This is a genomic window from Enterobacteriaceae endosymbiont of Donacia fulgens (assembly GCF_012567545.1).
Lineage (GTDB): Bacteria > Pseudomonadota > Gammaproteobacteria > Enterobacterales > Enterobacteriaceae.
On record NZ_CP046182.1, the window covers coordinates 2,324 to 59,994 of the forward strand.

At 19.9% G+C, this 57,671-nt stretch carries 52 protein-coding genes, 6 tRNA genes, 1 rRNA gene, 1 other RNA gene and 3 other annotated features (1 of these 63 cut by a window edge); of the genes, 30 read left to right on the top strand and 30 right to left on the bottom strand.

Going from position 1 to position 57,671, the window contains the following annotated elements; translation table 11 throughout:
* Positions 1-13 precede the first annotated feature (13 nt).
* Positions 14-210: a sequence feature (23S ribosomal RNA rRNA prediction is too short), on the top strand.
* Positions 211-286: 76 nt separating this feature from the next.
* Positions 287-1,049: a sequence feature (23S ribosomal RNA rRNA prediction is too short), on the top strand.
* A gap of 1 nt (position 1,050) precedes the next feature.
* Positions 1,051-1,940 (top strand) — a sequence feature (23S ribosomal RNA rRNA prediction is too short).
* A 72-nt stretch (positions 1,941-2,012) separates the two neighbouring features.
* Positions 2,013-2,129, top strand: a 5S ribosomal RNA gene (rrf, locus tag GJU05_RS00015).
* A 20-nt stretch (positions 2,130-2,149) separates the two neighbouring features.
* Positions 2,150-3,202 (top strand): UDP-N-acetylmuramate dehydrogenase, encoded by a 1,053-nt coding sequence (murB, locus tag GJU05_RS00020; protein WP_208753522.1) that lies wholly within the window; start codon positions 2,150-2,152, stop codon positions 3,200-3,202.
* A 19-nt stretch (positions 3,203-3,221) separates the two neighbouring features.
* Here the strand turns inward: murB and aroQ are convergent, their stop codons facing one another.
* Positions 3,222-3,680: a type II 3-dehydroquinate dehydratase gene (aroQ, locus tag GJU05_RS00025; RefSeq protein WP_211080472.1), complete on the bottom strand. Its 459-nt coding sequence runs from the start codon at positions 3,678-3,680 to the stop codon at positions 3,222-3,224.
* Positions 3,681-3,891: 211 nt separating this feature from the next.
* On the opposite strand from aroQ, the gene GJU05_RS00030 reads away from it, so the two are divergent.
* From GJU05_RS00030 to mreD, 3 genes are read left to right on the top strand one after another with little or no spacing between them, the layout of a single operon-like run.
* Positions 3,892-4,938: a rod shape-determining protein gene (locus GJU05_RS00030; RefSeq protein WP_208753524.1), complete on the top strand. Its 1,047-nt coding sequence runs from the start codon at positions 3,892-3,894 to the stop codon at positions 4,936-4,938.
* A 28-nt stretch (positions 4,939-4,966) separates the two neighbouring features.
* The gene (gene mreC, locus GJU05_RS00035; protein WP_208753525.1) at positions 4,967-5,788 is read left to right on the top strand and encodes a rod shape-determining protein MreC; all 822 of its coding nucleotides are present in this window, start codon (positions 4,967-4,969) and stop codon (positions 5,786-5,788) included.
* 3 nt (positions 5,789-5,791) lie between these two features.
* Entirely contained in the window at positions 5,792-6,274 is a 483-nt protein-coding gene (mreD, locus tag GJU05_RS00040) for a rod shape-determining protein MreD (protein WP_208753526.1), read from the top strand.
* Between the two features lie 68 nt (positions 6,275-6,342).
* Here the strand turns inward: mreD and GJU05_RS00045 are convergent, their stop codons facing one another.
* Both GJU05_RS00045 and GJU05_RS00050 read right to left on the bottom strand, forming a co-directional pair.
* Complete coding sequence (locus GJU05_RS00045; protein ID WP_208753527.1) at positions 6,343-6,636, bottom strand: TusE/DsrC/DsvC family sulfur relay protein; 294 nt, start codon at positions 6,634-6,636, stop codon at positions 6,343-6,345.
* Between the two features lie 53 nt (positions 6,637-6,689).
* A tRNA-Ser gene (locus tag GJU05_RS00050) sits at positions 6,690-6,774 on the bottom strand.
* An 88-nt stretch (positions 6,775-6,862) separates the two neighbouring features.
* Between GJU05_RS00050 and rsmI the strand changes: the two genes are divergently transcribed.
* Both rsmI and rnpB read left to right on the top strand, forming a co-directional pair.
* On the top strand, positions 6,863-7,756 hold the full coding sequence (gene rsmI, locus GJU05_RS00055; protein WP_208753528.1) for a 16S rRNA (cytidine(1402)-2'-O)-methyltransferase: 894 nt from the start codon (positions 6,863-6,865) through the stop codon (positions 7,754-7,756).
* Between the two features lie 7 nt (positions 7,757-7,763).
* Positions 7,764-8,108, top strand: an RNA gene (gene rnpB / locus GJU05_RS00060) — RNase P RNA component class A.
* A gap of 28 nt (positions 8,109-8,136) precedes the next feature.
* On the opposite strand, the gene folD is transcribed toward rnpB, so the two are convergent.
* Complete coding sequence (folD, locus tag GJU05_RS00065; protein WP_208753529.1) at positions 8,137-8,985, bottom strand: bifunctional methylenetetrahydrofolate dehydrogenase/methenyltetrahydrofolate cyclohydrolase FolD; 849 nt, start codon at positions 8,983-8,985, stop codon at positions 8,137-8,139.
* A 102-nt stretch (positions 8,986-9,087) separates the two neighbouring features.
* On the opposite strand from folD, the gene GJU05_RS00070 reads away from it, so the two are divergent.
* Positions 9,088-9,161: transfer RNA gene (locus tag GJU05_RS00070), tRNA-Arg, on the top strand.
* Between the two features lie 577 nt (positions 9,162-9,738).
* On the opposite strand, the gene GJU05_RS00075 is transcribed toward GJU05_RS00070, so the two are convergent.
* Together GJU05_RS00075 and GJU05_RS00080 are read right to left on the bottom strand one after the other, a co-directional pair.
* Positions 9,739-9,811, bottom strand: a tRNA-Lys gene (locus GJU05_RS00075).
* Positions 9,812-9,826: 15 nt separating this feature from the next.
* Positions 9,827-9,899: transfer RNA gene (locus tag GJU05_RS00080), tRNA-Val, on the bottom strand.
* Between the two features lie 141 nt (positions 9,900-10,040).
* On the opposite strand from GJU05_RS00080, the gene gltX reads away from it, so the two are divergent.
* A complete protein-coding gene (gene gltX / locus GJU05_RS00085; RefSeq protein ID WP_208753530.1) occupies positions 10,041-11,450 on the top strand; it encodes a glutamate--tRNA ligase in 1,410 nt (469 codons plus the stop codon).
* A gap of 68 nt (positions 11,451-11,518) precedes the next feature.
* Here the strand turns inward: gltX and hspQ are convergent, their stop codons facing one another.
* Positions 11,519-11,839 carry a heat shock protein HspQ gene (gene hspQ / locus GJU05_RS00090; protein WP_208753531.1) on the bottom strand — a complete coding sequence of 107 codons (321 nt, stop codon included), beginning with the start codon at positions 11,837-11,839 and terminating at the stop codon, positions 11,519-11,521.
* A gap of 206 nt (positions 11,840-12,045) precedes the next feature.
* Here hspQ and alr point away from each other — a divergent pair, with 206 nt between their 5' ends.
* The gene (gene alr, locus GJU05_RS00095; protein WP_208753532.1) at positions 12,046-13,125 is read left to right on the top strand and encodes an alanine racemase; all 1,080 of its coding nucleotides are present in this window, start codon (positions 12,046-12,048) and stop codon (positions 13,123-13,125) included.
* A 49-nt stretch (positions 13,126-13,174) separates the two neighbouring features.
* On the opposite strand, the gene metG is transcribed toward alr, so the two are convergent.
* The 6 genes from metG to ftsY form a co-directional block, all read right to left on the bottom strand.
* Positions 13,175-14,803: a methionine--tRNA ligase gene (gene metG, locus GJU05_RS00100; protein WP_208753533.1), complete on the bottom strand. Its 1,629-nt coding sequence runs from the start codon at positions 14,801-14,803 to the stop codon at positions 13,175-13,177.
* Between the two features lie 62 nt (positions 14,804-14,865).
* Complete coding sequence (locus tag GJU05_RS00105) at positions 14,866-15,387, bottom strand: metal-dependent hydrolase (protein WP_208753534.1); 522 nt, start codon at positions 15,385-15,387, stop codon at positions 14,866-14,868.
* A 20-nt stretch (positions 15,388-15,407) separates the two neighbouring features.
* On the bottom strand, positions 15,408-17,345 hold the full coding sequence (locus tag GJU05_RS00110) for an exoribonuclease II (RefSeq protein ID WP_208753535.1): 1,938 nt from the start codon (positions 17,343-17,345) through the stop codon (positions 15,408-15,410).
* A 36-nt stretch (positions 17,346-17,381) separates the two neighbouring features.
* Positions 17,382-17,909 (bottom strand): single-stranded DNA-binding protein, encoded by a 528-nt coding sequence (gene ssb / locus GJU05_RS00115; protein ID WP_208753536.1) that lies wholly within the window; start codon positions 17,907-17,909, stop codon positions 17,382-17,384.
* A 69-nt stretch (positions 17,910-17,978) separates the two neighbouring features.
* Positions 17,979-18,854, bottom strand: coding sequence for an RNA polymerase sigma factor RpoH (gene rpoH / locus GJU05_RS00120; RefSeq protein WP_208753537.1), 876 nt, complete (start codon positions 18,852-18,854; stop codon positions 17,979-17,981).
* A 60-nt stretch (positions 18,855-18,914) separates the two neighbouring features.
* Complete coding sequence (ftsY, locus tag GJU05_RS00125) at positions 18,915-19,859, bottom strand: signal recognition particle-docking protein FtsY (protein WP_208753538.1); 945 nt, start codon at positions 19,857-19,859, stop codon at positions 18,915-18,917.
* A gap of 128 nt (positions 19,860-19,987) precedes the next feature.
* On the opposite strand from ftsY, the gene rsmD reads away from it, so the two are divergent.
* Entirely contained in the window at positions 19,988-20,566 is a 579-nt protein-coding gene (rsmD, locus tag GJU05_RS00130) for a 16S rRNA (guanine(966)-N(2))-methyltransferase RsmD (protein ID WP_208753539.1), read from the top strand.
* 8 nt (positions 20,567-20,574) lie between these two features.
* Here the strand turns inward: rsmD and tusA are convergent, their stop codons facing one another.
* Positions 20,575-20,826 (bottom strand): sulfurtransferase TusA, encoded by a 252-nt coding sequence (tusA, locus tag GJU05_RS00135; protein WP_208753540.1) that lies wholly within the window; start codon positions 20,824-20,826, stop codon positions 20,575-20,577.
* Positions 20,827-20,943: 117 nt separating this feature from the next.
* On the opposite strand from tusA, the gene recA reads away from it, so the two are divergent.
* The 5 genes from recA to GJU05_RS00160 all read left to right on the top strand — a co-directional run bounded on the left by recA (position 20,944) and on the right by GJU05_RS00160 (position 25,217).
* Entirely contained in the window at positions 20,944-21,942 is a 999-nt protein-coding gene (gene recA, locus GJU05_RS00140; RefSeq protein WP_208753541.1) for a recombinase RecA, read from the top strand.
* A 72-nt stretch (positions 21,943-22,014) separates the two neighbouring features.
* Positions 22,015-24,654: an alanine--tRNA ligase gene (alaS, locus tag GJU05_RS00145; protein ID WP_208753542.1), complete on the top strand. Its 2,640-nt coding sequence runs from the start codon at positions 22,015-22,017 to the stop codon at positions 24,652-24,654.
* Positions 24,655-24,770: 116 nt separating this feature from the next.
* Complete coding sequence (csrA, locus tag GJU05_RS00150; RefSeq protein ID WP_168918690.1) at positions 24,771-24,962, top strand: carbon storage regulator CsrA; 192 nt, start codon at positions 24,771-24,773, stop codon at positions 24,960-24,962.
* 85 nt (positions 24,963-25,047) lie between these two features.
* Positions 25,048-25,133, top strand: a tRNA-Ser gene (locus tag GJU05_RS00155).
* A gap of 11 nt (positions 25,134-25,144) precedes the next feature.
* Positions 25,145-25,217 (top strand) — tRNA-Arg (locus GJU05_RS00160).
* Positions 25,218-25,319: 102 nt separating this feature from the next.
* On the opposite strand, the gene dapD is transcribed toward GJU05_RS00160, so the two are convergent.
* From dapD to hisS, 8 genes are all read right to left on the bottom strand, one after another.
* Positions 25,320-26,144 (bottom strand): 2,3,4,5-tetrahydropyridine-2,6-dicarboxylate N-succinyltransferase, encoded by an 825-nt coding sequence (gene dapD, locus GJU05_RS00165; protein WP_208753543.1) that lies wholly within the window; start codon positions 26,142-26,144, stop codon positions 25,320-25,322.
* A 96-nt stretch (positions 26,145-26,240) separates the two neighbouring features.
* Positions 26,241-28,313, bottom strand: a complete 2,073-nt coding sequence (ligA, locus tag GJU05_RS00170; protein ID WP_208753544.1) for an NAD-dependent DNA ligase LigA — start codon at positions 28,311-28,313, stop codon at positions 26,241-26,243.
* Entirely contained in the window at positions 28,295-29,701 is a 1,407-nt protein-coding gene (gene cysS / locus GJU05_RS00175; RefSeq protein WP_208753545.1) for a cysteine--tRNA ligase, read from the bottom strand. The genes ligA and cysS overlap by 19 nt, the downstream gene beginning before the upstream one ends.
* A gap of 116 nt (positions 29,702-29,817) precedes the next feature.
* On the bottom strand, positions 29,818-31,203 hold the full coding sequence (gene dnaB / locus GJU05_RS00180) for a replicative DNA helicase (protein ID WP_211080470.1): 1,386 nt from the start codon (positions 31,201-31,203) through the stop codon (positions 29,818-29,820).
* A gap of 65 nt (positions 31,204-31,268) precedes the next feature.
* Positions 31,269-32,249, bottom strand: coding sequence for a tRNA dihydrouridine(20/20a) synthase DusA (dusA, locus tag GJU05_RS00185; protein ID WP_208753546.1), 981 nt, complete (start codon positions 32,247-32,249; stop codon positions 31,269-31,271).
* 73 nt (positions 32,250-32,322) lie between these two features.
* A complete protein-coding gene (gene der, locus GJU05_RS00190) occupies positions 32,323-33,660 on the bottom strand; it encodes a ribosome biogenesis GTPase Der (protein ID WP_208753547.1) in 1,338 nt (445 codons plus the stop codon).
* 18 nt (positions 33,661-33,678) lie between these two features.
* Complete coding sequence (locus GJU05_RS00195) at positions 33,679-34,872, bottom strand: outer membrane protein assembly factor BamB family protein (protein WP_208753548.1); 1,194 nt, start codon at positions 34,870-34,872, stop codon at positions 33,679-33,681.
* A 56-nt stretch (positions 34,873-34,928) separates the two neighbouring features.
* Complete coding sequence (gene hisS / locus GJU05_RS00200) at positions 34,929-36,215, bottom strand: histidine--tRNA ligase (RefSeq protein WP_208753549.1); 1,287 nt, start codon at positions 36,213-36,215, stop codon at positions 34,929-34,931.
* A 191-nt stretch (positions 36,216-36,406) separates the two neighbouring features.
* On the opposite strand from hisS, the gene tadA reads away from it, so the two are divergent.
* Genes tadA through GJU05_RS00215 form a run of 3 tightly spaced genes read left to right on the top strand, consistent with a single transcriptional unit; the run spans position 36,407 to position 38,743 of the window.
* On the top strand, positions 36,407-36,865 hold the full coding sequence (tadA, locus tag GJU05_RS00205) for a tRNA adenosine(34) deaminase TadA (RefSeq protein WP_208753550.1): 459 nt from the start codon (positions 36,407-36,409) through the stop codon (positions 36,863-36,865).
* A gap of 30 nt (positions 36,866-36,895) precedes the next feature.
* Positions 36,896-38,140 carry a serine hydroxymethyltransferase gene (locus GJU05_RS00210; RefSeq protein ID WP_208753551.1) on the top strand — a complete coding sequence of 415 codons (1,245 nt, stop codon included), beginning with the start codon at positions 36,896-36,898 and terminating at the stop codon, positions 38,138-38,140.
* A gap of 36 nt (positions 38,141-38,176) precedes the next feature.
* Positions 38,177-38,743, top strand: a complete 567-nt coding sequence (locus GJU05_RS00215; protein WP_208753552.1) for a DJ-1 family glyoxalase III — start codon at positions 38,177-38,179, stop codon at positions 38,741-38,743.
* 88 nt (positions 38,744-38,831) lie between these two features.
* Here GJU05_RS00215 and nusB read toward each other — a convergent pair whose 3' ends face one another.
* From nusB to ribD, 3 genes are read right to left on the bottom strand one after another with little or no spacing between them, the layout of a single operon-like run.
* Complete coding sequence (gene nusB, locus GJU05_RS00220; RefSeq protein ID WP_208753553.1) at positions 38,832-39,251, bottom strand: transcription antitermination factor NusB; 420 nt, start codon at positions 39,249-39,251, stop codon at positions 38,832-38,834.
* Complete coding sequence (gene ribH, locus GJU05_RS00225; protein WP_208753554.1) at positions 39,248-39,748, bottom strand: 6,7-dimethyl-8-ribityllumazine synthase; 501 nt, start codon at positions 39,746-39,748, stop codon at positions 39,248-39,250. Before ribH ends, nusB begins: the two co-directional genes overlap by 4 nt.
* Before the next feature lie 34 nt (positions 39,749-39,782).
* Positions 39,783-40,898 carry a bifunctional diaminohydroxyphosphoribosylaminopyrimidine deaminase/5-amino-6-(5-phosphoribosylamino)uracil reductase RibD gene (ribD, locus tag GJU05_RS00230; RefSeq protein ID WP_208753555.1) on the bottom strand — a complete coding sequence of 372 codons (1,116 nt, stop codon included), beginning with the start codon at positions 40,896-40,898 and terminating at the stop codon, positions 39,783-39,785.
* A 273-nt stretch (positions 40,899-41,171) separates the two neighbouring features.
* Between ribD and leuA the strand changes: the two genes are divergently transcribed.
* The 6 genes from leuA (at position 41,172) to dapA (ending at position 47,532) form a co-directional block, all read left to right on the top strand.
* On the top strand, positions 41,172-42,716 hold the full coding sequence (leuA, locus tag GJU05_RS00235; RefSeq protein ID WP_208753556.1) for a 2-isopropylmalate synthase: 1,545 nt from the start codon (positions 41,172-41,174) through the stop codon (positions 42,714-42,716).
* Positions 42,717-42,733: 17 nt separating this feature from the next.
* The gene (gene leuB / locus GJU05_RS00240; protein ID WP_208753557.1) at positions 42,734-43,825 is read left to right on the top strand and encodes a 3-isopropylmalate dehydrogenase; all 1,092 of its coding nucleotides are present in this window, start codon (positions 42,734-42,736) and stop codon (positions 43,823-43,825) included.
* Between the two features lie 21 nt (positions 43,826-43,846).
* The gene (gene leuC / locus GJU05_RS00245) at positions 43,847-45,241 is read left to right on the top strand and encodes a 3-isopropylmalate dehydratase large subunit (RefSeq protein WP_208753558.1); all 1,395 of its coding nucleotides are present in this window, start codon (positions 43,847-43,849) and stop codon (positions 45,239-45,241) included.
* 12 nt (positions 45,242-45,253) lie between these two features.
* A complete protein-coding gene (gene leuD / locus GJU05_RS00250; protein ID WP_208753559.1) occupies positions 45,254-45,853 on the top strand; it encodes a 3-isopropylmalate dehydratase small subunit in 600 nt (199 codons plus the stop codon).
* 17 nt (positions 45,854-45,870) lie between these two features.
* Positions 45,871-46,542, top strand: a complete 672-nt coding sequence (locus GJU05_RS00255) for a nucleoside monophosphate kinase (RefSeq protein WP_208753560.1) — start codon at positions 45,871-45,873, stop codon at positions 46,540-46,542.
* 111 nt (positions 46,543-46,653) lie between these two features.
* Positions 46,654-47,532, top strand: coding sequence for a 4-hydroxy-tetrahydrodipicolinate synthase (gene dapA, locus GJU05_RS00260; RefSeq protein ID WP_208753931.1), 879 nt, complete (start codon positions 46,654-46,656; stop codon positions 47,530-47,532).
* Here dapA and glyS read toward each other — a convergent pair.
* Together glyS and glyQ are read right to left on the bottom strand one after the other, a co-directional pair.
* Positions 47,524-49,599, bottom strand: a complete 2,076-nt coding sequence (glyS, locus tag GJU05_RS00265; protein WP_208753561.1) for a glycine--tRNA ligase subunit beta — start codon at positions 49,597-49,599, stop codon at positions 47,524-47,526. The two genes, dapA and glyS, sit on opposite strands and share 9 nt — an antisense overlap.
* 29 nt (positions 49,600-49,628) lie before the next feature.
* Positions 49,629-50,510: a glycine--tRNA ligase subunit alpha gene (glyQ, locus tag GJU05_RS00270; protein WP_208753562.1), complete on the bottom strand. Its 882-nt coding sequence runs from the start codon at positions 50,508-50,510 to the stop codon at positions 49,629-49,631.
* A 181-nt stretch (positions 50,511-50,691) separates the two neighbouring features.
* On the opposite strand from glyQ, the gene GJU05_RS00275 reads away from it, so the two are divergent.
* Genes GJU05_RS00275 through rplY form a run of 3 tightly spaced genes read left to right on the top strand, consistent with a single transcriptional unit; the run spans position 50,692 to position 52,942 of the window.
* Complete coding sequence (locus tag GJU05_RS00275; protein WP_208753563.1) at positions 50,692-51,630, top strand: cation diffusion facilitator family transporter; 939 nt, start codon at positions 50,692-50,694, stop codon at positions 51,628-51,630.
* Between the two features lie 37 nt (positions 51,631-51,667).
* Positions 51,668-52,630 (top strand): 6-phosphofructokinase, encoded by a 963-nt coding sequence (pfkA, locus tag GJU05_RS00280; RefSeq protein WP_208753564.1) that lies wholly within the window; start codon positions 51,668-51,670, stop codon positions 52,628-52,630.
* Positions 52,631-52,654: 24 nt separating this feature from the next.
* Positions 52,655-52,942 carry a 50S ribosomal protein L25 gene (rplY, locus tag GJU05_RS00285; protein WP_208753565.1) on the top strand — a complete coding sequence of 96 codons (288 nt, stop codon included), beginning with the start codon at positions 52,655-52,657 and terminating at the stop codon, positions 52,940-52,942.
* A gap of 75 nt (positions 52,943-53,017) precedes the next feature.
* On the opposite strand, the gene dapB is transcribed toward rplY, so the two are convergent.
* From dapB to ileS, 3 genes are read right to left on the bottom strand one after another with little or no spacing between them, the layout of a single operon-like run.
* On the bottom strand, positions 53,018-53,794 hold the full coding sequence (dapB, locus tag GJU05_RS00290) for a 4-hydroxy-tetrahydrodipicolinate reductase (protein WP_208753566.1): 777 nt from the start codon (positions 53,792-53,794) through the stop codon (positions 53,018-53,020).
* Positions 53,795-53,816: 22 nt separating this feature from the next.
* A complete protein-coding gene (gene lspA / locus GJU05_RS00295; RefSeq protein ID WP_208753567.1) occupies positions 53,817-54,248 on the bottom strand; it encodes a signal peptidase II in 432 nt (143 codons plus the stop codon).
* Positions 54,249-54,274: 26 nt separating this feature from the next.
* On the bottom strand, positions 54,275-57,055 hold the full coding sequence (gene ileS / locus GJU05_RS00300; RefSeq protein ID WP_208753568.1) for an isoleucine--tRNA ligase: 2,781 nt from the start codon (positions 57,053-57,055) through the stop codon (positions 54,275-54,277).
* Positions 57,056-57,211: 156 nt separating this feature from the next.
* Here ileS and rpsT point away from each other — a divergent pair, with 156 nt between their 5' ends.
* A complete protein-coding gene (rpsT, locus tag GJU05_RS00305) occupies positions 57,212-57,475 on the top strand; it encodes a 30S ribosomal protein S20 (RefSeq protein ID WP_208753569.1) in 264 nt (87 codons plus the stop codon).
* Between the two features lie 22 nt (positions 57,476-57,497).
* Positions 57,498-57,671 carry the 5' portion of an iron-sulfur cluster insertion protein ErpA gene (gene erpA, locus GJU05_RS00310; protein ID WP_208753570.1) on the top strand. The gene runs 162 nt beyond the window's last position, so 174 of the gene's 336 nt are visible here — the first part of the coding sequence; the start codon lies at positions 57,498-57,500; the stop codon falls past the right edge of the window.

Sequence of the window (57,671 nt, forward strand, 5' to 3'; positions counted from 1 at the left end):
AGGGAAACAACCCAGATCGCTAGCTAAGGTCCCTAAGTTATAATTAAGTGGGAAACGAAGTGGGAAGGCATAAACAGCCAGGATGTTGGCTTAGAAGCAGCCATCATTTAAAGAAAGCGTAATAGCTCACTGGTCTAGTCGTCCTGCGCGGAAGATTTAACGGGGCTAAATTATACACCGAAGCTGCGACAATAAATAATTTTTTTATTGGGTAGGGGAGCGTTCTGTAAATTGTTGAAGATAAATTGTGAAGTTTGTTGGAAATATCAGAAGTGCGAATGCTGACATGAGTAACGATAAAATAGGTGAAAAACCTATTCGCCGAAAGACTAAGGGTTCCTATCCAACGGTAATCGGGGTAGGGTAAGTCGACACCTAAGATGAGGCTGAAAAGCGTAATCGATGGACAACAGGTTAATATTCCTGTACTCATTATTATCGCGAAGGGGGGACGAAGAAGGTTAAATTAGCCAGGTGATGGTAGTCTTGGTTTAAGCGTTTAGATGAATTATTTAGGAAAATCCGGATAATTATAACATTAAGGCGTTATGACGAAATACTTTATTGTATTTAAGTAATTAATACCATACTTACAAGAAAATCCTCTAAGCTCTAAATAATATTGAATCGTACTCTAAACCGACACAGGTGGTCAGGTAGAGAATACTAAGGCGCTTGAGAGAACTCAGGTGAAGGAACTAGGCAAAATAGTGCCGTAACTTCGGGAGAAGGCACGCTGATTGTAAGTGAAAAAATTTACTTTTGAAGCTGAAATCAGTCTAAGATAATAGCTGGCTGCAACTGTTTATTAAAAACACAGCACTGTGCAAACACGTAAGTGGACGTATACGGTGTGACGCCTGCCCGGTGCCGGAAGGTTAATTGATAGGGTTATTATTTTAATAAGAAGCTCTTGATCGAAGCCCCGGTAAACGGCGGCCGTAACTATAACGGTCCTAAGGTAGCGAAATTCCTTGTCGGGTAAGTTCCGACCTGCACGAATGGCGTAATGATGGCCAGACTGTCTCCACCTGAGACTCAGTGAAATTGAAATTGCTGTGAAGATGCAGTGTACCCGCGGCAAGACGGAAAGACCCCGTGAACCTTTACTATAGCTTGATATTGATTAGTAGATATTGATGTGTAGGATAGGTGGGAGGCAATGAAATATCAGCGCTAGTTGGTATGGAGCCACCCTTGAAATACCACCCTTTAATGTTTATTATTCTAACCTAAACCCGTTATCCGGGTTAGAGACAGTGTCTGGTAGGTAGTTTGACTGGGGCGGTCTCCTCCTAAAGAGTAACGGAGGAGTACTAAGGTCAGCTAATCACGGTCGGAAATCGTGAGGTTAGTACAAAGGCAAAAGCTGGCTTAACTGTAAGAATGACAATTCGAACAGATGCGAAAGCAGGTCTTAGTGATCCGGTGGTTCTGTATGATAAGGCCATCGCTCAACGGATAAAAGGTACTCCGGGGATAACAGGCTAATACCGCCCAAGAGTTCATATCGACGGCGGTGTTTGGCACCTCGATGTCGGCTCATCACATCCTGGGGCTGTAGTAGGTCCCAAGGGTATGGCTGTTCGCCATTTAAAGTGGTACGCGAGCTGGGTTTAGAACGTCGTGAGACAGTTCGGTCCCTATCTGCCGTGGGCGTTGGAAGATTGAAAGAATTTGCTCCTAGTACGAGAGGACCGGAGTGAACGTATCTCTGGTGTTCGGGTTGTTATGCCAATAGCATTGCCCGGTAGCTAAATACGGAAAAGATAAGCGCTGAAAGCATATAAGCGCGAAGCTTATCTTAAGATTAATCTTCCCTGAATTTTTGTTAATTATTTACAATAATTCCTTAAGGGACGTTAAAGACTATGACGTTGATAGGCTGGATGTGTAAGCATAGTAATATGTTAAGCTAACCAGTACTAATAAACACCCGTGAGTCTTAACCTTACAACACCAGAATCGTTTAGATTTAATTATTAATTAATTATTTTATAGTTTAATAAATTCCTGGTATAAATAACGCAATGGTACCACCTGAATCCATTCCGAACTCAGAAGTGAAACGTTGTTGTGCCGATGGTAGTATGAGGTTTACCTCATGTAAGAGTAGGTAAATACCAGGAATAATAATGTATATAATATGATGTATAAAAAAAAAACTTGTAAATATTCATTAAAAAAATTAAATACTTTTAATATAAATGTTAATGCTAGTAAAATTGTGCAAGTTAAAGAGTTAAAACAATTATGTTTATTATATAATAAATATAAAAAAAAAAATTTTCCTTGTATAATTTTAGGAGAAGGTAGTAATGTTTTATTTTTAAAAAATTTTTATGGTTTAGTTATTATTAATAGAATAAAAGGTATTTATATAAGTGAATCTAAAAAATATTGGAATTTGCATATAAATTCTGGGGAAAATTGGCATAAACTTGTAAAATTTACAATTAAAAATAAAATTTATGGTTTAGAAAATTTAGCATTAATTCCAGGACGTGTCGGTTCAGCTCCAGTTCAAAATATTGGTGCTTATGGTGCTAGCATACAAAATTTTTGTGAATATGTAGATATTATTAATCCTAGCAGTAAAAAAATTAAAAGAATTAATAAAAAAAAATGTAATTTTAAATATAGAGATAGTATTTTTAAATATAGTTATAAAAATTATATAATTATTGCTGTAGGTTTATCTTTATCTAAAAAATGGGTTCCTAATTTAAATTATAATGATTTAAAAAAATTAAAATATAGTAATATTACTCCTCAATTAATTTTTAATTATATTTGTAATCTTAGAAAAAAAAAAATTCCTAATCCAAAAATTTATGGAAATGCAGGAAGTTTTTTTAAAAATCCAGTTATATCTCATATATTAGGTTTTAAATTATTAAAAATATTTTCTGACATGCCTTTTACTTTAGAAAAAAATAATTTTAAGTTATCCGCAGGATGGTTAATTGATAAATGTAAATTTAAAGGATATATAAGAAAAGGAGTAATGGTATATCCAAGACAATCTTTAATTATTATAAATAAATTTAATAATTCATCAGGAATGGATATTCTTAAATTAGCTATAAAAATATATAATGCAGTTGGAAAAAAATTTGAAGTTTGGTTAGAACCAGAAATTAAAATTATAGGTAATTATGGGGAAATAAATCCTTATATTTTTTTTAAAAAAATAAGATAAAAAAATTATTTCCTAAAATTTATTTTGATAATAATAATCTTTTAAAAATTATTTTTAAAGCTAAAACATAACCATATGTACCTAATCCTAAAATAACTCCATTTGAAATATCTGAAAAAAATGATTTTTTTCTAAAAATTTCTCTTTTATATATATTTGTAATATGTAATTCTATAAAAGGAATATTTATTGCTAATAAAGTATCTCGTAAAGCAATACTAGTATGAGTAAAAGCAGCAGGATTAAAAATAATATAATTAAAATTATTTTTATACTTAATTAAATAATTAATTAATTTATATTCCGCATTAGATTGAAAATGACTTAATTTACAATGTTTTTTTTGAGCTTTTTTAGATAAAATATTAATAATATCTTTTAAAGATTGTTTTCCATATATTTTAGTCTCTCTGGTTCCTAAAAGATTTAAGTTAGGGCCATTTAAAACTAAAATATGATAATTTATATTATTCATTATTATTGTATATATATTTGATAGTTAAAATATTTTTATTTCATTATATATAGTATATATTTACTCTATAAAGTAAACTTCTTTTTTAAAAAAATTTATTTATTTATAAAATATAATTTATTTATTATAAATAAAATGATATTATCTATTAATAGATATAAAGAACTATATTTAACTAAAATAACTATAAAATATAAAATCAGGTTTTTTTATCATGTTTAAAAAATTTCGGGGAATGTTTTCTAATGATTTATCTATAGATTTAGGAACAGCAAATACTTTAATTTATGTTAAAGGAAAAGGAATTGTTTTAAATGAACCTTCTGTCGTAGCAATTAGACAAGATAAGACAGGTTTTCCTAAAAGTGTAGCTGCTGTTGGATATAATGCTAAACAAATGTTAGGAAGAACTCCAGGAAATATTTCTGCAATTAGACCAATGAAAGATGGGGTTATAGCAGATTTCTTTATTACTGAAAAAATGTTACAACATTTTATTAAACAAGTACATAGTAACAGTTTTATGAAACCTAGTCCAAGGGTGTTGGTATGTGTTCCTGTTGGTGCTACTCAAGTTGAAAGAAGAGCAATACGTGAATCAGCACAAGGAGCTGGAGCTAGAGAAGTTTTTTTAATAGAAGAACCTATGGCAGCAGCAATTGGTGCCGGGTTACCTGTTTCAGAGGCAACAGGTTCTATGGTTATAGATATAGGAGGGGGGACTACTGAAGTAGCTGTTATATCACTTAATGGAGTAGTATATTCTTCTTCTGTAAGAATAGGAGGAGATAGATTTGACGAAGCTATTATTAATCATGTAAGACGTAACTATGGTTCTTTAATTGGAGAAGCTACAGCAGAAAGAATTAAACATAGAATAGGTTCAGCTTATAATAATAATGAAGAATTATTAGAGATGGAAGTAAGAGGAAGAAATTTAGCAGAAGGAGTTCCAAGAGGTTTTACATTAAATTCAAATGAAATTTTAGAAGCTCTTCAAGAGCCTTTAACTGGGATAGTTAGTGCGGTAATGATTGCATTAGAACAATGTCCTCCTGAATTAGCTGCTGATATAGCAGAAAAAGGAATGGTATTAACTGGAGGTGGAGCACTATTAAAAAATTTTGATAAATTATTAATTGAAGAAACCGGTATACCAGTATCTATTGCTGAAGACCCATTAACTTGTGTAGCAAGAGGGGGAGGAAAAGCTCTAGATATGATTGATATACATGGAGGTGATTTATTTAGTGAAGAATAAAATTATTATAAATTAAGATGATATATTTATGAAATTAATTTTTAACAAACAACCTATTTTTAAATTAAGAATAATTATTACTATAATAATTTCTATTGTAATTGTAATTACAGATATATATTCTAATTATTTAATAGAATTAAGATATTCTATTAATAATAGAATTAGTCCGATTTATTTTTTTTTAAATAAACCATTTTATGTATATAAAAATACATTAAATTATTTTATAGAATATAATGTTTTAAAAAAAAAAAATAAATATTTAAATAATAAAATATTAAAACAAAATATTGAATTATATAGTTTACAAAAAATTAAACATGATAATATTAATTTAAGAAATATTTTACAATTATCTATTTTAAAAGAAAAAAAAAGTATTTTAGCTGAAATAATACCTATGTTTTTTCCTATTAATAGAGATATAATATTTATTAATAAAGGTTTAAAAGATAATATAGTACCAGGAACAATAGTTCTTAACGATAAGGGTATTGTAGGACAAGTAATAGTAAGTAATAATAAAAGTAGTCAAGTTTCATTAATTTGTAATAAAAAAATTTTTTTACCGGTACAAATAAAAAATAGTGATATTAAATTTATAATTAACGGTAGTGGATGTACAAAAAATTTACATTCTGAATATATATCTACAGATATTATTATTCATAAAGGAGATATATTAGTTACATCTGGATTAGATGAAAAATATCCTATAGGATACCCAGTAGGTATTATAACTAATATATTTTTTGATAAAAAAAAAAATTTTAATATAGTTTATGTAAAACCATTTTTACAAATAGAAAAAATAAAATATTTAATACTATTAATGAATTCAAAATAAAATATGAAAAATTATTTCTTAAGATTATTTATCTATACAACTTTTTTAATATCATTATTTTTACAAAATTTATTTACTAAAAATAGTAATATTATTTTACAAATACCTTGGTTAGTATTAATTTTAATTTATTGGATCTTAAAATATCCATACATAATTAATATTATGACAAGTTTTTTTATAGGATTATTAATTGATTTCTTTGCTAATTATATATTAGGAATACATAGTTTATTATTATGTATATTAACATATTTTTTATCATTTAATCATAAATTAATAATACATTTAAACATAGTTTATAAATTTTTATTAATTATATATATTTCTTTTATAATTAATACTATTGTTTATTATATAAATAATATAAATTTTAATTATCAAGAATTATTTTTACAAACTATTATAAATAGTTTTATATGGATTATTATTTATTATAGTATGGAAAAATTTTATTATAAATGTCAAAAATATTTTTTCTCATAAAACAAAACATTATCATTATAATGATAATGTTTTGTTTTAAATACTAATTTAATTTAAATTATTTTTATTTATAAACAGACATTATTTTTTGGTAATCCAGCAATTTTTAAAGCTTGTTTTAAAATCCCTTTAGGAAATAATTGAAAAAGTACAATACTATCCCAATAAATATCACCATGTTTTTTTTTTAAAATATTAATTAATATACGTAAATTTGGGTTTATTTTATATTTAAAATATAAAAACCTTAATGTATATATTACTTTCCAATGATTTATTGTTAATATAATTTTTTCTGAAGATGCAATTTTAATTGCTATTTTTTTATTCCATAAATTATTTTTTTTTTTATATGAATACATTTTTATACTTTATTTAAAATAAAATATATTTAAATAATTAAAATATTTTAGATAGGAGGAAGAGAGATTCGAACTCTCGAATAGTTTCCTATTTCCGGTTTTCAAGACCGGTGCCTTCAACCTCTCGGCCATTCCTCCAAAATAAATAACTATATATTATGTATATAATAATATATTTTATAAAACAATTAAAGTAAATATTTTAAATAATTAAATACTATAAAAAATGAAAAATAATAATTTTAAATTAGGTCATTTATATATTGTTGCTACACCAATAGGTAATTATAACGATATAAGTAAACGAGCTCTAATTATATTAAATAAGGTAGATTATATCTTAGCTGAAGATACAAGAAAAATAGGAATATTATTAAAAATTTTTAATATAAAAAAAAAATTATATTCATATTATGAATATAATGAAAAAAAAAAAATAAAATTATTTTTAGATAAAATTAAAAAAGGATATAATATTGCATTAGTTTCTGATGCTGGAACACCATTAATAAATGATCCAGGATATCGAATTGTTCAATTATGTCGTACGCAATATATTAATATAAAAATTATACCTATTCCAGGACCATGTGCTGCTATTTTAGCATTATCTGTATCAGGTTTACCAACAAATAGATTTTGTTATGAAGGTTTTCTATCTAATAAAAAAAATAAAAGAATTAAAAGATTAAATGAATTAAAATTAGAAAATAGAACATTAATTTTTTATGAATCAACACATAGAGTATTAGAATGTTTATATGATATAAAAAAAATTTTTGGAAAAGATAGATATATAGTTTTTATAAAAGAATTAACAAAAAAATGGGAAAATATATATGGAAATAGTATTTTAAATTTAATTAAATGGCTTAAATTAGATTTAAATAGATTAAAAGGAGAAATAGTATTAGTTATTAGTGGATATAAATATAAATCATCTAATGATAGTGATAAAATATCTTCTAAAATAATTAGAACATTTTTAGAATTAAAAAAAGAATTATCAACAAAAAAAGCAATAAAAATAACTTCTGATATTTTTTCTATTAAAAAAAATTTATTATATAAGTTTTATATAAAAAAAAATATTAATTATGATTCTAATCATGTAGAATAATTATTCTAAAGTTAATTAAAACAGTCGCTTTTATAAATTAATAAAAGAGGAAAGTCCGGACTCCATAGGGTATGGTGCCAGATAATTACTGGGAAGTTTAAACTTACGAATAGTGCAACAGAAAAAATACCGCCTTTTTAGAAAAAAAGGTAAGGGTGAAAAGGTATGGTAAAAGCATACCGGTATATTAGTAATAATATACGTCAATGTAAACTCCACCAGGAGCAAGGCTAAATAAGATTCGTATAACCCGTACTATGAATCTGGGTAAGCTGCTTGAAATAATAAGTGATTATTATTCTAGATAAATGACTGTTTTAGACAGAATCCGGCTTAAAAATTAACTTTATATAAGCATAATTTCTTTATTCTAAAAGAAATTATGCTTTCTCATATGCATATAAAATATTTTGCATTAAAATTGCTATTGTAATAGGACCTACTCCTCCAGGTACAGGAGTAATATAAGAAGCTCTTTTTTTAGCTAAATTAAAATCAATATCACCTACAATCTTATTATCATTAATTTTATTAATACCAACATCAATAACAATAGCACCTATTTTAATCCAATTTCCTGGTATAAAATTAGGTTTTCCAATAGCTACTATTAATAAATCTGCATATTTTATATAATGATATAAATTTTTTGTAAAACGATGTGTAATAGTAATAGTACATCCATTTAATAATAATTCCATAGCCATTGGACGTCCAACTATATTGGAAGCTCCTACAATTACCGCATTAAGACCACATATATTAATATTATAATACTTTAATATTTTTAATATTCCTAAAGAAGTACAAGGACGTAATAAAGGTACTCTTTGACATAAGCGTCCAACATTATAAGGATGAAAACCATCTACATCTTTTGATGGATGTATTGTCTCTAAAATTTTAATTATATTTATATTTTTAGGTAATGGTAACTGAACTAAAATACCATCAATATATTTATTTTTATTTAAAAAATTAATAATTTCAATTATTTTATTTTCATTAATATTTTTAGATAAATTATATTTAGTATAAAAAATACCTAATTTTTCACAAATTCTTAGTTTATTTTTAATATAAATTTTTGATGCAGGATTATTACCTATTAAAATTACTCCTAAACCAGGTTTTCTTTTTTTTTTAAAAGAAAGATTTTTTATTTTTTCACGAATTTTAATATATATTTTTTCTGCAATAATATTTCCATTAATAATTTTAGCATTCATTTTAAATTACTCATTTTTTAAATAAAATTATTAATTAAAATTAATTTAATTAATTTGAATATATATTATAATAATGATATTATTAATCAAAATAATTATTTTGCGCTCTTAGCTCAGTAGGATAGAGCAATAGCCTTCTAAGCTATTTGTCACAGGTTCGAATCCTGTAGAGCGCAAATAAGTATATTAAATAAAAATAATAACTTTATTATTAAATTTATTCAAAAATTTTATAAATAGTTAAAATATTTTATTAAATTTTAAGATATTTTTTTATTATTTATTTATATAGAATATCTCTTCTAAATAATAATAATACTATTAATATTTAAGATAATTTTATTTAAAAAATAATATATAAATAAAAAATTTTATGTTTTTTATATTTTTTAATTAATTTTAGATTTATTAAAAATAAATTAATTTTTATTTAAAAATATTTTATTAGATAAAAATTAAAAATTTTATTAACTAAATATAGTTATAAATATAATTTTATAAAATTTTTTATTAAATAAAATATTTAAAAAAATTATTTTAATATATAAAAAATAATTAAATTACTAAATAATAATAAAATAATTTTTTTATATATAAAATTAATTTTATTGTAATAATTATTATTAACATAATATTAAAATTTTTTAGAAAATGTATATATTTTAAATATAAAAATTAATATGTTTATTATTTTATTTATTAAAATAATTTTTTTTATAAAATTTTATTATTTATAATAAAGAAAATACTATTTGGGTCGTGCAGGATTTGAACCTGCGACCAATTGATTAAAAGTCAACTGCTCTACCAACTGAGCTAACGACCCAATTTATAAATTTAATGGGTGATGACGGACTTGAACCGGCGACCCCCTCCTTGTAAGGGAGGTACTCTACCAACTGAGCTAATCACCCCAAAATATATAATTCTTATATGCTATATTTTTTAATACTCAAATGTCAATATTTTTATCAAAAATATTTAAAATAAAAATAAAATAATTTAAAATTATATACTAATATAATAGTATTAATCTAAATAAAAAATTATATATTATGAAAATAATAACTAGATTTGCACCAAGCCCAACTGGTTACCTACATATAGGTAATATACGTACCGCTTTATATTCATGGTTATTTGCTAGAAAAAATAAAGGTAATTTTATATTAAGAATTGAAAATACTGATTTTAAAAGATCAAAAAAAATTTTTATTAAAAATATTATTGATACTTTAAAATGGTTAAATATTGATTGGGATAAAGGACCATACTTACAAAGTAAAAGAATTAATAGATATAATAGTATTATAAATACTATGTTAAATGAAGGAAAAGCTTATAAATGTTATTGTTCTAAAAAAGAATTAGAAAAAAATAAACAAAAACAAATTCTCAATAAAGAAAAAATTAAATATAATGGAAAATGTTTTGATAATAAATCAAAAATTAATATACATTTACCTTATACAGTAAGACTACATATTCCTAAAAATAAATATATTACATTTACAGATACAATTAGAGGTAAAATAATAATTGATAATAATGAATTAGATGATTTTATAATTAAAAGAACAGATGGAATTCCTACTTATAATTTTTGTGTAGTTATAGATGATTGGGATATGAAAATAACTCATGTAATTAGAGGTGAAGAACATATTAATAATACACCTAAACAAATACATATTATTAATGCTATTGGGGCAAATATCCCTATATATACACATGTTTCTATAATTAAAGATAAATTAGGAAAAAAAATTTCTAAAAGAAATAGTAATTTAGATGTTTTAAAATATAAAGAAAAAGGTTATTTACCAATTGCTTTATTAAATTACATTTTACGTTTAGGTTGGTCTTATGGAAATAAAGAAATTTTTTCATTAGAAGAAATGAAAAAATTATTTAATTTAAAAAATTTAAATAAATCTTCTAGTATTTTTGATATAGACAAATTAAATTGGTTTAATAAATATTATTTAAGTAAATTATCAGAAAATGATATGCTTAATTATTTAAAAAATTTTTGTAATAAAAATAATATTAACATTAATAATGGTCCTAAATTAAAAAATTTATATAAAATATTTAATAAAAGATGTAATACATTAGAAGAAATAAATAATTTATGTTTTATTTTTTATAAAAATCCAAGTTATAAAAATAATTTATTAATTAAAAATTATTTAAATAAAAATACTCAAATAATTTTAGAAATATTTAAAAAAAAAATAACTAATATAGAAATATGGTCCATAGAATGTATTAATAATATATTTAAAATAATATTATTAAAATTAAATATTTCTTATAAAGAAATAGCTATGACTTTACGTTTAGCAATTACTGGGATAAAAAATACTCCTCCTATTAACAATATAATTTATTTAATGGGAAGAAAAAAAATTATTTATCATATTAGTAATGCAATAAATTTTATTAAACTTAATAATCTGTAATTATATTACAATATAATATATATAAAATAATAAGCGGACAAAATATATTATTTATATCCCCGCTTATATTAATTTCTTAATCTAGGTGTTATTAATTGTTTTTTTATTGCAACTGATAACTCATCTAAAGAAGAATTTTCTGGATGTTCATTCCCAAAAGGTTCTCCTGATAATTGAACTTCTGCTAAATAGGTATGTATTGGTTGCCCATTATCATCTTCCATAACTACATGATACCATGGTTTACTACGTAACGTTTTGCTTTCAGCAACTTCATTAATTTTGGGATCACGTAAAGAATATTCAGGATCAACATCAACTATAACTCCTAAAAAACCTAATAATTTATGTCTTACTTGTTGACCAATACAAAATTTACTGGTAATCATTATTAAGACCCTTTTCTAAGAAATATTACAGTTTTAATATTAATTATATAATAAACTTATTTAAAATTAAATATTTATTTAAATTAAAAAAATAAAATTAAATAAATTTTTATATATTAAAATATTTAATTTTATAAATAAAATATTTTTTTATTATAATGATATTTATATATTAAAATTTTATTTAAAAAAAAGAGAAAAAATATATGGTAAGACCAATCTGTGCTATTATTAATAGTAATGCATTAAAAAATAATTTAAAAATAATAAAAAATATTGCATATAAATCTAAAGTTTGGTCAGTATTAAAAGCAGATGCTTATGGTCATGGTATTAAAAATATTTATCCTATTATAAAAAATAATAGTGATGGTTTTGCTATTTTAACATTAGATGAAGCTATAATTTTAAGAAAAAATGGTTGTAATAAACCTATTCTATTATTAGAAGGTTTCTTTAATAAAGAAGAATTATATTTTATTTATAAATATTTTTTAACTATTACAATACATAATAAATGGCAACTTAATAGTTTAATTAAATATAAATCAAAATATCCTATTAATATATACATAAAAATTAATACTGGGATGAATAGATTAGGATTTCCCGTAAAAGATGTTATCCCAATAATAAATATTATTAAAAATAAAATTAATGTTTATAACATAACTCTAATGACTCATTTTGCTGATGCTTCTCAAAATTCTTATTTTGTAAAAAAACAAATAAATAATATTAAAAAAAATATTAATGTTTATCATAATTTTCCATGTTCATTCGCAAATTCTGCAGCAATATTATGGCATTCATATAGTTATTATGATTGGATAAGAACTGGAGTTATTTTATATGGAGCTTCACCAACAGGTGATTGGAAAGATATTTCTAAAAAAAAAATACAACCAGTAATGACATTAAAAAGTAAAATAATATCTATTCAAAAAATATATCCAGGAGATACAATAGGATATAATTGTAGATATTATACAAAAAAAAAACATAGAATAGGTATTGTTGCATGTGGTTACGCTGATGGTTATCCTCGAAACATTAATAATAAAACATATGTTTTAATTAAAGGTATTAAAACATTAATATTAGGTAATGTATCTATGGATATGATTGTAATAGATTTAACAAATATACCAACAGCTAAAATAGGTAGTTCAGTAGAATTATGGGGAGAAAATATTAAAATAGATGATATTGCTAAATCTTCCAATACTATTGGATATGAATTAATGTGTTCTGTATCTAAAAGAGTACCTAGAATTTTAAAATAATTTTTTAATATTTAAAGACTGAAAAATAAAAAAATAACAAATTTTATATTTACTTTTTTAGTATTTTTTTTAAATTATTTATATTTATTCTAAAAAATAATGGTTTAAATTTATTAATTTTTCTATTAATTAAAGGTAATTTAATTTCATTTAAACATAATTTTTTTTTTAAAAATAATTCTGTTTTTTTAGATAAAATAGGCATAATTGGTTTTATATATATCATTATTACACGAAACATATTAATACCTAAAGAACAAATACTATGAACTTTTTTTTTTTTTAAATTATCTTTAATTAATAACCATGGTTTATATTTATCAATATAATAATTAGCTTTATCTGATAAAATTATTATTTGTTTAATAACATGACTAAATTTACCTTGCATAAAATATTCATGAATAATTTCAGATTTTTTAACAAATTTTAAATATAAAGACATATTAATACTTTTAGATAAACTATCATTAAAATAATTGTTAATAAAATATGCATTTCTTGAAGCTAAATTAACAATTTTATTTACAATATCACTATTTATTTTAAACATAAAATCATAAAAATTAAAATTAATATCATTAATATCAGATGATAATTTAGAAGCATAATAGTAACGTAAACTATCAGAATCTACAAAATTTAACCATTGTTTTGCGGTAATAAAATTACCTTTAGATTTAGACATTTTAGATCCGTTTAATGTTACATGACCATGAACAAATAATTTAGTAGGTTTTCTAAAATTACTTCCTTCTAATATTGCAGGCCAAAATAAACTATGAAAATAAATAATATCTTTTCCAATAAAATGATATAATTCTGTATTTGAATCTCTTTTCCACCATTCATAAAAATTAATTTTTTTATTATCACATAAATTTTTAAAAGTACTCATGTAACCTATTGGAGCATCTAACCATACATAAAAATATTTGTTAATAGAATTAGGTATTTTAAAACCAAAATATGGACCATCTCTAGTTATATCCCATTTTTTTAAACCTAGAATGAACCATTCATATATCTTATTTTTTACTTTTTTATTTAAAACACTAGAATAAATCCAATTTTTTAAAAAATTATTAAATTGAGGTAAATCAAAAAAAAAATGTTCAGAATTACATAATATAGGAGTTGTATTAGATAAAATAGAAATTGGAGTAATTAAATCTATAGATGAATAAGTTGCTCCACAATTTTCACAATTATCACCATATTGATCTATAGATTTACAATTAGGACATAATCCTTTTACAAATCTATCAGGTAAAAAAATATTATGAACAAAATCGTATAATTGTTTAATAATTTTTTTCTTAATAAAATTTCGTTTTTTTAAACGATTAAAAATTAATTTAGAAAAAAAAAAGTTTTCATTACTATGTGTAGTATAATAGTTATCATAACTAATATTAAATTTTTTTAAATCTGTAATATGTTCATAATATATTTTATTAATTAAATCTTCAGGACTTATATTTAAGTCTCGAGCTTTTAACATAACAGGAGTACCATGTGCATCATCAGCACAAATAAAAAATATTTTATTCCCACACATACGATGATATCTAACCCAAATATCTGCTTGTATATGTTCTAACATATGACCTAAATGAATACTACCATTAGAATAAGGTAAAGCACATGTAACTAGTATTTTTTTTTTTAATAACATATTATCTTACTTATTATATTTTTATCTAAATAATAAAACTTATTTAATTTTTTAAAAATATTTTAATAAAAGAGTTTTATTATAATATTATTACAAATAGGATACAATAAATATAAAGAAAATATTAAATATAAATAACAAAAAACATCTTCATTAAGTAATTTTTTTGTAATAAGGGGTAATCTAAATTTTTTTTTATACGGCCATAATAATGGCACCCCAGATGGAGTTAATATATCTGCAATAATATGACTACAATAACCTATAATTAAACCTAATCTAACATCAAAAATATGATTTAATTTTAAATTAATAGAAAAAATAATAAATCCAAAACTTAAAATAGATAACAAACTATGTGTAAATCCTCTATGTCCAAATATTTTATTAATTAAATATGATAACATTTTAATTTGACGTCCTAAAATAGATTTAGGATTATCAATATCTGGTAATAAACATGTAATTATTGAAACAGGGATAATACGCCACCAATCATCATGATACATAATTTTAGAAAAAATAAAATGTTGTATTAAAATACTACTAGTTATTGTAAATATTATATGTCCTTTAACTGTCATATAAACTTACCTAATATAAATTACTGAATTAATTTAGCAATAATACCATTAATATTTATTTTTTTTATAATAACTTTTATTTTATCAGTAACTTTAAAAAATAATTTATTTTTATTTAAAATAATTCCTTTTTCCTGATTAAGAATAAAATTATTATTTAAAAATTTTTTAGGAATAAAAGCATAAGCACCATTTTCAATAAATCTTACTTTAATACCAGAATATAATATATCAATAATTTCAGATAAAAAAATTTTATTACGAATAGAAATATTTCTAAAATATTCTAAATATAAAAAATTATATAAATCTTTTTGTACTTGTTTATGTAAATAACGTTTTTGATTCATATTAATATATATATTATCTAAAGGTTTTTCTATATTATCTTTTTTATTTATAATTGATTTTATTAATCTATGATTAATCATATCTCCAAATTTACGAATAGGCGATGTCCAAGTAGCATATCTTTTTAAACCTAAAGAAAAATGAGGACCTGGTTTTATATTAAATAATGTAATTAATTGATATTTTTTTATTCTATTTAAAACGAATGATAATTTTAAATCTTGTAATTTATTATATATAGTTTTATATCCTTTTAAAGTCATTAAAAATGATTTATTATATTTAATATTAAATTCGTTCAATAATTCTATTATTTTATCAATTTTATTGATATTAAAACCATAATATATATTATATATACCAAAACCTAAATTTTTATATAATATTTCAGATGCACATATATTAGCTGTTATCATTGCAGTTTCAATTATTTTATGTGCTATTCTTTTTTTTTCTATTATTATATTTAACAAATTACCCTTATTATCAATAATAAATTTATAATCTGTATTATTAAAATTTACAATATTTTTATAATTCCATTTTTTACGATATAAATAAAATTTATATAATAAAAAAATTTGTTGTTTAATTTTATTATTATTAGGTTTCCAAGTTCCTTTTTTTTCTAATAAATCTGAAACATCATTATAATTTAATTTTGCTCTTGATTTTATCCAACCGGTAAAAAAAATTATTTTTTTATTTAAAAAACCATTTTTATTAATTATTACTTTACAAATTAAAACTGGTCTTTTCTTATTAGGATGTAAAGAACAAAAATTTTCTGATAAAATTTTTGGCAATAAAGAAATTGTTAAACCCGGTAAATAATTTGTAAACATTCTTTCTGATGCTATTTGATCTATTTTACTATCTTTTTTAATATAAGAAGTAGGATCTGAAATAGCAATATAAATTAATAATTCCTCTTTAGATATTTTTTCTATATATAATGCATCATCTATATCTTTAGTATCTTTATTATCTATTGTAATAAAACATAATTTTGTTAAATCTTTTCTATGTATATTTTCATCTAAAAATTCTATTTTTTTACATAGATCATTACTAGGAGAATTAATTGAAAGATTATATTTTGATAAAATTTTCCACCATGAGGTTAAATGTTTATTATTTGTAGTTATAATTTCTGTTATTTCTGCTATAAATAAATCATTATTTTTTTTTAATAAAGGATGTTGAATAATTTTTGCAATTACTTGATCACCATTTTTAAAATCATTTTTAATATCTCTTCCTATAACACATTTTATTATATTATTATATAAAATTTTTTTTTTAGGAATAATATAAATAGTATCCATTTTTTTTTTTATTATTCCTTCGAAGATATTAATATTAGATTTTAATAATTTAATTGGTATAACTTGTAATTTATTATTAATATTTTGTATATTAGCTAATATATAATCTCCTTCCATAATATATTTTAAATAAATATAAGAAATATGATATATATCATTTTTGTCTGTTTCTAAAATTACTGTATTTTTATTTAAAAATTTTACAGAACCTTTAATAGAAGGTAAATTTTTTGAAAAATTTTTTTTTAGTTTAAAAAGTAAAATATTATTATAAAGCATAATATTAATTATAAATTTTCTGAAATTTTTTAATAATTAAAATGGAATATCGTCTTCAAAATCAAGAAGATTTTCATTTTTACTTATAGATAATTTATTATTATCATTTTTTTCTATCATATCATTAGATGTATTTGTTTTTTTATTCCAATCATTTTGAATTTCTTTTAAATTTTTATCTTTATTTAATAAATTATTATTATCATTTTGTCGTAAACTATTTAATATTTGCATTGTCCCTCCTATACTTACAATTATTTCAGTTATATAATTATCTTGCCCATTTTGGTTTTGCCATTTTCTAGTTTGTAAATAACCTTCAATATAAACTTGAGAACCTTTTTTTAAATATTCATTAGAAATTTCTGCTAATTTTCCAAATATTACAATTCTATGCCATTCAGTTTTTTCTTTATTTTCTCCAGTATTCTTGTCCTTCCAATGACTTGAAGTTGCAACTATAATATTTACAACAGGATTACCGTTAGGCATATAGCGTATTTCAGGATTTTTTCCTAAAAAACCAATTATAATTACTTTATTAACCCCTCTCTTACTAGCCATTTTTAATCCTTTTAATTAAAAATTAATATTTTTAAATTATTAACAATATTATTACATAAAAAATATAAATTATATAGAAAATAAATTTCCAATAAGAAAACGTAATTTTTTCATTGCATTTTTTTCTAATTGTCGTATACGTTCTGCAGATATACCATAATAATTTGCTAATTCTTGTAATGTAGTTTTTTTTTTATTTTTATTCAACCATCTTAAATTAATAATATTACGGCTACGATAATCTAATTTTAATATAGCTTTATATAATTTTTCTGAAATAAATTTACTCCAATTATCTTTTTCAATTATATTAGCAAAATTAGAATTATGATCTTTAAGAAAAATATTAGAATTAATTTTTTTATTTTTAAAATTATCTTTTGTATTATCATTCATATCTTGTGCTGACATACGTGATTCCATTTCACAAACATCTTTAATAGATACTCCTAATTCATTAGCTACCATTTTAATTTCATCTTGATTAAACCAACCTAATCTTTGTTTAGCTTTTCGTAAATTAAAAAATAGTTTTCTTTGTGCTTTTGTAGTAGCAACTTTAACAATTCTCCAATTACGTAAAACATATTCATGTATTTCGGCTTTAATCCAATGAATAGCAAAAGATACTAATCTAACTCCAATTTCTGGATTAAATCTACGTACAGCTTTCATTAAACCTATATTACCTTCTTGAATAAGATCTGCCTGTTGTAATCCATATCCTGAATAATATTTAGCTACATGTATAACAAATCTTAAGTGTGATAAAATTAATTTTTTTGCAGCTTCTAAATCTCCTTTATAATATAATTTTTTTGATAATTCTTGTTCTTCCCTAGAAGTTAACATTGGATAATTATTTGTTACATTTATATATGAATCTAATGTACCTATAGGTAGAATAGAAGATCTTAAATTAGAGGTAAATATATTTTTATACATTAATTCCTCCAAAAATAAAAAAATATTAATAATTAATTTTAAATTAATTAATAATAATTATTAATCTGTAAAAATTGCATTTATGAAATCTTTTGCATTAAATAAATATAAATCTGTAATCTTTTCTCCACAACAAAGATATCTTATTGGGATATTAAATTCATTTGCTAAGGAAAAAATAATACCACCTTTTGCTGTCCCATCTATTTTAGTTATTGTAATACCTGTTATTCCTATATTATCATGAAATGTTTTAAGTTGATTAATAGAATTTTGTCCAATATTTGAATCTATAATTAGCATTATTTCATTAATAATCATATTATTATTTTTTTTTATTACACGTGTAATTTTTTTTAACTCTTCCATAAGTAAAAAATTATTATGTAATCTTCCTGATGTATCCGCAATTAAAATATCTATTTTTTCTTTTTTAGCTTTAGAAATTGCATCAAAAATAATTGCTGAGCTATCTTTTTTTTTAGAATTATACATAAAAAAACTATTACTTTTTTTACTCCAGGAAAATAATTGTTCATGTGCACCAGCTCTAAAAGTATCACCAGAAGCTAAAAGTACAGATTTTTGTTTTTTATAAAAATAATATGCTAATTTCCCTATTGTAGTTGTTTTACCAACTCCATTAACACCTATTATTAATATTATAAATGGTTTTTTATTATTATTAATATTTAATGGGATTTCTACTGGAAGTAAAATTTTTAGCATTTCTGCCTTTATATATTTATATAATTGAGAAGAATTTTCTAAATTATTTAATTTTACATATTTTTTTGTTAAATTAATAATTTTTTTTGTAGTATGTATCCCTACATCAGAAATAATTAATTTTTCTTGTAATTTATTAAATAATTTTTCATTAATATTGTTTTTTTTTTTAAAAAGATTAAAAATTTCTTTACTAATATTTTTACTTGTTTTAATTAATTTTTTTTTTAAATAATTAAAAAAACCTATTTTTTTTTTATTTTTTTCATTTATCATTTTTTTATAAAAATCTTTAAATTATCTAGTAATAAAATACTTGATTTAATTAAAATAAATTATTATTTAAATAATATAACAAAAATAATTTTAAAGTAATTATTCTTAATAAGAATATTGTATAAATTATGAAAAAAAAAAAATATAATAATATTAATATTATATCTGGAAAATTTAAAGGTAAAAAAATAAAAGTTATAAATAGTGAAATTTTAAAACCTACAATGTGTTTTATTCGGGAAAATTTATTTAATTGGCTTATGAAAAATAATTTATATAAGTTGAAATGTTTAGATTGTTATGCTGGTACTGGAATTTTAAGTTTCGAAGCTCTTTCTAGGAATGCTTTATTAGCTACATTAATAGAAAATAATAAAAAAATATTTCAACAATTAAAAAAAAATATTTTTTTATTAAAAATAAAAAATATTTTTTTGATTTATAATGATACTATTAATTTTTTATCAAAAAAATCAAATATTCAATATGATCTTATTTTCATAGATCCACCATTTTGTGAAAAAAATATTTTATTACAAAAAACTTGTATTTTGTTAGAAAAAAATAACTGGTTAACAAATAATGCAAGAATTTTCATTGAATATAAAAAAAAAAGTAATAATTTTTTGTTACCTAACAATTGGATAAAATATAGACAAAAAACATTTGGGATGGTTACATATCTTTTATATCAAAAATTTATATAAATAAAAAATTATAATTTTTTTATTAAAAAAAAATATGGAGTATCACATATTTTTTTACTAATGATATTGTAATTCATAAAATGACAAAAATATTTTATATCTGTATTAACTAATAAATCATTTGTAATAATTAATAAAGTTTCATTTTTTTTTATCTGAAGTGTTTTTTTTCTAATCATCATTATAGTATTTGGACATTGTAGTCCTTGTATATCTAAAATATGATTTGCATTTTTATAAAAATTATTTTTTTTAAACATTTTAATATATTATTAATATATAAATTTATATGAATAATTTTATTATAATAAAAAAAATTTTTTTTTTTATAAAAATTTTATAAATAAATTTATATTTTAAATATATAAGGTAATAATATGAATTTAGAAAAAAAAAAAAAGATAGCTCTTGAAGATGCTATTCTACAAATAGAAAATCAATTTGGTAAAGGTTCTATTATGAGATTAGGTGATAATAGAACTATGGATATAGAAGCAATATCAACAGGATCTATATCTTTAGATATAGCTTTAGGTATTGGGGGATTACCAATTGGTAGAATAGTAGAAATATATGGTCCAGAATCTTCTGGTAAAACTACTTTAACATTACAAATTATTGCTGAAGCTCAAAAAGCAGAAAAAATTTGTGCTTTTATTGATGCTGAACATGCACTAGATCCTATATATGCTCAAAAATTAAATGTTGATATTAATAAATTATTATGTTCACAACCTGATACTGGAGAACAAGCTTTAGAATTATGTGATTCATTAGCTAAATCAGGTGTAGTCGATGTTATTATAGTTGACTCAGTTGCAGCTTTAACACCAAAAGCTGAAATAGAAGGAGAAATAGGAGATTCACATATAGGATTAGCAGCAAGAATGATGAGTCAAGCTATGCGTAAACTAGCAAGTAATTTAAAACAATCAAATACACTTCTAATTTTTATTAATCAAATTCGTATGAAAATTGGAATTTTATTTGGTAATCCAGAAGTAACAACTGGAGGTAACGCTTTAAAATTCTATGCTTCGATAAGATTAGATATTAGAAAGATTGGTAATGTAAAAAATGGAGATGAAATAATAGGTAATGAAACTAGAGTTAAAGTTGTAAAAAATAAAGTTGCAGTACCTTTTAAAAAGGCTGAATTTCAAATTATTTATGGACAAGGTATTAATATTTATGGAGAATTATTAGATTTAGGAGTTAAAGAAAAGATAATTGAAAAATGTGGATCATGGTATAGTTATAATAACGAAAAAATTGGACAAGGAAAAATGAATGCTATAAATTTTTTAAAAAAAAACAAAAATCAATCTCTGGAAATAGAAAAAAAAATACGAGAAATTTTTTTTAAAAAAAAATAATATAAATAAACATTTTATTTTTATAAAAAATATATATATTTTTTAAAAAGTAATTAAGGAAAAATTTATAGTATGGAAAATAAAATAGAAAAAGTTCGTACAATGTTTTTAGATTTTTTTCATAAAAAAAAACATAAAATAATAAAAGGAAGTTCATTAATACCTAATAATGATAAATCATTATTATTTACAAATGCAGGTATGAATCAATTTAAAGAATATTTTTTAGGATATAAAAAATCTCTTTATCCTAGAATTACTACAATTCAAAAATGTATAAGAGTAGGAGGAAAACATAATGATTTAGAAAATGTAGGTTTTACAAATAGACATCATACATTTTTTGAAATGTTAGGTAATTTTAGTTTTGGAGATTATTTCAAAAAAGAAGCAATTTCTTATGCATGGGAATTATTAACTGATAATAGATGGTTTAATTTAGAAAAAAAAAAAATATATATAACTGTATATTATACAGATATAGAAACATATAATATTTGGTATAAAAATATTGGTATTGCAAAAAAAAATATTTTATTAATTAATGATAAAAATAATATAATTTATAATTCTGACAATTTTTGGCAAATGTCTGACACAGGACCTTGTGGTCCATCTACAGAAATTTTCTACGATTTAGGTTCTAATTTAGACGGTGATATTAGAAATAATTTAGGCAATCGTTTTATTGAAATATGGAATATTGTTTTTATCCAATTTAACAAAAATTTAAAAGGAGAATTAATACCTTTACCAATAAAATCAGTTGATACAGGAATGGGATTAGAACGTATTAGTAGCATTTTAGAAGGAGTTAACTCAAATTATAAATTATATTTTTTCCAAAAAATTATTAAAGATACAAACAAATTTATTAAAACTAAAGATTTAGAAAATAATTCATTAAAAGTTATAGCTGATCATATCAGATCATCCATTTATTTAATATCAGAAGGTATTTTACCTAGTAATGAAAAAAGAGGATATATTTTAAGAAGAATAATTAGAAGAGCTATTAATCATGGTAGAATATTAGGACAAAAAAAACCTTTTTTTTATAAATTAGTAAAAATATATATTAAATATATTAATAATATAGAAAAAATTTTTCTATACAAAAAATATGATTATATTACTAATATAATTAAAAAGGAAGAAGAAAATTTTAATAAAATTATAAATTCAGGAATTTTATTATTAGAAAAAGAAATTAAAAAATCAAACAAAAATTTTTTATCAGGTAAACAAATATTTTATTTATATGATACTTTTGGATTATCTCCTGATTTAATACAAGATATATGTATAAATAAAAAAATTGATATTGATAAAAAAGAATTTATAAAATATATGAATATTCAACGACAAAAATCAAGAAAAAATATTTTTTTTGAAAAAAAAATTAATTTATATTATAAAAATAATATATCAAAATTTGATGGATATAATAATTTTATTACCTATAGTAAAATACTAGATATATATGTAAATGAAAAATCAATAAAAAAAATAAATATAGGAAATTATGGAGAAATTATATTAAATGTTACTTCTTTTTATGGAGAATCTGGAGGACAATTAGGTGATATAGGATTTTTGGAAAAAGATAAAAAAAATATATTCCAGGTTTATAATACTAAAATACAAGGTAATTTAATTATTCATATTGGAAAAATGATTTTAGGATCATTAAAAATAAATGATTATTTATATTCTAAAATAAATATAATAAATCGGTTAATGATTAGTAGAAATCATTCTGCAACACATTTATTACATTCTATTTTACGTGAAAAATTTGGTAATTATATAGAACAAAAAGGATCTTTAATTACTAATAAATATTTAAGATTTGATTTTTCATATAATAATTCTATAGAATTACAAGATATTTTTGATATTGAAAAAAAAATAAATAATTTTATATTTAAAAATATTCCTATAAAAACATATTTTAAAAAAAAAAAAGAATTACAAAATAATAATAATATTATTAAATTATTTCACCATAAATATGGTGAAAAAATAAGAATTGTAAATATTAAAAATATTTCACAAGAATTTTGTTGTGGTACACATGTATTAAATACTCAAGAAATTGGTTTTTTTATAATTATAAAATTTCTAAATATTGCAAATGGAATAAAACGTATACATGCAATTACTCACAATTTAGCTTTAGAATATGTTCAAAAACAAAATAAAAATATTAAGATTATTTCTAATATATTTAAAACAGATGAAGAAAATTTAATAAAAAATATTTTATTAGATAAAAAAAAAATTAATATATTAAAATATAATATTAAAGAATTAGAAAAATATATTTCTTTAAAAGAAGAAAAAAATTTAATAAAAAATATTATTTTAATAAATAATATTAACTTAATAATAAGTAAAATATATAATTTTAATCCTAAATTATTTAATTATATTATAAAAAAACTGTTAAAAAAATTTGAAAAGACAATAATATTTTTATCTACAAAATGGGAAAAAAAGATATTTTTTATTATAAAAATTACAACAAATATTACTAAAAAAATAAATGCTATAGAAATCATTCAAAAAAATTTAGATAAAAATAGTTGTAAAGTAAATGGATGTGCTAATATAGCACAGGGAAATATTAATCTTAATGAAGATGAATATTATTTTTTCTTATCTAAAATAAGATTATTTATTTTAAATAAAATAAATAAATTAGATTAATTTAAAATTAATTTAATTTATTTTATTTAACATATTTTTAAATAAAATTTTAAATTATTTTAAATAAATATAAAAATAATAGATATTTTATATTTTGTTATTTTAAGGAGAAAAGGATGCTTATTCTTACTCGCCGTGTAGGCGAAACACTTATGATAGGTGATGAAGTTATGGTAACAGTATTAGGAATAAAAGGGAATCAAGTTCGAATAGGTGTTAATGCTCCTAGAGAAATTGCTGTTCATCGTGAAGAGATATATCAACGTATACAAGCTGAGAAAAATCAAAAAATAAATTCGTTAAAATAATTTTATTTTTTTATAAACAAACAAAAAATAATTAATTTGACAAAGTTTTTATAAAAGATATAATATCATATTAATTAATGTAATTGGTGAGATGGCCGAGTGGTTTAAGGCGCACCCCTGCTAAGGGTGTATGTAGTTTCTGCATCGAGGGTTCGAATCTCTCTCTCACCGAAAATATTAAAGCATCCGTAACTCAGGGGATAGAGTACTCGGCTACGAACCGAGTGGTCGGGGGTTCAAATCCTCCCGGATGCAAATAAAAATAATTTTTTAATATGTATTTTTTTTTAATTTTTAAATATAGGGAAATTTTTTTTTAAATGAATAATTAAACTAAAACTAATTAACATTTAATTTTTATAATTCACGTAAAATATTATTAATTGATGTTTTACTTAAAGTTTTTTTATCTACTTTTTTAACTATTACTACGCAATATAAGTTATACTTACCATCTTTTGATGGTAAAGTTCCAGGAACAACAACAGAATAACTAGGAATAATACCATAATTAACTAAACCTGTCTCTCTATCATAAATTTTAGTACTTTTACCTATATATACTCCCATTGAAATTACTGATCCTTTTTTTATAATTACTCCTTCTACTATTTCTGATCTTGCACCTATAAAACAATTATCTTCAATAATAGTAGGATTTGATTGAATAGGTTCTAAAACTCCGCCTATTCCAACACCTCCTGAAATATGAACATTATTTCCTATTTGAGCACAAGAACCTATTGTAGACCAGGTATCTATCATGGTTTTTTCTCCAATAAAAGCACCTATATTAACAAAAGAAGGCATTAATATTGTTTTATTAGAAATAAAAGATCCAAATCTTACAACAGTAGGGGGGACTATACGACATTTTATTTTTTTAAAATTTTTTTTTTTAAAATTATTATTAAATTTTAAAGGTATTTTATCATAAAAATTATTATATGTTCCTTTTAATAAAAAATTTTTATTAATTTTAAAATATAATAATATTGCTTTTTTAATCCATTCATAAACTATCCAATTTCCTTTAATATTTTCAGATACTCTAATTTTTCCTTTATCTAAAAAATTAATTATTTTATTAATATTATTAATAACTTTTTTATCTTTTAATAAATTATCATTTTTTTCATATTCTGAAAAATAATTTTCTATCATATCTTTAAAATATTTCATATAATTTTATTATTAAATTTTTTTAATTAAATATTTTCAATATTAATAACCATATCATTTATTATCTTAATTAACAAATTTTAATATTTTAAAAAATTATTTATATTTCTGAAATAAAGAAAGTACTTTATTTTCATTTATAATTTTAATATTTAATTTAGTTGCTTTTAATAATTTAGAACTTGGATGAGTACCTAAAATTAATAAATCTGTTTTTTTACGAATATAAGTATGTATTATAGCTCCTAATATTATTAATTTTTTTATAAGATTAGATCTTGTTATAAATATAAATTTACCAGTAATAGTTATTTTTTTTTGATAAAAATAATTTTTTTTAAAAATATTTTTAGGATAAATAATTTTAATTTTTTTTAATAAATTTTTAATTATAATAATATTATCTTTTTTATTAATAAAATTAAATATATTTAATGAAGTTTTTTTACCTATATTTTTAATACTACGTAATTCTACTAAATTAGTATTTAAAAATTTTTCTAATGTTGTAAAAAATAATGATATATGATAACAAGTTACTATTCCTATCTCTGGAATTCCTAAAGAAAATAAAAATTTATTAAAAGTAACTTTTTGTTTATTTTTTAAAGATTGCAAAATTTTATTAATAGATTTATTACCTAAATTATCTATTTTAGATAAAATATTATTATTTAAATTTAATAAATCTATAACATTTTTTATTAAATTTTTATCAACTAATTTATTAATTAATTTTTTCCCTATAAAATTAATATTAATAGCATCTCTTGAAACAAAATGTTTTAAATATGCTTTTAATTGATCTTTACAAGATAATCCTGACTTACAATATAAAATATTATTTACTGTTTTTTTAAGAATAGAATTACAACTAGGACATAATGTAGGTATTAATATATTAATTCTTTTTTTTAAAAATTGTTTATTAATTATTACATTTGTAATTTTTGGAATTACATCTCCACATCTTTGTATAACTATATGGTCTCCAATTTTTAAATTTAATCTTTTTATTTCATTAATATTATATAATGTCGCAAAATTAATATTTACTCCATTAATATTAACTGTATTAAAATAAGCAATTGGAGTAATAACTCCTGTACGACCAATTTGAAAAATTATTTTTTTTAATAATGTTAATTTTTCTTGTGAAGGAAATTTATATGCAATAGCCCATTTTGGTGCATGATTAGTATATCCTAAAATTTTTTGTTTTTTTATATTATTAATTTTAATAACAATACCATCAATATTATATGGTAACAAATTTCTATTTTTTTTAAAATATTTATAAAAATTGATAATTTTATAATAAGAAGAATAAATTTTTGTATATTTACATATAGGAATACCAAAATATTCTAATTTTGTTAATATTTCTTGTTGATTTACAAATCTTATTTGATCTATAAATCCAATTCCATAACTATAAAAATTAAGTAAATTAAAAATTTTTTCATTAATATCTTTATTTATTTTTAAAATCCCATATGTTGCACTTCTTGTGTTACTAAATAATTTATATTTACCAAATTTTTGTTGATTTAATTTTATAAATTTTTTTTTAGTTATAAATATTTCCCCTCTTATTTCTAATATTTTAGGAAAATTTTTACCTTTTAACATATAGGGTATACTTTTAATTTTTAAAACATTCTTTAGAATATTTTCTCCAATAATTCCATCTCCTCTTGTAGCAGCACTAATTAAAATACCATTTTTATATAATAAATTAATTGCTATCCCATCAAATTTTAATTCACAACAAAAATTTAATTTATTTATTAATTTATTTATAGGAAAAAAAAAATTTTTAAATAAATCATTTTTATTAAATACATTATTTAATGATAACATTGGTATTTTATGATATGATTTTTTGAAAAATATTAATGATTTATATCTAGATCCTACTAATTTAGTAGGAGAATATTTATTTTTTAAATAAGGATATAAATTTTCTAATTTTTCTAATTTAGATAATAATTTATCATATTGATAATCAAGAATATTAGAGTTATTTAATACATGATATTTATAATTATAATTTAGAATTTTTTTGCGTAAATTTATTATTTTTTTTTTATAATAAAAAAGTTTATAAATTTTATATAAAATATTTATTAATTTAATTATATAAAATCTTAAATTTTTTTTTTCCATATTGTTCCAATATCAGTATCTTCTAAAATAATATTATTTTTTCTTAATTTATTTCTAATTAAATCAGCTTCATCCCATAATTTATTATGACGAGCAATATTACGTTTTTTAATTAATTTTTTAATTTTATCTTCACCATAGTAATTACATGAACTTTTATTATTTTGTAAATATTCTTTTGGATTATAAAATAAAATTCCTAAAATATTACCTAATTTTTTTAATTTTAAAATAAAATAATTAGCAATTAAATATTTTTTTTTACTATAAGCAATATTAATTTTTTTAGATATTTTAAATAAAATACTATATGCTTTAGGAGTATTAAAATCATCATTCATAGATTCATAAAATTGTTGTTCCAATAAAAAAAAATTATTTTTTAGATTTTTTATACTAAAAGTATTTTTCTTATGAAATAAAGAAATATATAATTTTTGTATAGCTAATTGAGCTTGTTTTAATTTATTTTCATTAAATACAATAGGTCTACGATAATGAGTAATTGTTAAAAAATATCTAATAACTTCTTCATTATATTTTAATAATATATCTTTTATTTTAAAAGTATTTTTTAATGATTTAGACATTTTTTGATTATTAATAATAATCATTCCAGTATGTATCCAATAATTAACATAAAATTCTTTATCTATACAAGAAGATTGTGCAATTTCATTTTCATGATGAGGAAAAATTAAATCATTACCCCCACCATGTATATCAAAATTTTTTCCTAAATATTTATAACTTAAAGTTGAACATTCTATATGCCATCCTGGACGTCCATATCCCCATGGAGAATCCCAACCTATATTAGATTTATTTGTTAATTTCCATAAAATAAAATCTTTATAATTTTTTTTAACATTAATATTTTTAATTCTTATATTTGATTTTAATAATTTTATATTTTGTTTAGATAAAATTCCATAATTTGGATATTTTTTAATGGAAAACATAATATCACCATTCTTAGCAATATATGCATTATTACTTATTAATAATTTGTTTATTATAAAAATAATATCTTTTATATGATTAGTAACTTTAGGTTCAAAATTAGGAGATAATATATTTAAATTATTAAAATCTTCCGATATTTTTTTTAAAATATCTCTTGTAATATATTTTATATTTTTATTTTTTTTTTTTACTAACTTTATAATTTTATCATCAATATCAGTAATATTTCTTATATAAAGTACTGTATATCCTAAAAATTTTAAATATCTAATGATAATATCAAATATGATAAAAGTTCTTCCATGTCCAATATGACATATATCATATGGAGTTATACCACATACATAAATTTTTACCTGTTTTTTATTAATAGGGGAAAATATTTCTTTTTTTTTACTTAATGTATTAAAAATTTTTAACATTTATTTCCTTTTATAAAATTCATATAAATAATTTTATTAATTATTTTTAATATAATATTTTTTTTATAAAAATTAATTTTTTATAAAAAATTAATTAAATTATTTTACGAAAAAGATCAAATATTTTCATTATTATAATAATTTGAATAATTATCAAAACGTGTAATTTGGTTATTAAAAATTAATTTTATAGTACCAACTGGTCCATTTCTTTGTTTTCCTATAATAATTTCAGCTATACCATGCAAATTAGTACTTTCATTATATACCTCATCTCTATAAATAAACATAATAAGATCTGCATCTTGTTCTATTGAACCAGATTCTCTTAAATCAGAATTCATTGGACGTTTATCAGATCTTTGTTCTAAAGATCTATTTAATTGAGATAAAGCAACAACAGGAACATGTAATTCTTTAGCCAATGATTTTAAAGAACGAGAAATTTCAGATATTTCTAATGTTCTATTAAAAGATAATGAAGGGACTCTCATTAGTTGTAAATAATCTACCATAATTAAACTTAAACCATTATGTTCTCTAAATATTCTTCTAGAACGTAATCTAATTTCTGTAGGAGTTAATTCTGAAGAATCATCAATATATATATTTTTTTTTTTTAATAAAATACCCATTGTATTTGATATTTTCTTCCAATCATCATCATTTAATTGTCCTGTTCTAATTTTACTTTGATTTACACGCGAAAGAGATGCAAGCATACGAATCATAATTTGTTCACAAGGCATTTCTAAACTAAATATTAATACAGGTTTATCTTGAGATATTGCTGTATGTTCACAAATATTCATTGCCAGAGTAGTTTTTCCCATAGCAGGACGTGCTGCAATAATAATAAGATCAGAATTTTGTAATCCTGATGTTTTTTTATTTAATTCATGATAACCAGTATCTAATCCTGTAATACCTTTTTTAGGAGAATTATAAAAAGATTCAATTTTAGAAATAGTAACTTCTAAAATTTCTTCTAAATTTTTAGGTTTAGTATTTTTACTAAAACGTTTTTCTGCAATTTTAAATACACGAGATTCAGCTAAATTTAATAAATATTCACTATTTCTTCCATTTGGATAATATCCTGCTTCTGCTATTTCATTTGCAACAGATATCATTTCCCTAATTATAGCACGTTCATGAACAATATCAGCATAAGCATATATATTTGATATACTAGGAATATTTTTTGATAATTCAGCTAAATATGCAAATCCTCCTACTTGATTTAATTTTTCTTTATTTTCTAAAGATTCAGAAAGTGTTATTAAATCAATAGGTTTACCTAATTCTACTAAATAATTCATTTCATTAAAAATTATTCTATGGGATAAAATAAAAAAATCATCTACTATTATTTTTTCTATAATATGTTCCCAGCGATTATTATCTAACATCAATCCTCCTAATATTGATTGTTCTGCTTCTAAAGAATGAGGAGGAATCTTAATTCTTTCAATTTGAATATCTTTTTTAAATTGTTTCATTCAATTATTTATTACCATATATAAATTTAATTTTAAATTTACTTAAAAAATAAAAATAAAATTTATTATTTTATTTTTATAAAAGATAATGCTTTTTTTAAAACATCTAAATTATTTTTTTTTAAAATTTTTTTTTTATTAAAAATAAAATTTTTAAAATTATGTGAACCATGAACACCATAAAAAATATTTAATAAAGGAGTAATAATAGTTATTAAAGGAATACCTTTTTTTAGTTCTTTTTCTATATAAGAAAACATAGATTTTACTATTATTATAGGATTTTTACTAATAGATTTAGTATGATAAATATATTTATCTATATCTGTTAAAATCATAGGGTTTTTAAAAATTTCTCTTCCAATCATAACTCCATCAACATATTTTAAATGTTTTTTTATATCTAATAAAGTTTTAATACCACCATTAATTGAAATTTTTATATTTGGAAAATTATATTTTATCTTATAAATAATTTTATAATTTAACTTAGGAATTATTAAATTTTTTCTTGTATTAATTTTTTTATAAAGTAAAGCTTTTCTTGCATGAATAATAAATCTGCTACATCCACTATTTATAAGTAAATCAATAAATTTATGTAAAAAATCATAATTATCATCATTATTTATACCAATACGCATTTTTACAGTAATAGGTATAGAAACACTATCACTCATAGATTTAATACAATCTGATACAATTAAAGGATGGTGCATTAAACATGCCCCAAAATTATTTTTTTGAGACCTTAAAGAAGGACAACCTAAATTTAAATTAATTTCTTTATATCCTATTTTTTCTGCTTGTTTAGCACATAAAGATAATAATTTTGGTTTATTACCAGCTATTTGTAATACAATATTATCAATATTTTTATTTTCTAATAAAATAATTGGATTTTTTTTAATAAAATTACAATGAATCATTTCAGTATATAAAAGTGATTTTTTAGTTAATTTACGATAAAAATATCTACAATGTTTATTCGTTTTTTTTAACATAGGAGCTATTTCAAATCTAAAATATGGAATATTCTTTTTCATATTTATGATCAATAAATTAAAAATATTATTTATTACATAATATATAATAAAATATTAAATATATTTTAATAAATTATTTGTATGGATTTTTGTTTTCTTTAAATTTAAAATTTATAATACTACCTATACATTTTAACTTTTTATAAAAAAAATTTAGTAAATAAATTTTATAATTATTATTCAATTTTGTTAATTGATTACCATGTATTTTAAATACTAAAAAATTATTTTTTAATTGATGTATATATTTTAATTTTATACGTCGACCATTATACATAGGAGGTAAAACTAATTTAGTTGCTAAATTTAAAATTTTCATAAGTTTAGAAGTACTATATATTTTTTTTGAAATATTATATATTTTATATATTAATTTAAAAATATTTTTTAAATTTACAATAAATTTAGCAGAAATAGAAATTATAGGAAAATATTTAAATTTTTTTTTTATAAGTTTTTTTATAAAAATAATATCTTGAAATTTAATAAGATCTATTTTATTAATTATTATAATAATAGGTTTTTTTTGTAAAATAATATATTTTATTATTTTTATATCCTGATTATAAAAATTCTTTTTTTCTCCATTAATTATATATAAAATTATATCAGATTTTTTTATAGTTTTATAAGATTCATTAATTGAAATTTTTTCTATTTGATTTATAATTTTATTTTTTTTTTTTATACCTGCTGTATCAATTATAGTAATATTTTTATTTAAATGATTTAACGATATAGAAATATTTTCTCTTGTTGTTCCAGGTATATCATCAATAATTATTCTTTTTTCATTAACAAATTTATTTATTAAAGTAGATTTACCTACATTTGGCATACCTATAATAGCTAGTTTAATATTTTTATTTTTATTTTTTACTAAAAATTTAGTATTTAATTTATTTAAAAAATTTTTTTTTATATAAATTTTATTTATATAAAAAAATAATATTTTTTTAAATTTTAAAATATCATTTTTATTCATAATATTTATTTGATAAAAATTTATACCTAAAGAATAAAATTCAGTATCTAAAAAATATTTTTTTTTTATGTTTAGTAAAATAATTATTTTTTTATTATATTTTCTAATATTATTAATAATTTTATAATCTGTAATATTCAGTTTATCACCTTTTATTATTAATAAAATAAGATTAGATTCTTTAATTGATAACAAAATTTGTTCTTTTATTAAAGATTTTTTTTTTTCAAATTTGTTATAACTTACTGTGTCTACACAAATAAATTTATAATTTTTAATTTTAGCATTACCATATTTTCTATCCATTGTAAAATTTGGTATCTTATTAACTAATGCATCATTTTTTTTAATTAAAATATTATATAAAGAAGATTTTCCTACATTACTATCGCCTAATATAGTAATAATAGGATATTTATATTTCATTTTTATCTCTTTTATTTATTATATTATTAAAATTTTAAATAAATATATTTTATTATATATAGTTTGTATAATTAATTTATTTTTTATTAACAAAATATAATTTATTTTATATTTATCAATTTTTTTATTTCCAAGAAAAATTCCTTTTTCAGAATCTATCCAATAAAGAAATCCTTTATTATTTGTAAAAAAAATTTTTTTTTTATAAATAAATAAATTATTAATTTTACTATTTTTAAATTTGTCTTGTATCCATATTAAATGACCATTTTTTGCATTTAATGCAAAAATTCTATTTTTAATATCTATTAAATAAATAATATTATTATCTATAATAAAATTTTTATGAGTAAAATATGTTTTTTCCCAAATAATATCTCCATTACTTAAATTTAAAGCCATAAAAACACCATTATAAGATGATACATAAACAATTTCATTATATATAACTGGTTGTACATCAATATCATTTATATTAATAAAATTTTCTTTATCATCAAATTTTAATAAATTTTGTTCCCATATTAATGATCCATTAGAAGCTATACGAGAACTAATTAAACCATTATCATTACCAATAATTATATTATCAAAAAAAAGTACAGGGGTGGATAAACCTCTTATAGAAAATATATTTGAATTCCCTAAACTAATTGTCCATAAAATTTTACCATTATCTTTATCTAGCCCTTGTAAAATATTACCAATACTATGTACTATTAATATATTTTTTCTAATAACAAAATTAGATAATACTTCACTAAATACATTTTGTATCCAATTTATAGATTTTGTTTTAATATTTATTGCAAAAACTTTTCCTTGTTGATTACCTACATATAAATAGTTATTTGCAATAATAGGTCCGGAAGTAATATATTCATCTTTACAAGATGAAAAAAAACAAGATTTATTAATTAAATTAATATACCAAATAATTTTTCCTGTTTTTATATTTATACAATAAATAAATCCATTACTATTAGCTAAATATAAAAACCCTTTATAATAAAAGGGATTTAATTTTTTAAAAAAAATACTATTTTTTCCTATTTTATTTTTCCAAATTAATTTTAATTTTATTTTATTTAATTTAGATAATGAATTATTATTTTTATGTAAAAAAATATTTTTTTCATATGTACAAGAAGTTAAACAAATAGAACAAAAAATAAATATTAATATTATTAATTTTGATAATTTTATTTTCATGTTTTACTCTTTTAGAATTAAAATTTAATTAAATATATTTTTTATTAAAAATAATATTAATAAAATATTTTTTTTAAATAAAATATTAATTTATTTTCTGGTATAATTATTTGTTTTTTTAAAAATAAATTTTTAATAATAATTGAATTATTATCTATTTCTTTTTGGCCTATTATTATTATATAATGTGATTTGTATTTATTTGCTTGAATAATTTGTTTTTTTAAATTTTTAAAAAGATAACTAGTAATTACTCTAAGTTTAGGAAATTTATTTCTAATTAATTCACCAATAACTAAAATTTTCTTTAAAATATGATTATTTTCCATTGGTATTAAAAAAATATCAACTAAATATTTAATATCTATTTTTATAGACTGTATAATATTTACTAATAAAATTAAACGTTCTATACCAATAGCACAACCAATACCATTATTAATTTTATCATTACTCATATTATTAATTAATTTATCATATCTTCCACCACCACAAATAGTTTTAGAGGTTCCTTTTCCTATATCATTAGTTTTCCATTCAAATACTATATCATTATAATAATCTAATCCTCTTACTAAATAATTATTTATAGTAAATTGTATATTCATAAAATTCAAAATTTTACATAATTCTTTAAATTTATTTACACTCTTATCATTAAGATAGTTTTGTAATTTTGGCGCATTTTTTAGTAAAATTTTAATATTTTTATTTTTACTATCTAAGATCCTTAGAGGATTTGTATAAATTTTTTTTCTATCTTTTAAATCTAAAAAATTAGAATTTTTTTCTAAAAAAAATATTAACTCTTTTATATATTTTTTTCTATCTTTTAAAGAACCTAAAGAATTAATTTCTAAAAAAATATTATCCATAATATGTAATTTTTTCCATATATTATTTATAATAATAATAATTTCAGCATCAATATAAGGAGATTTTAATCCAAGTATTTCAATACCAATTTGATGAAATTGTCTATATCTTCCTTTTTGTGGTCTTTCATAACGAAACATAGGACCATTATACCAAAAACGTTTATTTTTATTAAAAATATTATTTTCTATAATAGCTCTAATAAATCCAGTAGTACCTTCTGGACGTAAAGTTAAATAATTATTATTTTTATCTAAAAAAGTATACATTTCTTTTTCAATAATATCAGTATACTCTCCAATATTTTTTTTAAATAATTCACTTTTTTCTAAAATAGGTAATTTAATTTCCTGATATCCATAATTATTTAAAGTATGTTCAATAATATTTTCAATATTTCTCCATATTAAAGTATTTGGAAATAAATAATCATGCATACCATAAATTGCTGTAATTTTTTTTATCACTAGAAAATATCTCTCTTTTTTATAAAAATTAATTTAATAATTTAAATTATTTTTCAATATTTTAATAAAATTTTAAATCTATTATACTAATAACAATAAATTATTTGAAATAAAATATATATTCTTTATATATTTTTTATTCAATAAAATTAAATTATATTTATTTAATAAAATAAAAAAACATATTTTTAATGAAAAACGATATTTATTGGATGAAATATGCTTTATATTTTGCTAAATTAACAAAATATAATGGTGAAATACCAGTAGGAGCAATTATTGTAAAAAATAATAAAATAATATCTTTTGGAAATAATAATACAATTAAAAAAAATGATCCTACAGCACATGCTGAAATAATAGCTTTAAGAAAAGCTGGAAAATATTTAAAAAATTATAGATTGTTAAATACAACTATGTATGTGACATTAGAACCATGTTTAATGTGTTCTGGTGCTATAATTATGAGTAGAATTTCTCGTTTAGTATTTAGTACTTATAATAAGAAATATTTTAATATAGGATCTTTTATAGATTTATTAGGAATTTATAATATAAATCATAAAATAAAAATAAATTCTGGAATTTTAAGAAAAGAATGTACAAATCTTATACAAAATTTTTTTTATTCAAAAAGAAAAAAAAAATAATTTTTATTTATAAAAGAAAGGTAATCTAATTTGAAAAAAAATAAAAAAATATTAGAATATGATACAGAATTATTAAATATAATAAACAAAGAATCAATGAGACAAGAAAAAAATATTAATTTAATAGCTTCTGAAAATTATACATCACGTAATATTATGTCAATTCAAGGATCTATATTAACTAATAAATACGCAGAAGGATATCCTAATTATCGATATTATGGAGGTTGTAAATATATTGATAAAATTGAAAATATTGCTATAAAAAGAGCCAAAAAATTATTTAACGCAGATTATGTGAACGTACAACCACATTCAGGTTCTCAAGCTAATTTTGCTGTATATATGGCTTTATTAAAACCTGGAGATATTATTATGGGATTAGAAAATTCACATGGAGGTCATTTAACACATGGATCTAAAGTAAATTTTTCAGGAAAAATTTATAAAAATATATCATATAAAACTAATAAAAAAGGTATAATTGACTATAATTATTTATTAAAATTAACAAAAAAATATAAACCAAAAATGATTATTGGAGGTTTTTCTTCTTATTCAAGAATATGTAATTGGGCTAAAATGAGAAGTATTGCAGATATAGTAAATGCATATTTTTTTGTTGATATTTCACATATTGCTGGATTAATTATTGCAGGATTATATCCAAATCCATTACCTTATGCACATGTAGTTACTAGTACAACTCATAAAACATTATGTGGACCTAGAGGAGGTATTATATTATCATTAAAAAAAAATGTACATTTATTTAAAAAATTTGATCAATCTATTTTTCCTGGTAGTCAAGGAGGACCTTTAATGCATATTATTGCTGCTAAAGCAATGGCATTTAAAGAGGCATTAGAACCAAATTTTATTATATATCAAAAACAAGTTTTAAAAAATGCGAAATTAATGGTAAAAATATTTAAAGAATATAATTATAAAATAGTATCTAATAATACTGATAACCATTTATTTATTATAGATTTAACAAATAAAAATATTACAGGTATAGAAGCTGAAATATTATTAGAAAAACATAATATTATTGTTAATAAAAATAGTATACCTAATGATATAAACCCCCCATCTATTACTTCTGGAATAAGAATAGGAACTCCAGCTATTACTAAAAGAGGTTTTAAAGAAAAAGAAATATATTTATTATGTAAATATATTATAAATATTTTAAATCAAAAAAACAAATATTATCCAAATATAAAAAATAATATTATAAAATTATGTAAATTATTTCCTATATATAATTAATAAAATTTTATTTATTTAAATAAGGTAAATTTTCCAATGAAAAAATATTATTCTGTTCTTATTTGTGTTACTGATGGTATCGAAGATATAGAAACTATATCATCTATAGATATTTTAAATAGAAGTAATATAAATGTTATACTAATTAGTATAAATAACAAAAGAGAAATAATATGTGCTCATGGTACAAGAATCATAAGTGATTTTTTTTTCAATGATATAGAAAAAATTAATTTTAAGAATATAATAGCAATTATTTTACCAGGAGGGTTACAAGCATCAGAATTTTTTCAAAAAAATTATTTTTTATTAAAATTTTTAAAAAAAATTAAAAAAGCTAATAAAATAATTGGAGCAATATGTGCTGCACCTGCAATGGTTATTATTGCTAATAATTTATTTCCTAATGCTAAAATGACTGGATACTTAGGTTTAAAATATTTAATACCATATCAACAATGGGCAAAATACCCAGTTTATTGGGATGATAGATATAATTTATTAACAGCACAAAGTGTAAAATATGCAATTAAATTTAATTTAAAATTAGTAAAAATTATTTTAGGTAAAGAAATATCTTCAAAAATTGAAAGAGAACTATAAATAAATATTTTAAAATATAAATAACAATAAATGCTATTATATAGTAAAAGATATATCTTATTATTAATTATTTAAAAAAATTAATTATTTAAATTCTTAATTTATTTGCTATTTTATCTAATACGCCATTAATAAATTTATAACTATTTTCAACCCCCCCAAATTTTTTTGCAAGACAAATACTTTCATTTATTACTACTTTATATGGTACATCTAAACGATTTATTAATTCATATAAAGAAATACGTAAAATTGCTTTTTCAATTTGTCCTAATTCAAATAATTTACGAGATAAAAATGGTTTCATTACATTATCTAAATAAAAACTATTAATTATAACACCATTTATTAAATCATTAAAATAATCAATATCGATAATCTTAATATTTTTTATTGATTCATTTAAAAAATAATATTGAATATCATTAAAATTATTTTTAGATAATTGCCAAGAATAAATTGCTTGTAAAGCATATTTTCTAGAATAATATCTGCCAGTGAATTTCACTTAACTTCCTTTTTATTTTTTGAATGTAATAATTGTATTGCTTTAAATATATTAATCATTTCTAATAATGTTAAAGCTGCTTCTGTACCTCTATTACCTCTTTTAATACCAGATCTTTCAAGTGCTTGTTCAATATTATCTGTTGTTAATATACTAAAAGAAATTGGAATATTATTTTTTACTGATAAATTAGATATTTGAGAACAAACTTCTTGAGATAGATATTTAAAATGAGATGTTTCTCCTTTAATGATAGTTCCAATAGCTATTATACCATCATAAGTATTTTTTTGTATTAATAAATTAATAACTGATGCTATTTCATAACTTCCTGGAACCCAACATATAGTTATATTTTTATCTTGAACCATACCTACTCTTTGTAAAGTATCAATAGTAGAATATAATAAATTTTTATTTATAAAAGTATTAAATCTTGATATAACAATTGCAATAAAAGCATTAGGAGCTATGATATTTTCATCAATTATTTTCATAATATTTTTATATATCCTCTTATTTTTTATAAAATTATTTAATAGGTTTTAATATTAATTTTAAATCTGGTCCTATTTTTTTAATATTTGTAAAATAAAAATTAGGTACATTAATAACATTCATAAATTTATTTATATCACACATATTTAATGTAATATTTCCTAATAACTTAGGTGTTAAATATATAATTAATTCATCTACTAAATTATAAGCAATTAAATATCCTGATAGTATACTCCCTGCTTCTATAAGAATAGAATTAATTTTTTTATTACCTAATATTTTAAATAAATATTTTAAATCAAAATAACCATTAATTTCAGGAACAATAATTTGTTCTACGTAATTAGGCCAATTTTCAAAAGTATATTTTGATTTTATTAAAAATATTTTACCAGGAAATAAAATTATTTTATCACTAGGTTTTATTTGATTTAATCTATCTAAAATAATTCTAATTGGTTGTCTTAATAATTTTTTAGGATATATTTTTTTTATATAATAATCTAATTTATTCCATTTAACTAATAAAGTAGAGTTATCTTGTAAAATAGTTTTACTTGTACTTAAAATAGCTGTACTTTTTGCCCTTAATTTTTGAACATCTTTTCTAGATATTTTTGATGATATCCATTTACTATTTCCATTTAATAATGCAATTTTACCATCTAAAGATGATGCTAATTTAAGTTGTATCCAAGGAACACCAGTATTTATTCTTTTAAAAAATCCATAATTTATTGATTTAGCTTTTTTTGATAAAATATTATTAGTTATCTTAATTCCTTTAGAATATAAAAATTTTAATCCTTGACCATTAACTTTTGGATTCGGATCTTTTGATGCAACTACTAATCTTTTTATCTTAGCATTAATTAATGCTTCACAACAAGAAGGTGTTAAATTTGTATAATTACAAGGTTCAAGTGTAATATAAACTGTTGATCCTTTAGCATATTCACCAGCCATTTTTAATGCATTAACTTCTGCATGAGATTCCCCTGTTTTAAAATGATATCCTTGACCAACAATTTTTTTATTGTTATTTACAATAACACATCCTACATTAGGATTAGGAGTTGTAGTAAAAATACCTAATTTAGCTAATTTAATTGCATACATCATATAAAATTTATCTATTGAATACATAATATCCTTAAAAAATATAATATTTTAACAATTTATAATTTTAATATTAATTATTATCATTTAATATAAAAATTATTAATTAAATTAAATAAAAATTTATAAAAATTAATTTTTTATTTAAATATTTTATAAATATAAATTAATATAATTAATATATTATATATATTTAAAATATAATATTTCTAATTATTTAATTAGTTATTAAAATTATTTTAATATAAAAAATTATAATAAATATACTTAATAAATTTTGTTTTAAGAGATAACATATATATGAAAAAAAAAATTATTCTTTTTGATACTACATTACGTGATGGAGAACAATCACTAAAATCTAATTTAAATACTAAAGAAAAAATAGAAATAGCATTATCTTTAGAAGAAATGGGTATTGATATTATTGAAGTTGGATTCCCAATTTCTTCTCCTAATGATTATCAAACTGCAAAAAAAATATCATATATTATAAAAAATAGTAAATTATGTGGTTTAGCAAGATGTAAAGAAAAAGATATAGATATGGTTTATAAATCATTAAAAAAATCCGATAATTTTAGAATTCATATTTTTTTAGCAACTTCTCCTATACACATTATTACAAAATTAAAAACTACTTTAGATAAAGTAATAGAAAAAATATCATTTATGATAAAATATGCTCGTAAATATACTGATGATATCGAATTTTCTTGCGAAGATGGTAGTAGAACACCTATTAATGATTTATGTTTAGTTGTACAAGCAGCTATTAATGCAGGAGCAACAACGATTAATATACCAGATACAGTAGGTTATACATTTCCTCAAGAATATTATAATATAATTTCTTATTTAAAAAAAAAAGTAGATAATATAGATAAATGTATTATTTCAGTTCATACACATAATGATTTAGGAATGGCTGTAGGTAATGCTATTACTGCAATAAATGCAGGTGCAAGACAAATAGAAGGTACTATTAATGGGATAGGTGAAAGAGCCGGTAATTGTGCTTTAGAAGAAGTAATTATGGCTTTATATACAAGAAAAAAAAATATGCATTTTTATACTAATATAAATTATCAAAAAATATATCATACAAGTAAAATAGTAAGTAATATTTGTAATATTCCATTAGCTATACATAAAGCTATTGTAGGAAGTAATGCTTTTTCACATTCTTCTGGTATTCATCAAGATGGGATGATAAAAAATAAAAAAACTTATGAAATATTAAATCCTAAAGATATAGGATTTAATAAAACTAAAATTAATCTTACTTCTAAATCAGGGAGAGCTGCAGTTAAATATCATATGAATTTAATGGGATATAAAAAAAATACATATGATATTAATAAATTATATAATAAATTTATTAAATTAGCTGATAAAAAAGGACAAATTTTTAATTATGATTTAGAATCATTAGCTTTTAATAGTAAAATAGAAAATAATACAGAATATTATTCATTAATATATTTTAATGTACAATCAAATTCTAATATATCTATTGCAACTATAAAATTAAAATGTGGAGATTTAATAAAATTAGAAGCTTCAACAGGATTAGGACCAGTTGATGCAATATATAAAACAATAATTAGAATAACAAATTATGATATAAAATTTATTCAATATATTTTAACAACTAAAAATCATACTGAAGAATCAATTGGACAAGTTATTATCAAAATAAAATACAAAAAAAAAATTTTTCATGGTATTGGTTTATCTAAAGATATTATAAAAGCTTCAATTATTTCTATTATTAATTGTCTTAATAATATTTGGAGATCTGATCAAGTACAAAAAAATATAATGAAAATTCATAAATTTTAAAATTTTAAGGAATAATAATGTCAGATATATTTAAAATAGCTATTTTACCTGGAGATGGTATAGGTCCAGAAATTATGAAACAAGCAATAAAAATATTAGAAAAAATAAAAAAATATATAACTAAAAAAATAGTTATTGATACCTATGATATAGGGGGGGCTGCTATAAATATATATGGTAATCCATTACCTAAAAAAACATTATATGGTTGTGAAAAATCTAATGCTATATTATTTGGATCTGTAGGAGGTCCTGAGTGGGATTACTTACCTTTACATAAAAGACCAGAAAAAGGATCATTACTAAAATTAAGAAAACATTTTAATTTATTTGCAAATATACGTCCTACCTTTTTTTATAAAGATTTAAGTATTTTAAGTCCTTTAAAAGAAAAAATTTTATATAAAGGTTTTGATATTATTTGTATTAGAGAATTAACAGGAGGTATATATTTTGGTCTTCCAAATGGAAGAAAAGGTAAAGGTATAGATGAATATGCATTTGATACTGAAATATATTCAAGATTTGAAATAGAAAGAATTGCACATATAGCTTTTAATATAGCTTTAAAAAGAAAAAAAAAAATATGTTCTATTGATAAAGCTAATGTTTTAAATACATCAATATTATGGCGTGAAGTTTTAACAGATATATCAAAAAAATATATATCAGTAAAATTAGATCATATGTATATTGATAATGCCGTGATGCAATTAATGAAAAATCCTTCACAATTTGATGTTATATTATGTCCAAATTTATTTGGAGATATTATATCTGATCAATGTGCTATGATTTCTGGATCAATAGGTAATTTACCTTCAGCTAGTTTTAATCAAAATTATTTTGGTTTATATGAACCAGCAGGAGGTTCTGCTCCTAATATTGCTGGTAAAAATATAGCCAATCCTATAGCACAAATATTATCATTAGCGATGTTAATTGAATATTCTTTAAAAGAAAAAAATGTATCTCAAAAAATTAAAAATGCTATTAAAAAAATATTAAATATAGGTTATAGAACAAAAGATTTATCTACAAATAGTATAAATGAAAAAATAATTACAACTGATGATATGGGAACATTAATTATGGAAAATATTATTTAATATATAAATAGGTATAAATATATGAGCAAAACATTATATGAAAAAATATATGATAAACATATTATTTGTAATTTAAAAAAAAATATCAATTTATTATATATTGATAGACATTTTATTCATGAAGTTACTTCACCTCAAGCATTTCAAGGATTAAGAGATAAAAATAGAAAAGTTTATAGATCAAATAAAACTTTTGCAACTATGGATCATAATGTATCAACTAAAATAAAAGATATATCAGCATCTGGTTATATAGCTAAAAAACAAATGGAAACACTTATAAAAAATTGTAATGATTTTAATATTAAATTATATGATATTTATCATCCTTTACAAGGTATTGTACATGTTATAGGACCAGAACAAGGTATTACATTACCTGGGATGATTATTGTATGTGGAGATTCACATACTTCTACTCATGGAGCATTTGGCGCTTTAGCTTTTGGTATTGGTACTTCAGAAGTAGAACATGTTTTAGCTACTCAAACTTTAAAACAAAATCTTTCTAAAAATATGTTAGTAAATATTACTGGTAATATACCTAAAAATATTACTGCAAAAGATATTATCTTATCAATAATTAGGAAAATTGGTATTAGTGGAGGTAATGGATATATTATTGAATTTAGTGGTAATGTTATAAAAAAATTAAGTATGGAATCTAGAATGACAATTTGTAATATGTCTATTGAAATGGGAGCTAAAGCAGGATTAATTGCACCTGATAATATAACTTTATCATATTTAAAAAATAAAAAATTCTCTCCTAAAGGAGAATTATGGATAAAAGCTTTAAAGTATTGGAAAACATTATATAGTGATAATAATGCTAAATTTGATAAAATTATAAATATAGATATCACCAATTTAACTCCTCAAATTTCATGGGGTACTAATCCAGAACAAATAATTGGTATAAATGAAACTATTCCATTAATAAATTCTTATAAAAATGAAAATAAAAAAAAATTAGCTATAAAAGCTTTAAAATATATGGATTTACATGAAGGAACTAAATTAATTAATTTAAAAGTTAATAAAGTATTTATTGGTTCTTGTACAAATTCTAGAATTGAAGATTTAAGATCTGCAGCAAAAATAGTTTTAGGAAAAAAAATTGCTTCTCATATTACTGCTCTAGTTGTACCAGGATCTAATATGGTAAAAAAACAAGCTGAAAAAGAAGGTTTAGATAAAATTTTTAAAAATGCTGGTTTTGAATGGAGATACTCAGGATGTTCTATGTGTTTAGCAATGAATGATGATAGATTAAATCCTGGAGAAAGATGTGCTTCTACTAGTAATAGAAATTTTGAAGGTCGTCAAGGACGTAATAGTAGAACTCATTTAGTTAGTCCTATTATAGCTGCAATTACAGCTATATATGGTTATTTTATTAATATAAACTTATAATAAGAAATATTTATGAATAAAAAATTACAATATAATGGTATTATAGTTCCTTTAAATATATCAAACATTGATACAGATGTGATTATACCAAAACAATTTTTACAAAAAAATAATAAAAAAGGATTTGGAAAATATTTATTTAATGATTGGAGATATTTAGATAATAAAAATAAAATCATTAATCCTGATTTTATTTTAAATAAAAAAGAATTTAAGAATTCAAAAATTTTATTAACTAGAGATAATTTTGGATGTGGTTCTTCTAGAGAACATGCACCATGGTCATTATTAGATTTTGGCTTTCATACTATTATTTCATCTAGTTATGCAGATATATTTTATAATAATGCAATTAATAATAAATTATTATTAATTATTTTAAATAAAAAAATAATTGATAAATTATTTTTTATAATAAAAAAATCTCCTGGAATTTTTTGTTATATAGATTTATTTTATAAAAAAATTACAATTGATAATCAATCTTTTTATTTTAAAATGAGTAATGATATAATTAATTTTATTACAAATGATTTAGATCAAATAGATTTAACAAAAAAATATTCTAAAGAAATTAATATTTTTGAAAAAACATATTTTAAATTTTTTTAAAATGAGCATATTATTAAATGCGTATAATATTATTAGGTCCTCCTGGAGTAGGTAAAGGAACTTATGCTAGATTTATATCTGAAAAATATAATTTACCTAATATTTCTATAGGTAATATGTTAAGAAATTATATATTAAATAATAAACATAATTTTTTAACTAAAAAAATAAAAAAATTTATTAAAAAAGGTATTATGGTTCCTGATGATATAATAATTAAAATTATTAAAAATAGATTATACAATATTGATTGTAAAAAAGGTTTTTTATTAGATGGATATCCTAGAAATATTTTACAAGCTAATATTCTAAAAAAAGAAAATATAAAAATAAATATTATTTTAGAATTTTATATACCAATTAATCAAATTATTAAAAGAATTATAGGTAGGAAAATACATCTACCTTCAGGTAGAACTTATCATATAATTTTTAATCCTCCAAAGATAAAAAATAAAGATGATATAACAGGTGAAAAATTAATAACTAGAACAGATGATAATCTAATTACAGTAAAAAATCGTTTAAAAGAATATTTTAAACAAACTAAACCATTAATTAAATATTATAATAAAGATTATTTAAAAAATAAAATTATTTATAAAAAGATTAATAATACATTATCTATTTTAGATGTAAAAAAAAAAATAGATAATTTTTTACAAAAATTAAATAAAATAAAAAAATAGTTTTTATTTTTTTAAATTTTAATTAAATTATAAAATTATAATAATTTGTTTATTTACTTTAATTTTGTTATTATTTATTAATTAATACTAATTAATATGGATTATCATTTAATGTTTACCGGAAGTATTGTAGCACTTATAACTCCAATGGATATTAAAGGTAATCTTTGTAAAAAAAGTTTACAAAGACTTATTAAATATCATATTAATAGTGGTACAAAAGCAATTGTTATTATGGGAACAACAGGAGAAGCTGCTACATTAACATATAATGAACATATAGATGTTATAATGTATGCATTAGATTTTTCAGAAAAAAAAATACCTATTATAGCTGGAACAGGATTTAATTCTACGTCTAAAAGTATAAAAATAATATCTATTCTTGAAAATTCAGGAATTATAGGTTGTTTAAATATTACTCCTTATTATAATCGTCCTACACAAGAAGGTTTATACCAACACTTTAAAGAAATTGCAAACAATACTAAATTACCACAAATATTATATAATGTTCCTTCAAGAACAGGATGTGATTTATTACCAAAAACAATTTATAAATTATCAAAAATTAATAATATAGTAGGTATAAAAGAGGCTACTGGAGATTTATCTCGTGTAAATAAAATTAAAAATTTAATAAAAAAAAAATTTTTTTTAATTAGTGGAGATGATAAAACCTCTTTTGAATTTATGTTATTGGGTGGTGATGGTATTATATCTGTTACAGCTAATATTGTTGCATCAAAAATGAATAAATTTTGTAATTATATAAAAGAAAAAAAAATTTATGAAGCAGAAAAAATTAATAAAGAACTAATTATATTACATAATCAATTATTTCTTGAATCTAATCCAATACCCATAAAATGGGCAGTAAAAAGATTAGGATTAATTAAAAATGATAAAATGAGACTCCCTATGACACCACTCACAAGGTGTAATCAAAAAATTATAGAAAACACATTAAAGAAACTAAAATTAATATAAATCAACAATATTAGTTACTATTGATAGATATACTTTTATATGATATAGAATTAAAACTCTATTTTTTTTAAATTGATTATCTTGATGATTAATTATTACTTTTTTAAAAAAATTATTAACAGGATAATATAGTTCAGATAATATTAATAATATATTATAATATTCATTATTTTTAATTTTTAATTTTAAAATTTTAGATAATTTAATAATATATCTGAATAAAATAATTTCTTCTTTATCTTTTAAAAGAGAAGTATTAATTTGGTTATTTATATTTATATATTTTTTATTTTTTAATAAAATATTATTTATTCTTTTATAAGTAAAAATTAAAAAATTACTTTGTTTTTTTTCATTTTTAAGAAATAAATTTAATGCTTTTATTTTATAATCTAAAACTAATAAATCATCTATTTGATTATTTAAAATAGAATTAATAATATTTTTTTTATATCCTAATGATATATACCAATTTTTACATCTTTTTTTTATAAAAAATAATATTTCTTTTAATATTTTTTTTTTATTAATAAGATTTTTTTTATATAAAAAAAGATTAAAATTAATTAATTTAATTAAATTAATTTGTATTTTTTTTTCTATAATAATTCTTATTATAATTAATGTTACGTATTTTAAAGAAAATGGATCTTTATCTCCTGTTGGTATTAATGATATACTAAACATTCCTACTATAGTATCTATTTTATCTGCAATAAATAAAACACAAGAAACTATATTTTTAGGTATAAAATTATTTTTTTTATATTGATATTGATCTTTTATAGCTTGTGTTACATTTATATTTTCTTTATTATATTTTGCATAATACATCCCAATAATTCCTTGTAAATCAGGAAATTCATAAACCATTTGTGTTGCTAAATCACATTTAGATAATTTACTTGCTCTGATACAATCTATAATATTAATATTTTGAATAATTTTTTTTGCTATATATTGAGATATTTTTTCTATTCTTATAGTTTTTTCAAATAAATTACCTAAATTTTTTTGAAAAATAATATTTTTTAATTTATTTAAATATTGTTCAAATTTTATTTTTAAATCATTTTCAAAAAAAAATTGAATATCTTTAAATCTTGATTTAATTACTTGTTCATTATTATTAATAATTCTTTCATTATTATCTGTTTGAATATTTATTAATATAATAAAATTAGATAATAAATTATTTTTTTTATCGTATAAAGGAATATATTTTTGATATTTAATCATCACATATGATAATATTTCCGATGGTAGTTTTAAGAATTTTTTATTAAATTTTCCTATTAATAATACAGGCCATTCAACCATACAAGATAATTCTTCTAAAAAAATTTCATTTATTTTAATAATTGCATGTAATTTATTTGCTATTTTTTTTATTTTATTAAAAATAATATTTTTTCTTTTAACATAATCAACAATTATTTTTCCTTTTTCAAATAATAATTTTTCATATTCTTCTGAATTTTTCAAAACTATTTTTTTTTGACACATAAACCTATGTCCTTGAATAATATTATTTGATTTAAGATTTAATATTTTTTTTTTAATATTTTTTTTTCCTAAAACTAATACAATATTTCTTATTGGTCTAATAAATTTAAAAATATTTTCATTCCAATACATAAAATTAGGAATAGAAATAATATTTTTTAAAGTATTAATTATCATTTTTGATAATAAATGTTTAATATGTAATCCTTTTATTATTTTTTTATAAAAAATATATTTATTTTTATAAAAAATATTTTTAATATCTTTAATATTATATTTTTTCATCCAATATTGGACTATTTTATTCTCCAAAATATTTTTTTCGTTAGAAATAAAAGGACCTTTGATATTAAAAAAATGATTAGATTGTATTATTTTTATAAAATATATTTGTAATGCAATACGTCTAGAAGTAAAAAAACATTTTATTATTTTATATTCAAAATAATTTTTTTTTAATTCATTTTTAAAATTTTTTAAAATTATTTGAGATATTTTTAATAAATAATTTGAAGGTATTTCTTCTATACCAATTTCTAATAATAATATATTATTATACATAAGATTATATTACCTAATTAATAATTTTGTTATTTTATATAATTATAATATTTTGTAACAATTAATTTTGTCATATTACGTAATTTTAAAACATATCTTTGTCTTTCAGTATGAGATAAAAATCTACGTGCTTCTAATAAATTAAAACAATGAGATGCTTTTAAAAGTTTTTCATATGCAGGAAAAATTAATGGTTTTTCTAAATTTAATAAATAACTAATTTCTTCTTCATAATTTTGAAAACAATATATAATAAAATTAATATTTGTATGTTTAAAATTATAAACAGATTGTTCTTTTTCATTTACATAAAAAAAATCTTTATAAGTAATAAAATGATTTTTATCTTTATTCCATATTAAATCAAATATATTTTTTACATCTTGTATATGCATTGCTAATCTTTCTAGTCCATAAGTAATTTCTCCTGTAATTGGATTACATAATATTCCTCCCATTTGTTGAAAATATGTAAACTGAGTTATTTCCATCCCATTTAACCATATTTCCCATCCTATTCCATATGCACCTAATGTAGGATTTTCCCAATTATCACTGATAAAACAAAGATCATTATTTTTTAAATCTATTTTTAATTTTTCTAAAGATTTTAAATATAAAAATTGAATATTATTAGGAGGTGGTTTCATTATTACTTGAAACTGATAATATTGTTGTAATCTATTAGAATTTTTTCCATATCGTCCATCAGATGGTCTTCTTGATAATTGTATATAAGCTAATTTAATTGGTTTTTTTCCTATTGCATATAAACATGTCATTGGATGTGATGTTGCAGCTCCAACTTCAGTATCAATAGATTGAATTATACTACAACCTTGTTTTGCCCAATAATTTTGTAAAATAAAAATCATTCCTTGAAATGTTTTTTCATTATTAAATTCTTTCATTTTTTTAAATTTATTTAATTTTATTATTTTATTATAATAATATTTATTATTTTGAATAAAATATAAATTAAAATTTAACATATTTTTAATAGAATAAAAATTAATGTTAAAATAATTTATTATTTTTAATATAAAAAATTTATAAAATTATAAAAATTTTTAATATGGATTAAATATAAATATGAATAATATATCTAAAAAAATTTCTTTTAAAAAAGAAAAAAATGAATATAATAAATTAATAACAAAAGCTACAAATTTAGCAATTTTATTATCTTTAACATTATTAATATTAAAGTTATTAGCTTGGTGGCAAACTAAATCTATAAGTATGTTAGCTGCTTGTGTAGATTCTTTAGTAGATATTACATCTTCATCAACTAATTTATTAATTATATATTATTCTTTACAACCTGCTGATTTAGAACATACTTTTGGTCATGGTAAAGCTGAAGCATTATCTGCTTTAACACAAAGTATATTTATTTGTATTACAGCAATATTTTTATTTTTAAATAGTTTAAAATATATATCTCATCCTACTAAATTACATTATCCGATTATTGGAATAATAGTTATTATAATTTCATTTTTTTTAACTTTAATATTAGTAATTTTCCAAAAAAAAGTAATTGCTAAAACAAATAGTCAAGCTACTCATGCTGATATGATTCATTATGAATCTGATATTTTAATTAATAGTGCAATTTTAATAGCTTTATTTCTAAATTTTTTTAATGTAAAACAGGCAGATTCTTTTATAGCATTAATTATAAGTATATTTATTTTTTTTAATGCTTTTAAAGTAGGTTATAAAGCAATACAATCTCTATTAGATAGATCTTTACCAGAACATGAAAAAAAAATTATAATAGATTTAATTACTTCTTGGCCAAGAGTAAAAGGAGCACATCAATTAAAAACAAGACAATCAGGTCCTACTCGTTTTATACAACTTCATTTAGTATTAGAAGATAATTTACCTTTATTAGAATCACATTCAATTGCAAAAAAAATAGAAAATGCTTTAAATAAAAAATTTCCTTATTCAGATATAATTATACATCAAGATCCATATTCTATCGTTTCTGAAAAATATAAAGGTTTTTTTAAAAATTAATTTTATTAATAAAATATTATATATTTTGAGGTATCAAATGATTCAAAAAATTGGTGTTCTTACAAGTGGGGGAGATGCTCCAGGAATGAATGCTGCAATTAGAGGTGTTGTTAGAACAGCATTAGGATATAATATCGAAGTTTTTGGAATATATAATGGTTATTTGGGATTATATAATAATCATATTATAAAATTAGATAGATTCAGTGTATCTGATATTATTAACAAAGGGGGTACTTTTTTAGGATCTGCTCGTTTTATTCAATTTAAAAATAGAATAATACGTTCTATTGCTATAAATAATATGAAAAAAAATGGTATTAATGCATTAGTTGTAATAGGGGGAGATGGTACTTATATGGGTGCTAAATTATTAACAGAAATGGGGTTCCCATGTATAGGAATTCCAGGAACAATCGATAATGATGTTTCAGGTACTGATTATAGTATAGGATATTCTACTGCATTAGAAACTATTGTTCAAGCTATTGATAAATTAAGAGATACTTCTACTTCTCATCAAAGAATATCTATTGTTGAAATTATGGGTAGACATTGCGGAGATTTAACTTTATCTGCAGCTATTGCTGGAGGTTGTGAATTTATTGTTTTACCAGAAGTTAATTATAATCAAGAAGATTTAGTAAAAGAAATAAAAATAGGTATAGAAAAAGGTAAAAAACACGCTATAGTATTGATTACAGAATTTATTTGTGATATTAATAAACTAGCAAATTTTATCCAAAAAAAAATTAAACGTGAAACTAGAACTACAGTTTTAGGCTATATTCAAAGGGGGGGGTCTCCTGTTGCATATGATCGTATTTTAGGTTCTCGTATGGGAGCATTTGCAGTTGAATTATTATATAAAGGATATGGAGGAAGATGTATAGGTATTCAAAATGATAAAATGGTTCATCATGATATTATTGATGCTATTTTAAATATGAAAAAAATTTTTAAAAAAGATTTATTAGATACTGCAAAAAAGTTATTTTAATAAAATTATAAAAAGAGATAAAATATGAAGAATATAAAATTTTTAAAAAGAATAGAAATAGGAAAAAAATTTAGTAGACGTTTAAGAATTAATAATCAATTTCCAGCCATTATCTATGGTAAAAAAAAAAAAGAAATGCCTATTATGATAAATAATGAAGATATAATTAATATTGATTTTAAAAATTTTTTTAAAAAAAAAATTCAATTAATAGATGAAAAAAAAAAAATATATAAAGTAAAAATTATTGATATTCAATATCATCCATATAAAAATAATAAAATATTTCATATAGATTTTTTATTTGTATAATTATTTTTTATATAAAAAATCTTATATATATTATATATATTTTTATCTATATAGAAGATTAACTAATAATTAAATTTATATTCCTAACACATCATGCATATTATATATTCCTGTTTTTTTGTTATTAAGCCAAATAGCAGCATTAATAGCTCCTTTAGCAAAAGGAATTCTATTTGATGCTTTATGAATTAATTCTATTTGTTCTCCAATAAAAGAAAATAAAATATTATGTTCTCCATATAAATCAGCCGCTCTGATAGAATGACATTTTACCTTTTTAGTAATATTAAATTTTTTATAAGTATAAGTAATAATATCTTTTAATGATAAAGCTGTCCCTGATGGAAAATCTTTTTTTTTTTTATGATGTTTTTCTATTATATCTATATCTAAATAATTTATTTCTTTATTTTTACATAAAATTTTAGTAAAATTTTCTATTATTTTTAATAAAAAATTTATACCTTGACTAAAATTAGAAGATAAAACAATAGCTATATCTTTTGATATTTTTTTTATTATTAATTTTTGTTGTTCAGTAAAACCTGTAGTTCCAATAACAATTTTTTTTTTATATTTTTTACAAAAATTAACATTTTCTAATGTTGTTTTTGGATTTGTAAAATCTATTAAAATATCAAATTGATCTTTAATATTAATTAAATTAGATTCAATATTTAAAAAATTTGATTTATATAATATTTTATTTTTATTTTTTAAAGATAATTTATGTTCTGTAACTCCATTTAATAAAATATTATTTATTTTATTTGTATTTAATACTTTTAAAATATTTTTACCCATACGCCCATTAATACCTGCTATTGCTAAATGAATTTTATTATCTTTCATAATAAATAAACCTATATATTATTTAAATGTTTAAAAAAATATCTTTTATAATAAAAATTATTCCAATACAAATTAAAATATCTGCAATATTAAAAACTGGAAAATGATAATTATATATATGTATATCTATAAAATCTATTACAAAACCATATTTTATTCTACTAATAAAATTACCTAATATTCCCCCTAATATAAAATTATTAGTTAGTTGTTTATTTTTATTTTTTATAAAAAAAAATATTATTATAATAATATTTATTACATTAAAAACTAAAACAGTATTTTTATAATTTTTTAAAAAACCAAAAATTATTCCATAATTTTTTAAATAAATAAAATTTAAATAAGAACAAATATGATAACATTTATATAATTTTATTTTTTTTATAATTAAATTTTTACAAAAAAAATCTATTACTATAAATAATAAAATATAAATATTTGTTATTTTCATTTTTATTATAATTTTACTAAAAATTTTTAAATAAATAAACGTTTTTCACCATTACCTATAGTATTTAATTCACAACGATCACAAATATTATTGATTATATTTTTTGAGTAATACCAACAACGTTTACATTTAGAATATTTTGATTTTCTAATCTTAAAATTTTGTATTAATTTATCTATAGATGTTTTTTCTTCATAGTAAAAAGAAATATTAGATACTAATAATAAAAAACGTAATTCTGAACCTAATATTATTAATTTTTTATAAATATTTTTATTTACAAAAACAATAATATTTGCCTCCAAAGAACTACCTATAATTTTTTTATTTCTTGCATATTCAATTATTTTATTTATTTCATTTTTAAAAATAAAAATATCATTCCAATATTCATAATTCATTTTATTATTTGATGATAAATAAAATAATTTAGAATACCATTCTTCTGTAAAAACATATTTAGATCTTTTACCTGGAATATAATTCCAAATTTCATGAGCTGTAAAAGATAATATTGGAGCAATCCATCTTACTAAAGATTCAAGAATCATATATAAAGATGTTTGACAACTTAATCTTTCTATACTTTTTTTTTTAAAAGTATATTGTCTATCTTTAATAATATCAAAATAAATAGATCCTAAATCTATAGAACAAAATTGCATTATTTCTTGTATTACATTTTTTATATTATAATTATTATAATATTTTATAATTTTATTTTGTACAATTTTTGTTTTATGTATAATCCATTTATCTAATATTAACATATTTTCTTTTTGTATTATATCTTTTTCTGGTATAAATTGATCTAAATTAGATAATAAAAATCTAACTGTATTACGAATACGTCTATAAGTTTCTGTAATTCTTTGTAATATATCTGAAGATATATTTATTTCATTAGTATAATCTGTAGAAGCAACCCATAATCTTAAAATATCACTACCTAATGTGTTTATTATATTTTGAGGTTTAATAATATTACCTAAAGATTTAGACATTTTTTTACCATTATTATCAACAGTAAATCCATGACTTATTACTGTTTTATATGGAATATTATTATCTATAGCTGTTGAAATAATTAATGAAGAAATAAACCATCCTCGATACTGATCATTTCCTTCTAAATAGATATCAATCTTATTATTTTTAAATTCTTTAATTTGTTTAATAATTGAATAATAAGTGGATCCAGAATCAAACCAAACATCTAATACATCTACAACTTTTTCATATAAAATAGCATCTTGACCTAAAAATATTTTAGGATCTAAATCCCACCATGCTTGAATACCTTTTTTTTCAATCATACAAGCTATTTTTTCAATAAATTTTAAAGAATTAATATGTATTTTTTGTGTTTTTTTATTAATAAATAAAGGAATAGGAATACCCCAAATTCTTTGTCTAGAAATACACCAATCAGGTCTTTTATCTAACATTAAATTCATTCTTTCATAACCCCAGTTAGGTATCCATTTGACTTTTTTTATTAATTTTTTTGCTAATTTTCTAAGATTTTGATCTATACTAATAAACCATTGAGGTGTAGATATATATATAATTGGTATTTTATGACGCCAACAATATGGATAATTATGAATATAATTATCTAATAAAAATAATGAATTTTTTTCTGTTAAAATTTTAGTAATTATTTTTTCAGAGGAAAAAATATTAATTTTATTTAATTCAGGATGTATACCATTTTTAAAAAACCCTTTTTTATCTATAATATTTTCTAAACATGTTATTTTATATTTATTACATATATTATAATCATCTAATCCATGATTAGGTGCCATATGTACAATACCTGTACCTGATTTTTCAGAAACATAATTATCTATAATAAGAGATGAAATTTTATTATTAATTGGATTTTTTATTAAAATATTTTTAAAAAATTTACCTTTTATTTCTAATAAAACTTTCCATTTTATAATTTTTTTTTTATTCATAATAATATTAACTAAATTCTTAGCTATTATAATAATATTTTTATCAATTTTAATTAATTGATAATATATTTCTGGATTTAAAACAATTGCTCTATTTGCAGGTATAGTCCATGGAGTAGTAGTCCATATCAAAAAAGAAATATTATAATTTTCTATTTTTATATTTATTTTTTTTTTAAAAAAATCAATGTTAATTATATTAAACATAACATAACATGTTAATGTTTTTTTTTTTAAATAATCAACTTCAGCACCTGCCAGAGAAGAAAGACATTTTGTACACCAATGTACTGGTTTTTTACCTTTATATATATAATTATTTTCAATAATTTTTCCTAAAGTACGAATAATATTTGCTTCTGTTTTAAAATTCATTGTTAAATAAGGATTTAACCAATCAGCAAATATTCCTAATCTTATAAAATCTTTTTTTTGTTTTTTAATTTGTTCCAAAGCGTACTTTCTACATTCAATTCTAAATTGTTTTTTAGAAATTTTTTCATTTTTTTTTTTTAAAATTTCTTCTACTTTTTGTTCTATAGGTAATCCATGACAATCCCATCCGGGAATAAATGAAGTATAATATCCATGCATATTTTTAAATTTTATAATAATATCTTTTAAAATTTTATTAAAAGCATGACCAATATGAATATTACCATTAGCATATGGTGGGCCATCATGTAAAATAAATTTTTTTTTATTTTTTTTAGTATTTAATATTTTTTTATATAAATTATCTTTTTCCCATTGTTTTAATATAGTTAATTCATTTTTTGTTAAACATGCTTTCATTGGAAATTTTGTTTTTGGTAAATTTAAATTAAATTTATTTTTCATACTAATTATCTTGAATTTATTTTTAATTTAATAAAATTAATAATTATAAATTTTATTTTATTTATATATAGATATTATATATAATATTATTTTATGTAAATATTTAATTGTTATAAAAAAATAAAAATTATTAATATAATTAGAAGGAATTTTTATATGGCAAATATAAAATCAGCTAAAAAGAGAGCTTTAAAATCAGAAGAAAAAAGAAAACATAATATTAATTATCGTTCTATGCTACGTACCTTTATTAAAAGGGTTAATAATGCTATTTCTGATAAAAATATTGAATTATCAAAAAAAAATTTTAAAAAATTACAATCTGTTATTGATAAACAAGTACAAAAAAAATTAATTCATAAAAATAAGGCATCTCGTTGTAAATCTAGAATATATAATAAAATTATAAATATTCTTTAACTATTAATTAAATATTAAAATAATGGATATTCATTTAATGAATGTACCTATTTCTTTAACAAAAAAAGCAATAAAGAAAATAAAAAAATTAGATAATAAAAATCTAAATTTTAGAATATTTATTCTAGGTGGAGGATGTAGTGGTTTCAAATATGATTTTATTTTAGATAAAAAAATAAAAAAAAATGATATTTTA

What these genes read in the sequence shown, in the direction of transcription:
- murB (WP_208753522.1), top strand. Translation starts at nt 2,150, where the DNA reads ATGTATAAAAAAAAAACTTGTAAATATTCATTAAAAAAATTAAATACT.
- GJU05_RS00030 (WP_208753524.1), top strand. Translation starts at nt 3,892, where the DNA reads ATGTTTAAAAAATTTCGGGGAATGTTTTCTAATGATTTATCTATAGAT.
- mreC (WP_208753525.1), top strand. Translation starts at nt 4,967, where the DNA reads ATGAAATTAATTTTTAACAAACAACCTATTTTTAAATTAAGAATAATT.
- mreD (WP_208753526.1), top strand. Translation starts at nt 5,792, where the DNA reads ATGAAAAATTATTTCTTAAGATTATTTATCTATACAACTTTTTTAATA.
- GJU05_RS00045 (WP_208753527.1), bottom strand. Translation starts at nt 6,636, where the DNA reads ATGTATTCATATAAAAAAAAAAATAATTTATGGAATAAAAAAATAGCA.
- rsmI (WP_208753528.1), top strand. Translation starts at nt 6,863, where the DNA reads ATGAAAAATAATAATTTTAAATTAGGTCATTTATATATTGTTGCTACA.
- folD (WP_208753529.1), bottom strand. Translation starts at nt 8,985, where the DNA reads ATGAATGCTAAAATTATTAATGGAAATATTATTGCAGAAAAAATATAT.
- gltX (WP_208753530.1), top strand. Translation starts at nt 10,041, where the DNA reads ATGAAAATAATAACTAGATTTGCACCAAGCCCAACTGGTTACCTACAT.
- hspQ (WP_208753531.1), bottom strand. Translation starts at nt 11,839, where the DNA reads ATGATTACCAGTAAATTTTGTATTGGTCAACAAGTAAGACATAAATTA.
- alr (WP_208753532.1), top strand. Translation starts at nt 12,046, where the DNA reads ATGGTAAGACCAATCTGTGCTATTATTAATAGTAATGCATTAAAAAAT.
- metG (WP_208753533.1), bottom strand. Translation starts at nt 14,803, where the DNA reads ATGTTATTAAAAAAAAAAATACTAGTTACATGTGCTTTACCTTATTCT.
- GJU05_RS00105 (WP_208753534.1), bottom strand. Translation starts at nt 15,387, where the DNA reads ATGACAGTTAAAGGACATATAATATTTACAATAACTAGTAGTATTTTA.
- GJU05_RS00110 (WP_208753535.1), bottom strand. Translation starts at nt 17,345, where the DNA reads ATGCTTTATAATAATATTTTACTTTTTAAACTAAAAAAAAATTTTTCA.
- ssb (WP_208753536.1), bottom strand. Translation starts at nt 17,909, where the DNA reads ATGGCTAGTAAGAGAGGGGTTAATAAAGTAATTATAATTGGTTTTTTA.
- rpoH (WP_208753537.1), bottom strand. Translation starts at nt 18,854, where the DNA reads ATGTATAAAAATATATTTACCTCTAATTTAAGATCTTCTATTCTACCT.
- ftsY (WP_208753538.1), bottom strand. Translation starts at nt 19,859, where the DNA reads ATGATAAATGAAAAAAATAAAAAAAAAATAGGTTTTTTTAATTATTTA.
- rsmD (WP_208753539.1), top strand. Translation starts at nt 19,988, where the DNA reads ATGAAAAAAAAAAAATATAATAATATTAATATTATATCTGGAAAATTT.
- tusA (WP_208753540.1), bottom strand. Translation starts at nt 20,826, where the DNA reads ATGTTTAAAAAAAATAATTTTTATAAAAATGCAAATCATATTTTAGAT.
- recA (WP_208753541.1), top strand. Translation starts at nt 20,944, where the DNA reads ATGAATTTAGAAAAAAAAAAAAAGATAGCTCTTGAAGATGCTATTCTA.
- alaS (WP_208753542.1), top strand. Translation starts at nt 22,015, where the DNA reads ATGGAAAATAAAATAGAAAAAGTTCGTACAATGTTTTTAGATTTTTTT.
- csrA (WP_168918690.1), top strand. Translation starts at nt 24,771, where the DNA reads ATGCTTATTCTTACTCGCCGTGTAGGCGAAACACTTATGATAGGTGAT.
- dapD (WP_208753543.1), bottom strand. Translation starts at nt 26,144, where the DNA reads ATGAAATATTTTAAAGATATGATAGAAAATTATTTTTCAGAATATGAA.
- ligA (WP_208753544.1), bottom strand. Translation starts at nt 28,313, where the DNA reads ATGGAAAAAAAAAATTTAAGATTTTATATAATTAAATTAATAAATATT.
- cysS (WP_208753545.1), bottom strand. Translation starts at nt 29,701, where the DNA reads ATGTTAAAAATTTTTAATACATTAAGTAAAAAAAAAGAAATATTTTCC.
- dnaB (WP_211080470.1), bottom strand. Translation starts at nt 31,203, where the DNA reads ATGAAACAATTTAAAAAAGATATTCAAATTGAAAGAATTAAGATTCCT.
- dusA (WP_208753546.1), bottom strand. Translation starts at nt 32,249, where the DNA reads ATGAAAAAGAATATTCCATATTTTAGATTTGAAATAGCTCCTATGTTA.
- der (WP_208753547.1), bottom strand. Translation starts at nt 33,660, where the DNA reads ATGAAATATAAATATCCTATTATTACTATATTAGGCGATAGTAATGTA.
- GJU05_RS00195 (WP_208753548.1), bottom strand. Translation starts at nt 34,872, where the DNA reads ATGAAAATAAAATTATCAAAATTAATAATATTAATATTTATTTTTTGT.
- tadA (WP_208753550.1), top strand. Translation starts at nt 36,407, where the DNA reads ATGAAAAACGATATTTATTGGATGAAATATGCTTTATATTTTGCTAAA.
- GJU05_RS00215 (WP_208753552.1), top strand. Translation starts at nt 38,177, where the DNA reads ATGAAAAAATATTATTCTGTTCTTATTTGTGTTACTGATGGTATCGAA.
- ribH (WP_208753554.1), bottom strand. Translation starts at nt 39,748, where the DNA reads ATGAAAATAATTGATGAAAATATCATAGCTCCTAATGCTTTTATTGCA.
- ribD (WP_208753555.1), bottom strand. Translation starts at nt 40,898, where the DNA reads ATGTATTCAATAGATAAATTTTATATGATGTATGCAATTAAATTAGCT.
- leuA (WP_208753556.1), top strand. Translation starts at nt 41,172, where the DNA reads ATGAAAAAAAAAATTATTCTTTTTGATACTACATTACGTGATGGAGAA.
- leuB (WP_208753557.1), top strand. Translation starts at nt 42,734, where the DNA reads ATGTCAGATATATTTAAAATAGCTATTTTACCTGGAGATGGTATAGGT.
- leuC (WP_208753558.1), top strand. Translation starts at nt 43,847, where the DNA reads ATGAGCAAAACATTATATGAAAAAATATATGATAAACATATTATTTGT.
- leuD (WP_208753559.1), top strand. Translation starts at nt 45,254, where the DNA reads ATGAATAAAAAATTACAATATAATGGTATTATAGTTCCTTTAAATATA.
- GJU05_RS00255 (WP_208753560.1), top strand. Translation starts at nt 45,871, where the DNA reads ATGCGTATAATATTATTAGGTCCTCCTGGAGTAGGTAAAGGAACTTAT.
- dapA (WP_208753931.1), top strand. Translation starts at nt 46,654, where the DNA reads ATGTTTACCGGAAGTATTGTAGCACTTATAACTCCAATGGATATTAAA.
- glyS (WP_208753561.1), bottom strand. Translation starts at nt 49,599, where the DNA reads ATGTATAATAATATATTATTATTAGAAATTGGTATAGAAGAAATACCT.
- glyQ (WP_208753562.1), bottom strand. Translation starts at nt 50,510, where the DNA reads ATGAAAGAATTTAATAATGAAAAAACATTTCAAGGAATGATTTTTATT.
- GJU05_RS00275 (WP_208753563.1), top strand. Translation starts at nt 50,692, where the DNA reads ATGAATAATATATCTAAAAAAATTTCTTTTAAAAAAGAAAAAAATGAA.
- pfkA (WP_208753564.1), top strand. Translation starts at nt 51,668, where the DNA reads ATGATTCAAAAAATTGGTGTTCTTACAAGTGGGGGAGATGCTCCAGGA.
- rplY (WP_208753565.1), top strand. Translation starts at nt 52,655, where the DNA reads ATGAAGAATATAAAATTTTTAAAAAGAATAGAAATAGGAAAAAAATTT.
- dapB (WP_208753566.1), bottom strand. Translation starts at nt 53,794, where the DNA reads ATGAAAGATAATAAAATTCATTTAGCAATAGCAGGTATTAATGGGCGT.
- lspA (WP_208753567.1), bottom strand. Translation starts at nt 54,248, where the DNA reads ATGAAAATAACAAATATTTATATTTTATTATTTATAGTAATAGATTTT.
- ileS (WP_208753568.1), bottom strand. Translation starts at nt 57,055, where the DNA reads ATGAAAAATAAATTTAATTTAAATTTACCAAAAACAAAATTTCCAATG.
- rpsT (WP_208753569.1), top strand. Translation starts at nt 57,212, where the DNA reads ATGGCAAATATAAAATCAGCTAAAAAGAGAGCTTTAAAATCAGAAGAA.